The following is a 57,671-nucleotide window of genomic DNA, read 5'->3' on the forward strand; positions in this document are numbered from 1 at the left end:
TGTAACTTTAGCAAACAACTTAGTCGAAAGAAGTCATTTTAAGCAACTCGATGCATCTTTTGCATCGATGTATGAAGACCGAATGTTAGTAGAAAGTTATATTTTCAAGCTTTATGAAAACCTTCACCAACGTCAAGCTTTGATTCTGGCTTCTGAGAATCAAAAAGGGTTCGATCACTTAAAAACAGCGTTTTTAAATTCTAAAAGTGAAAGAGAGTTATTGATTCAAAAATACTCAACCACTTACCTTACTCCAGAAGAAGAAATTGAATTTGAAAAATTAAAAGAAATTGTTCAGCGCATAAATAGCATTGAAAGTGGACTGACTCAAGATCAAAGTACTGAAGACCAGTTAAGTCGTTTTGTAAGTGATAACAACGAAGTTGCTTCTCGGGCCTTCGATAGCCTATCAGCCCTTTCCGCTATTCAAACTAGTGAGGCTCAAAATATTCGTGAAGAATCGGAGAAAATTATTTTAGGAAATATCTCTATTTCTCAATTGGAAATGGCCATTCTAATTATCATTGGCCTTGTTATTCAAGCGCTTATTTTCTCTTCCAAATCATTAAAAGCTACAGCAAAACAACAGCCTCACTTAAATTAATTTCAATTAATGAATGGCTTTAAACATTGGTCATGAAATCCCAATCATCATTAATTTGGGCAATGCTGTGATAGGCTGTCATATCGTACTGACAAGGCACTACAGAAACATAATTATGGTCTACCGCCCATACGTCAGTATCTTCACCTTTATCATTATTCACAAAATTACCTGCTAACCAAAAGTAAGGTCTTCCATAAGGGTCTTTTCGCTGATCAAATTCTTCCTGCCAATGTGCTTTGGCCTGTCGACAGACTTTAATCCCTCTAATTTTCTGGTTTTGCTTGGGTGGAATATTAACATTTAGGGCTACATTCTTAGCAAGTCCCTTTTCTAAAACCTCTTTGGCAATATGAACAATATGATCAATGGCGTGAGAAAAATCAGCCTTTAAAGAAAAATCGGCTAAGGAATAACCAATGGATGGAAAGCCCTCTATGGCGCCTTCAATGGCTGCAGACATGGTACCTGAATAAAGTACACTAATGGCTAAATTGCTTCCGTGATTCACACCACTTACTACCAGATCTGGCACTCTATCTTTCAATACGTAATGTTTGGCTAATTTAACACAGTCGGCAGGTGTACCCGAACATTTATAGGCAATTACACCTAAATCATTAAAGATATCGGTTTCTATAAGTCGTAAAGTATTACCAATTGTAATGGCATGCCCCATTCCTGACTGCGGACTATCGGGGGCAACAACAATTACTTCACCAATTTGACACATGGCTTCGATGAGCACGCGAATACCTTTTGAGGTGATACCGTCATCGTTTGAAACAAGAATAAGGGGTTTGGGCATTTAGTTTACTTCTTGGTTAAAATGATTCACCAATTTCGCAACATCCTGTAAGCGATCAAGCTTTAATCTCTCTTTTTTAACGTACTTCTTAAGTTCTGCACGAGCATTACCAAATTGATTAAGCACATCATTTGTTTTTCCCGAGGATTCTCTAATTACCCCATCTTCTTTTGCAAAAAACATTTTATGAGCCAAATAACTTCTACTTTCTCTAAAGTTTGGGTAGTCAGAATACCTGTATCTATTATTTAAGCTTGAAGTAGTAGGTGAATTCCTAATTACTACATATTCTCTAGCCAAAAGTGTCATTTTACCAGCAACAATCACCTCGAAAAACACAGGGCGTTTATAGTTATTTTGAATGGCATAAGGAAGGGAATAAAAAGTTCTTCGCGTTTTGGTAGATTCTTGCAAAAAAGAGAATGAAATTATTTGACTCGCATCATAAGCTTCAGTACGATCTCCAATTTGTAATTGAATGGCCTGCCTATCCAAGTCATATTTAATATTCCCATTTTTTATACTTCCGTCAGTCAGCTTGATTTGTCCATCATGCCATAATTCAGACGGAAAAGTTTGTGCATTAACCCCAAATGCCACAAAACTAAATAACACGAGAAAATAAATGTACAATTTCATATCGCACAGCATTTTTGTTTTGTGTTGAACTCGTTGTAAACCTTAATGTTTATTTTTTCTTTAAGGTAACATGTTCAACAATTTCGAGACCATAACCTATAAGACCAACACGCTTTGTAGGATGATTCGTAATCAAGCGGATTTTAGAAACACCGAGGTCACGCAAAATTTGAGCTCCAATTCCAAAATCTTTCTGATCCATCTTTACTCCGAACTTACCTTCTTTTTGACCTGCAGCCTTGATGGCTTTAAGCTCATCCAATAAACGAGCGCCTCTAGCACCTTGGTTCATATAAAGTACAACTCCTTTGCCTTCATCTTCTAACATACGGAGCGCATGCTTTATTGGATTACCAGTATCTCGATTAAAACCGAATACATCGCCTAAAGTGCTAGAAGAATGCACACGAACCAAAACAGGTTCATCTTCTTTCCATTCGCCTTTTACAACGGCCAAATGCACTTCTTCAGTATTGGTTTGTTTGAAGGCTTGAAGATGGAAATCACCGTAATCTGTTGGTAAATCCACAGAATCAACACGTTCAATAAGACTTTCCTTTTCTAAACGGTAAGAAATTAAATCTTCTATAGAAACCAGTTTCAAATTAAACTTTTCGGCTACTTTTTTTAGGTTAGGAAGACGGGCCATTGTACCATCTTCATTCAGTATTTCTACCAAAACACCACAAGCTTGGAAGCCCGCTAAACGTGCCAAGTCAATAGCAGCTTCAGTATGACCTGTTCTTCTCAATACACCACCTCTCTTTGCTCGTAAAGGAAAGATATGGCCTGGTTTACCTAACTCTTCGGGTTTTGTATTTGGATTCACCAAAGCTTGAATCGTTTTGGAACGGTCGCTGGCAGAAATTCCAGTAGTACATCCGTGACCGATTAAATCAATAGAAACCGTAAATGGAGTTTCGTAGGCTGCGGTATTAGAACCCACCATCATTTCAAGGCCAAGCTCATCACAACGGTCTTCAATCACTGCTGCACAGATTAACCCACGACCATGTGTAGCCATAAAATTGATAACTTCAGGTGTTATTTTCTCTGCTGCGCAAATAAAATCTCCTTCATTCTCACGGTCTTCATCGTCCACTACAATAATAACTTCACCATTTTTTATGGCTCCTATTGCCTCTTCAATCGTATTTAATTGAATTTTATACTTTGCAGTTTCCATTGTATTTGCTTCTATCATGCTCTTTATTCTATGCGTATATAAATTCTTTTATTTTGACACCACAATTCCCAATTCGGTGGTCACCTGATCGAAAAGTGTTTTTACAATTAAAGACTTAGGACAATATTTTATGCCCATTGCTATTTTCAACCAATATCTTTAAGAGAAATCTTTGTTTGAACTTAAGTCCATTCTAAGACTTTTAAATGATTCCCGAAAGTCTAAAGTTCCTTCCATTGTGCCCAACTTGAATTTATTTTGTATTTGTTCTCCCAAAAAAGCATCTGCAATTGTATTTGCAAATTCAATCAAAGGTTTGAGATAGTTGTTAAAATCTAAGAACTCATCCAGATTTGGATATTCTAGAGTTGTGATGTGAGCGATCCTAGCATTTCGGTGTTTTATTTTAATCTTATTAATCTTTTGTCTAAAGTCCTTTAACATTTTTGTCATTAACTTTAAGAAGGCTGGATTATCGCTGCTCCTGTTCAATTCTTTTAGCACAGCTCTAAATGAAAATATTGAATTGTCATCATCAAGTTTTGTAAGATGAAGAATCAATCCATTTTCCAGGTAACGAAGGGCATAAAGCTCTTCAAGGACAAACTCCCTACTAGTTTTCTGAAGGATATATTCAAATCGATTCATTTTTCTTATAAAGAAATAAGCTGCCTGATTCAAATCAATAACCTCGAATCTGATTCCTTGAAGCTGTTCTTTTAATTTATTACCAACCATTTTTAAACTTTATACACTAAGAATCAAAGATTAACAACAGTTCCAAGTTCTTTGGAAATTATGGTATGTCTACGTTTTAACTCCATATAAACTTTAATAGATTCTTCATTCCAATTATTACGCAATTCATCTTCATTATCCCTGATCATAATCTCCAATTTTCGCTTTTTCAATCTCAAAACAGCTCTAATAGATTGTTTATACAAATCTTCAGATTCATGCGAAGTAGAAATTCTGTGTAGGTCAAACCAACCATCACTAATGAAATATTTTATTTCCAGTGCGTCAACAGCAAACATTTTTATATTTGAATCATTTGAACTCAAAAAATCATCTAATTCAATCTTTCTACTATTTTGAAATTTAATATTCGACTGGTTAAACACTATGGAACAAATCTTCGACTCAAATTCAAAGCCCTCCAATTCGCGAAAGAAAACTTCTGCTAGAACACCATCCGCCACGGTCTCATTCCCATAATTCAAAAGAAGTCTTAAACACTCCTTTTCTAAATCAACTAACGTTAGAAAGAAACTTGAGCCATCTGAAGGTTCAATGGCTACTAGCTCCTCAATTTGTTCCTCTATGTGTTTTTCATTTTCTCTTTTTCTCTTTTCACCTTGTAGACGTGTAAGAATTTTATGATTAACCTCAATTAATATAGATGACTCATTAGCTTTAAGTATTTCGGAAGTAGACCTAATATATTCGGACCTTTTAACTTCGTCCTTAATCATAGAAAGGCTTTCTATCATCTGTCTAATGATTTCAGATTTTTCTTCCCCAGAAAGTTCGGAAATGTTGTTTGCGAGAATCCCTATTTTAAAACGAATGAAATCTTGGGCATTGTCTTTCAGAAATTGCTGAAAGGCCTCTGAACTCATACTACGCGAAAAACTATCGGGATCTTCCCCCTCAGGAAAAACTACTGCGTGTACATCTAGGTCATGTTCAAGAATTAAATCAATACCCCTGAATGACGCTTTTATTCCTGCTGCATCTCCATCGTAAAGTACTGTGATGTTCTTTGTATAGCGACCGATCAAGCGTATTTGCTCCTTGGTTAAGGACGTTCCCGAAGAAGAAACCACGTTTCGAACACCTGATTGATGCATAGAAATCACATCGGTGTAACCTTCTACCAAATAACAAAGGTCTTCGTTCCGAATGGCTTGTCTGGCTTGGTGGATACCATAAACGATGTCACTCTTATGATACACCCCAGTTTCGGGCGAATTGATGTACTTAGGCTGCTTTTTATCTTTACGAAGTGTTCGGGCACCAAAGGCAATTACTTTTCCACCCACATTATGGATTGGGAACATTACCCTACCTCTAAACCTATCATAGGTTTTATTCTCAGATTTAAGGATCAAGCCCGCCTTTTCTAAAATTTCTTCAGAATAGCCTTTTTCCAGTGCAGGCTTCATCAGCCCATCCCAAGCATCGAGGCTATAACCTAAATCGAATTTCTTTATTGTGGCTTCAGAAAAACCTCGTTCTTTAAAATAACTGAGCCCAATACTTTTCCCTTCGCTATGATTCCACAGGACATCTTGAAAAAACTCTCCGGCAAATTTTAGGGCAATAAAAAGACTATCTCGTTCATTCTGAGCAGTTATTTGCTCATCAGTCTGTTCCTCTTCTTGAACCTCAATACCATATTTATTAGCAAGGTACTTCAGCGCTTCAATGTAATTAATGCCTTCTACTTCCATTACAAAAGCAATGGCATCGCCCCCTTTTCCGGAGCTAAAACATTTGAAAATATCTTTGGAAGGAGAAACGTAAAAGGAAGGACTTTTTTCGTTCGTGAAAGGGCTGAGTGCCCTATAATTCGATCCCACTTTTTTCAGCGACACAAAATCACTGATCACTTCGACTATATCGATGCGGTTCTTGATTTCCTGTATTGTACTGTCGCTGATTGCCATCCCTTCTGGCCTCAAATATAGGGCATTGCTAAGGCTTGAAAAAGCACGGAACGAATTTCATTTAAAGCTGTTATTCAGACTAGACAAAAAGCCGTTAATTTGCAGCGGAATTAAAGAACTATGGCAGCACTTACTAAAGAAAATGTAATCAAAGCACTTCGACATGTTGATGACCCAGATATTAAAAAGGATCTGGTTACGCTAAACATGATTCAAGACATTGAAATTGAAGGAAATAAACTCTCTTTCACCGTAATGTTAACCACACCTGCTTGCCCCTTGAAAGAAGTAATCAAAAACGATTGCTTAAAAGCCATTGAAGAGCATGTGGGCGCTGATATCGAAGTGAGCGTAAATATGAGTTCACATGTAACCAGCACAAGAGACAATGCTCCTCTTCTACCTCAGGTAAAGAATATTATTGCCATTGCTTCGGGAAAAGGCGGAGTAGGTAAATCTACCGTTACTGCCAACCTTGCCGTTGCTTTAGCCAGAAGTGGTGCCAAAGTGGGCTTGATCGATGCCGACATCTACGGTCCGTCTATCCCAACTATGTTTAATTGCGAACATGAGCAGCCTAGCATTAGAAAAGAAGGTGAAAGAAATTTGATCATTCCAATTGAGCAATATGGAGTGAAATTAATCTCAATCGGTTTCTTAACCCCTGCCGAAAACGCTGTAGTTTGGAGAGGCCCAATGGCCAGTAGCGCTCTAAAACAGTTTATTGGCGATACAGATTGGGGCGAGCTTGATTATTTATTAATCGATCTTCCTCCTGGCACAGGTGACATTCACTTGACTTTGGTGCAAACCGTACCGGTTACAGGAGTGGTATTGGTAACTACACCGCAAAAAGTAGCCTTAGCCGATGCTCAGAAAGGATTAACCATGTTTATGCAACCACAAATCAATGTACCTATATTAGGCATTGTTGAGAACATGGCTTATTTCACTCCAGAAGAATTACCTGACAATAAGTATTATATTTTCGGAAAAGATGGAGGAAAGAACTTAGCAGAAAAACATAAAGTACCTTACCTAGGTCAAATTCCTTTGGTACAAAGCATTCGCGAAGCTGGAGATATTGGCTACCCAGCAGTAATGCAAGATTCCGTTACTGCCAATGCCTTTAAATCACTTTCACAACAAGTTGCCCAACAGGTTGCCATAAGAAATGCGCAATTAGCTGAAACAAAACGGGTAGAATTAAAAGTTTAACGTACATTTATACCTATGAAACAAAGAGTTGAAGCAGCTTTAGAGAAGATCAGGCCATTTCTTTTGGCTGATGGAGGTGATGTGAAAGTGCTTGAGATCACAGACGACATGATTGTAAAGCTTGAATTACTTGGGGCTTGCGAAAGTTGCCCAATGTCGCACATGACGATGAAAGCTGGAATTGAAGAAGCAATAAAAAGAGATATCCCAGAAATAAGGGGCGTAGTTGCTATAAATGCAGCAACGGTATAGTTTTCTCAACCAACACCTAATAAATGGGCATAGTGTAAAAGCATTATGCCTTTTTTAATTTTTGGCAAATGGTAAAGCCCAATAAAAAATAACTTGTTGTATTCATGCTATTATTAAACATTTGACCGTTTTCTTAATTGATTATCTTTGCGGACGAAGTAACCTAGGAACCATTGCATTTTTAACCTACTTCACCCAATATCAAACCTTATGAGTGACAAATCTTTTACGTTTAGCAGATTTTTGAAGAATGTATTGATTATGGCCGGTATCGGAATCGTTTTCGTGCTGTTCTTTTTCTATATCTATCTTCCTTCTTCTACCAATCACAACGAAACTATTACTGTGCCTGAACTGATTGGCTTGACCTATGAAGATTTAGACGAGTTTGTAATCAAAAGAGACTTGAGGTATGAAATTGTTGAAGACTCAGGTTATTCAGAATCGGCCGCACCGCTTTCTATACTTAGCCAAAACCCAAAGCCTGGTTCAAAAGTAAAAATGAACCGCAAAATATATATTGCACTGAACGCTAAGGTTCCGCCAAAAGTAAAAATGCCAAACCTTATTAATACCGATGTTCAAAACGCTGAAGACATTTTAAATACCAACGGTTTAAAACTAGGTTCATTAACCTACGAACCGAACCTTGCAAATAACGCAGTATTGGCACAAACACTTGATGGAGAACCTATAGAAGCAGGAACCTCTATTTTCAAAGGCTCTTCTATTGATTTAGTAATTGGCGATGGCGAAGGCGTGCAGCGTTTTCTTGCTCCCAACTTTATTGGAAAAACTTTAGAAGACGTAAAGTTTCAGATTAATGCATCAAAACTTAAACTCGATGTAATCAACTTTATTCAGGTAGACAGCGTGGCTGAAAACACTATTTATAAACAATTGCCTCCGGCCGGAAGCATGATCAGGTCAGGAAGTTTGGTCGAAATATGGGTGAACAGCAAGGAAACTAATGGTGAAGAGCCAGAAGATTCACCAGAGGGAGACGTTAAAATGCAATAATAGTTAGTGAAGAAACTACTGCTCATATCGTTCATTTTTTTTGCCATTCAAACCATGGCTCAGATTACCGAGCTACCTCTACCTATTAATGCTAAACCAAAAAGCAGCAATAGCCTTGTTTCAGCAGCGGCAGGACTTAACCAAGCCCAAGCCAGTTTAACTCTTCCTTTTTGGGACGATTTTTCACAAGCGAATATTTCTCCTAACCCGGCCTTATGGAAGTCAGGAGAGAATGTTCGAATAAGCAGTTCAATTGGTAAATCTGCACCTACTTTAAATGTTGCCATATTCGATGGTGTTGATGCCACAGGAAGACCATACAACGCGACCAGTTTGCTAAATGGCGCAACAGACAGTCTGGTCTCTCAGCCCATTGACTTAAGTACTTTACCCGTAAATCAAGCCGATTCGGTTTATATCAGTTTCTTTTGGCAGGCCACAGGAAACGGAGAATTACCTGATAGGCAAGACTCACTGGTGCTTCAATTCAGAAAGCCCAATGGCAGCTGGCAAAGCGCATGGCGGCAGATTGGAGGTATTGACAATCAATCAGAAGAATTTAACCAAGTAGTTTTAAAAGTTGATGCCGAGTTTTTCTATGATGGCTTCCAATTTCGTTTCAAATCATTTACTCGTTTAGCAGGGGCATACGATACTTGGTTGGTAGATTATATTTACCTGAACGATAGTAGATATGAAGGCGATGTGGCTCATGTAGACCGAGCACTCACAAGAAAACCATCGTTTTTGATTGCCCCATATTCTGCAATGCCTACCGAGCAGTTCTTTGCTAACCCAACAAAATACTTATCCGAGACCAATACGGAATTCTACAATCTCAACGACTTCTTTCAACCCATTCAATTCACTACAACTGTAAAAGACCTTGGCACAGGAAACCAATTGGAGGTATTAAACAATGAAAGTGTAGCCAACCCTCCACCAGGGCCTTATGCTCGAAGAACGTTCACTTCTCCTCCTCTTTCTGTTGCTAATATTGATGTTGACGCTGATTCTCTTTGGCTAGAAACTACTTATTATATTAAATCTGGAGATAACTTCTATATCGAAAATATTTCATCTACAAATGACACGACTTTCAATACTAACCTAGATTATAGGGTAAATGATACGGTAAGGGTAGTGACCAAAATTGACGACTTCTTTGCCTATGATGATAACGATGCAGATTTCGCTGCTGGAATTAATCAAAATGGAGGTAAACTAGCTTATCAGTTTTATGCCGAAGAAAGGGCTTTGCTTACTCATATCGATATCAATTTCCCATTCACCCAGCAAGCTGGTGAGCCAATTGAGCTGTTTGTTTGGACGAATATTGAAGCAGAAGGCAGGTCGGAAGAAATACTGTTTCAAGATTCTTACAGTGTTTTACGTCCTTCTAGTATTGGCGCTATGACTACCTACGAATTGGACACACCCATTTTTGTTCAAGACACTTTTTTCATTGGTTTTCAGCAAGCTACAAATGAATTTCTAGCTGTGGGGCTTGATAAAAATCAAGATTCAGGAGACAAAATGTACTACAATGTTGATGGCACTTGGAGAAAAAACGAAAATGTAAAAGGCAGCTTCCTTATGCGTCCTAGGTTTGACAAATCCGTTGCCTCAACTTTTGTACCCGGTAAAGTAGCCCCAGAGGTTCGCTTAGAGGTATACCCAAACCCTAGTGAAGGTGAGTTTAACATTAAAGGCCAAGTTGAGCATATCCGGCTTTTCGATAGCTGGGGAAAGGAAGCACAGTTTTCGGTAGAAGAAACGGAAACTGGTCTAAAAGTTCTTTTCGGAAAAAATCAAAAAGGCATATATTTGCTACACGTTAAAAAAGAAGGCAAAACTATAACAAAAAGGTTGATTCTAAACCACTAACCATGGCTGATATTACTGTAGAAGAATTGAAGGAAAGAATGCTGAATGGTGAAGTTAAGCACTTCATTGATGTAAGAGAAGAGTGGGAATATGACGAAGATAACCTAGGCGCCAAATTAATTCCACTTGGGGATATCCCGCATAGAGTTCCTGAGATTGAAGACCTAAAAGATGCCGAGCTTATTATTCACTGCAAGTCTGGGGCTAGAGCTGGTAGAGCTCAGAAATACCTTATTTCTAGAGGCTTCAACAACGTAAGAAACCTTATTGGTGGTATTGAGGCTTTTAGAGCCGATCAAGATTAATACAAAGCTAAAATTACCGTTTATTCAACATGTAACCCCAAGTAATCCTCGTTTATCGAGGGTTCAACCTCTGTAATTCCTAAAAAGATTCCTACGGGGATGATTGAAAGCAATGTTAGTTAATCAAGTCATATCATTTGCTCAAGCTTAAAAGCTAAGATATGCTATAAGCATCCTCTCAGAACAGACGGACTTTCACGGTTTCGTTTTTCAAACGTCAACCTCAGAGTGACGGTAACTTGTAGGGCTCCTTACGAATTCTCGGTTGTAACGAGAATTTATTTCGACAAAAGCTACTCAATAATATTCACCCAATCATCTGGAGTAATATTATGGAAACCATTCATACCCATATTCATAGCTGCTTGAATGTTCTCCAGTTTATCATCTATAAATAAAGTACGTGAAGCGTCCAATTGATGGTCGTTGAGAATAGGCTGCCAAGCACCAAAATTAGGCTTACGCTCCCCTACTTCCTGCGAAAAATAAACTTGAGTAAAGTATTCATGAAATTGTTTATGCGGAGAAATTAAGTCGATAAGTTTGAGGAAAAACCTGATATGAATATCGTTGGTATTGCTCATTACAAAAAGCTTATATTTTTGAGAAAGCACCTCCAATTTTTTCAGTCGATGAACAGGAATTTGACCTAGCATAGCATTCCAAGCACCATCTAGAATATTATCGTCAGAAAACACATTTAAAGATTCTCTTAAATGCGCCCTAAAAGTAGGGTCGTCAATCTGGCCCGTTTCATACAGTTTAAAGAATTCTGCTGTTTTCGACAACTCAAGTACTTCATTTTCAGTACGCCCAGAAATTTCAGCAAAAGCTTTTATGGTTGCTGCTTCATCCAAGTTAATGATTACCCCACCTAGGTCGAAAATAATTGAATCTATATTACTTAAATCTGGCGCCATGTTTTGTTGTTTAATTAATCGCAAATATGTAACATTGCACTCCCAAAATCAAAGGGTTTAAAGCACAATGTATCTTGTTCGATTTTTAGAACGGGTTCATCAGAAAACCAGCCGCTTTAAATAAGATATTGGGCCTATAACTCAGCTGGTTAGAGTATCTGACTCATAATCAGAAAGTCCCTGGTTCGAGCCCAGGTGGGCCCACTAATAGCCTCATACATCACGTATGGGGCTATTTTTTTTAAGTGGGTGACAAACCCTTTATTTTTCTTGTTCCGATAATCCTATCTTTCCCAACATAAAATACATTTTTACCCCATAAGTCCTCACTCCGATTTTACTTTCAGAACACAAATAACCAGGGTTTGAAAAGAACTATTCATAAACAATAAAATATCTGAGTTGTTAATGTTATAAATCAAACAAATAGAATTATGAGTGATAAAAACAAGAAAGATAACTCGGGAATACCCTATGGAAATAAGCACGTATCAGAAGATCCAAATCGAACTCCGAAGGGAGATGATACAGATAAGGATGTAAGACCAAAAGAAGGATATGTTGAACCTTATAATAAAAAGAAGTATCAGCAAGACCCTAAAAACAATAAGTAAAAAGCTCGATTTAGAGCTTTTTACTTATTGTAAGGGCTTAATTTCGAGTCAGGCAATTGACTTGACAGCCTAGGAACAAGAACTTCTAACCCTCGCTAATTTTACTAATCCATAATTAGCTTCTGGCTTTTTATTCTGGACATAACTCGCAAAGTTCATCGTCTAACATTCTTTAATAAATCGTTATCTAGTTGCATATCTTGATCTTCAGAATGTAATACTGAAATATCGCCTGTTGTTTCTAGCACCACAGCCAACACTTGACGCATGTCGTATACATTTGCTTCTCTCAGTTTAGCATAGAGGTCTGCTTCGGTAACTCTATTCGCTTTTAAATTATGCCATAAAATCTCTGAACCTGACATGAGCAATACAGGTGTATTGGTAACTGCATTTTCAAATACATTGCTCTTCTTTCTTAACTTGGCAACAGCGGCTTGCAGCACAACTAGTACTGTGAGTGCCACTATACCTTTAACCAAGCTGTTCTGCTGTGAAATTAATGTTGAAGCGATAACACTACCAATGGCTATTGTAATAGCAAAATCGAAACTAGACATTTTAGCGAAAGTCCTAAGCCCATTCAGTCTAGTAATAATCAGAACAGCTAAATATATTCCTACAGTAGATAGAACCGTAATTAATATGGATGATGAGCTACTATATAACCACGAAGGATTTTTAAATATTTCCATATCCCAAAATTTAATTTCAAACTAAAAACTATCCGACCCAACACTATCGAATCATATCATTTGGTTCGATTCAATATATTTTTCACCCCTTTTGAGCTAGTCTATTTTAAAATCAGAAAACTTTACCGTTTCGTTGTTCGGTTTGAAAAACAAATTTTTAGCTAGGTCGAAAAGATGCGCTTCCGTTTCAAAAAAGTGCATCATGTAACCCGCAGTATTTACAAATACTACTAAGTCTCCTATTGCTGGCAGTTGGTTTAAAGCTATTTTGCGTTTGAGCAAAATGTCACGCTCTAAACAATAAGCTCCTGTAAAAAAGACCTCTGTATTTTCTTCGTTATCTTTTTGATTTTGGTTGAGAATGAATGGGTCAAGTAGAAAGTCTGCGCTTGAGCTATGCATTTGAGTCATGTTCATTTCTAAACCTACCAACCAGTTACCTAGGGTGTCCTTTTTTCTAAAAATGACTTTGGCAATTGTCATTCCTGTTTGATCCAAAAGCGACCTACCTGGCTCCATTCTTATTTCTATTCCTTGCGCTTTAATCCGATCGGCACAACTTTGCCCCGCCCTGTTTGAATACGATAGAATTCCGTTTAAGAAAACTGCCTTTGTTTTGTCATTAAAGTAAGGGTAAGTGTTTAACTCACCTTGTAATTTTTCTTCAATCATACTAAAGCCTAGCCCTTGATTCTGAAAGGTGATTTCGCGGTGTTTACCCTGAACAGCCAACTGGAGTGTTTGAATAAAATGCGTCCATTGACTTTTTTTCTTTAGGTAGTTTATTAATAGCCCTCCCCCCATGTCAATAAAATGAGTTTTATAGCCACTTAAACCTAAGCGAAGCGCTAAATCTAAAGATTGATGCAAAGCCTCACCTCTTTGATCAATTGAATAGCCATTAAGGTGAAAGTGAATTCCGCAATAAACAAGTCGATTAAGGGACTTAGCTTTACCAAAGTGATTCAATACTAAGTCGGCAACTCCCTCTATATCAAAGCCAAACCGACTGTATAGTTTACTTCCTTTAAAGGAAAATCCGCTTACTCGGACTCCCACTTTTGCATCCATATTTAGTTGTTCTGCTACCGACTGCACCAGTTCACATTCATCGTTATTATCGAGAATAATGACTATGCTATTCTTAACCGCGAGCTCAATCAATTTTCTGCTTTTGATGGCCGCAGTTACCACTAGCTTTTCTGGTTGTATTCCAAGTTCAATACATTGTTTTAACTCTTGATAACTTGCAGTATCTACCCCCATACCTGAGGATTTTGTAGCCTCTACAAAGCCTTGGCATTTATTTGCCTTTCGGGCAAAAAGAACCAAATGTTTCAAATCATAGGATTCAAAAACCGTTTTGTATTCGGTATAATTATTGAAAAAGGGAGCTATATGATGAATATTTAATGGAGAGCCATACTCTTCCATCAACTGATAAATAGTTGTGGGTGATTGCATCACTTTGTGCATCCATGGTGAAGTAAGAGGTGTTAAAGGTGGAAGTTGGTTTTTGGCTTTCATATTATGATTGCTCTAAGATTTTTGATTGGGTAAATACTTGAATATCGTTTGCGACTTGTGCACCCCAAAGAGATACAAAGTCGTTTCGATTTCGGGAAAGAGTATCGTTATCGAATGTGATTCCCTCGGTTGGTGTGCCTGTTAAAGTAATCTGCTTGATTTCTTCTCCTAAAGCATTAATTGGATGACCTTCACGCGAAATGTGTATACATCCGGGACTAAAAGAATCGCAACCGTCACTTCCGTTATTGTAAATTGTAGCTAGATCATTATCAATTAACTTCTGATATAATTTAGGCGGGTTTGACACCATATCGGTTTTGGGTATTCTTGCGTCAATCAAATAATCAACCTTCAGTTCTGAACCATCTTCTAATGTGAGCACATAAAAACTGTTATACGCATTAACATTAGGCTGATGAGCAAAGCTAAAATCAATCAGCCCCGCCTCAGCCAAAGCCATTATTTTCTTCATGTTTTCGATGGGTGGACCGTAGGCAACTCTATTAAATTGCCCCATAAAATCGCTCAGAAAAACACGGTGCGATTTAGGAGATAAACCACCAAATGAATAAAGTTCATTGAAATCGTTACTGATTCTTCGCCAAGTTCCAGCTGCATGCGCTAACGGACTTCCCTCCTCACCTTTTTCACCTTCTTTTATCGACAGTCGAACATAGTTGAGGATTTGCTCATGTCGATCAGCTTTCCAATCGTTCAATGGATTAAATAAGGTATTGAAGCTAAATGGTTTTTCAATAGGATGCCTTTCATGAAAAGCATCAATCTCACTTTCAATTTTCTGAATATCTTTAAAAGGGTGTAAGTATTGATTGTACTGCTGGAACAACATTCTGTAGTAAGCATATTTTATCTCTGCTTTTATCAGGGGCAGAATGTCCTTTTCGAAATCATATTTATCTTTATCGCCTTTGTTAGCACACAAATTTTCTGGAGTGAAGTAATACAAAGGCTGACTGGGCAATCCGAAGGTTCCGCTACGTGGCATCATGGGTAGTCCAGACTTCGAAAAGGGATAAAGTACAAAAGGTTCATTTCCAGATTTCACATATTTAAAACCTGCTTCTGTTTGATTAAATCTACCGCCCCTGCCTTCAGTGAGTGCCAATACAGTATCAATAAAGGTTAAGCCAATTCCTTTGATGGCTACCTTGCTATTAGGAGTAACATGAGAAAGTTTTTCTTGTACCGGATAAACGAACTCTACAAAAGTATTTTGATCACTGAAAGCTTCTTTTTGTGGTGTTGAATGACCTGTAGCCAATAATATATGTTGAATATCAACATACGCTTCGTTTTCTGTTTTTATCCAAAACGCCCCACCTTTCTTTTCAATATCACATACTTCCTGTGTATGCTGGAGCAAGCGCACATTTCTGGGTAAATTTTTCTTTAATTCTTCAAAAGCAGAACAAAGGTATTCTCCTACTCTTGACCTTGATGAAAATTCATTTCCAGACACGTTCCTCCCTTGTTTCTTCAGCCATTCAACAAAACTTAATGGATGATCAACAATGGGTTTTGGAGCTTGATTTGGCCATGCATTAATAAATCCATTGACATAGTTCATCAATAGATATTCAGGCTGGTCATGCCTGTAGATATCTCCTGCACCAAAAAATGAGCATCTATTAAACATATGAATCTCAACCTCCTCGTCAAGGGTAACTTCTGAAAGGTTGGCCAAAAGCCTTTCTAAACCATACAAACCTTTTGGCCCAGCGCCTATTATTGCTACTCGATATGGTGTTTCAGGATTAATTGATTGAGCATCGACTGATTTATGATTTTCCATTCTATACAACTTAAACAGCAATCATTTGTGGATTGAAAATATTATCATTAACCCATTCATCATTGTAAATGGTATCCAGATAACGTTCACCTCGATCGCAAAGAATCATAGCGCAATTGGCTTCGGTTGGAATTTGGGTTAAGTAGCGTCCAACAGCACTTACCACGGCTCCCGAAGAACCGCCACATAAGATGGCTTCTTTATTCAATAAGTTTCGACAACCATCAACACAATCGGCATCGCTTACATGTATTACGTCATCTACAATCGACTTACATAAAAATGTAGAAGGTCGGCCAGCGCCATGCCCAGGTATTTTCCGCTCTTGCGGAGTATCTCCAAATATTACACTTCCTACGGCATCAACAGCAATTATTTTCGTATCTAAATTATTATCTAAAATATAGTTGGCACAGCCCATTAGCGTACCACAAGTACTAGTTGCAGCAAACATATAATCAAGTTTTCCATCAAGAGCATCTAAAATCTCTTTCATAGTTTGCTTGTGGGCCAATGGATTTTGCGGATTACCATATTGGTTTGGCCAAAAGCTATTGTGAGTTTTATCAACCAAAGCCTGAACTCGATTTAACCTTGCAGTAAGAAAGCCCCCCAATGGAGCAGGTTCTTTTACCATATCAATATTAGCTCCGTAAGCTTTCAGAATTTTAAGCGTATGCTTATTCGCCATTGTATCAACAACTACGGTAAGCGATAAACCATAATACAAACAAGCCTGCGCTAGCCCAATGGCCATATTACCAGAGCTCGATTCTATGACATGGTCCCCTTCTTTTAATTCTCCAGTACAAAAGGCATGTTCAAGTAATTGTATTGCCGTGCGGTCTTTAATGCTTCCACCAGGATTGTGCCCTTCCATCTTGGCAAATACATTTTTGTGAGAGTTGAACAGTCTATTTAGTTTGACGATTGGAGTATCGCCTATAGTTTCAAGAATGCTGTTATGTATAGCGTTAACTTTGGTCATTTGATAGGTTATTTTTGAGTCAGCAATAATTTATAGAACACCTTCGGTTACTCTGTTTCAGCCATTCAATACCAAAACTATTCCTAGCCTAAACTCATATCAGTTTTATCAAGCTCAACATCTACTTTTATTGCCCAAAACACCATTTTAACACGCTTAGCCATAAATTCGCTGTTACCTTATGTTCTACCAGTAATTACACAAGTATTTAAAATGTGGTGAATCATACACATCGAAATGTAGCAGTGTGCCCATATTTTCCAACAGAATGAGTAACAAGCATGCTAATTGCACGCTTTATTAATATGGAGTATCGTTTGTAGAAGGAAGTTACATGGAACTCATCTTACAACTCATCATCACTCCGATTGTCTTAATGCTCGCTAGCAAAGTCATAGATGGAGTATATATCAAGAACTTTAAATCGGCAGTGCTCACTTCTATATCGATTATGATAGTAAGCTTCTTAATTGGCTGGCTCATCACTTTATTCTTGAACGTGGCTACGCTTGGTATTTTGTGGATTGTTGGCTTGGGAATAATCACCAGAACCATTGCCAACGCCATTATTATTGAAATCATAGATCAATCCAGAAAAGACTTTGACACCAAAGGCTTTATGCCATCCTTAAAATTGGCCATTGCATTAGCGATTGCCTGGGGAGTAATTGATATTATGTTCTAAAGGAATAATAGTTATTCCAATATTACAGCCCCAACACTAGAGCATTCATCGTTTTAAAAAAGTATTAAAAGAACTTATCGGGTCGGCTGGCCATAAGTGCTACAGACAGATTCGGTACAAGCCATCCAAAAACAGCTTCATTCCTTAGAGCCTGATGTTTTTATGGCTACTTTTGCCCCAGTTCAAAAAAACCATATTCATGCTTAAAATTGGCGTTCTGGGTGCTGGCCACCTTGGTAAAATTCATATTAAATGCATCAAAGACATTCCTGAATACGAACTCGTAGGTTTCTATGATGCATCAGAAGAAAACGCAAAGGCTGTTGCGTTAGAACATGGCATCAAAGGATATTCTACTATAGCTGAATTACTTGAGGTAGTTGATGTAATAGATATCGTAACCCCTACGCTATCACACTTCGATTGTGCCAAACAAGCCCTAAATGCTGGCAAGCACGTTTTTATTGAAAAGCCAGTCACCAATACGATTGCCGAAGCCGAGGAGCTTATTTCGCTTTCTAGAGCAAAAGGTCTTAAAATTCAGGTCGGTCATGTGGAAAGGTTCAATCCAGCATACGTAGCCGCTCAACACTATCTTAAGCAACCTATGTTTATTGAAACCCACCGCTTGGCCCAATTCAACCCAAGAGGTTTAGACGTTCCTGTGGTACTCGATTTAATGATTCACGATATTGATGTGATTCTTCATGCCGTGGGCTCTCCAGTAAAACATATCTCGGCCAGTGGTGTTGCGGTGGTAAGCGACACACCAGACATTGCTAATGTGCGCTTAGAGTTTGAAAACGGTTGCGTAGCGAACCTTACTACTAGTCGTATAGCGGTAAAAAACATGCGCAAATCACGTTTCTTCCAAAAAGACGCTTATGTATCGGTAGATTTCCTTGAAAAGAAATCTGAGATCGTAAGAATGCAAGAGGCTACAGGAGAAGAAGGACCCTTTTCTATGATTTTGGATTTGGGTGAAGGCAAAAGCAAAAAAGAAATCATTTTTGAGAACCCTAAAATTCATCCAACCAACGCTATTCGCGAAGAGCTCTTCACTTTTAATCAGGCCATTACCAATAATACTGAACCTATAGTAACTATAGAAGATGGGTACAAAGCCTTAAAAGTAGCCCAACAGATTCTAGACATAATTGAAGCCAACTTAAAACAGATTGGCTCTTAAACATAAACAACTATTATTATGGACAACAGAAAGTATTTACCCGCAATAGTCATTACCGTTATTGCGGTGATCATTCTATTTGCAATATCAAGCAGCGTTTTTTACACTATTCAGGCCAATGAAAGGGCTGTTCTCTTCAAAAAATTCTCAGGAGGTTTAGATAAAGACAATGTTATTACACAAGGTTTCCATGTAAAAGCACCTTGGAACGAACTAATCGTTTTCGATGTAGCAGAAACCCAAGTAGAGGAAACGATGGATGTACTCGATAAAAACGGTTTGAGCATTAAAGTGGATGTATCCGTTCGTTTTTACCCAAAGTTTGACCGTGTGGGGTATATTTATGAAAGCTTTAGAAAAAGCTATGTGTCAACTTTGGTTACCCCAGAAGTAAGGTCTACTGTTCGTCAGGTAATGGGTAGGTACACAGCAGAAGAAATCTATTCTACTAAAAGACCAGAAGTAGAAGCTGCAATTAGAACAGAAACAGCCGAAGTATTGGGCAGTGAGTCGAATAATATAGAAATGAGAGCGCTTTTGATTCGTTCAATCAATTTACCTGATAAAATTAAGCAAGCCATTGAAAGCAAATTACAACAAGAACAAGAAGCTTTGGCTTATCAGTTTCGTTTAGACAAAGAAAAGAGTGAAGCGGAAAGAAAAAGAATAGCCGCAGAAGGTGAATCGGCCGCGAATAAAATTATTAACAATAGCTTAACACCAAGCCTATTAAAGATGCGAGGTATTGAAGCAACCTTGAAATTAGCCGAATCACCCAACACGAAAGTAGTGGTTATAGGCCAAGGAAAGGACGGCTTACCACTTATTTTAGGCGGAAGTAATTAAAAATTCCCAAAGTCGTGAACAAGAGTTTCATTTAAGTGTTTTATACATTAAATTCGCTCGCCTAATAAAGCACCCCAAACTAGTAAACCACTTTATAGAATGTCAAGTACTGCTGAGATTAAAGTTGACGGTAAAACATTAGAACTACCATTAATTGAGGGCACCGAAAATGAAAAAGCCATCGATATTTCTTCTCTTAGAGGAGACAGTGGCGTAATCACTATCGACCCAGGATTTAAAAACACAGGTTCAACCCAAAGTGCCATCACCTTCTTGGATGGTGAGAAAGGAATCTTACGTTATAGAGGTTATTCAATTGAAGAGCTAGCCGAAAAGTCTACCTTCCTTGAAGTTTCATACCTTTTAATTTACGGAGAACTTCCTACTCCTGCTCAATACCAAGAGTTTACTAAGACCATCACCAATCATACATTGGTACACGAAGATATCAAGAAGATTCTTGAAGGATTTCCTTCAACTGCGCATCCAATGGGTGTACTTTCTTCTTTAGTTTGTGCTCAAACAGCCTTCTACCCTGCTTCGTTAGACCCTAACAGAGCCGCTCCAGAAGTAGATATGAGCATTATTCGTTTGCTTGCTAAAATGCCAACATTTGCAGCGTGGTCTTTCAAAAACCAAATTGGTCATCCAGTTAACTACCCAGACAATAGCCTAGACTATTGTAGCAACTTCCTTAAAATGATGTTCGCTACCCCAGCCGAAGCTTATGAGGTTGATCCGGTTGTAGCCAATGCATTAGATAAATTATTGATCTTACATGCCGACCATGAGCAAAACTGTTCTACTTCAACAGTAAGAATGGTAGGTTCATCGCACGCAAGCTTATACGCTTCAATTTCAGGTGGAATCAATGCCCTTTGGGGACCGTTACATGGTGGTGCTAACCAAGCGGTAATCGAAATGCTTGAGAACATCAAAAAAGATGGCGGTGATACCAAAAAGTGGATGGCAAAAGCCAAAGACAAAAACGATCCATTCCGTTTAATGGGCTTCGGTCACAGAGTGTACAAGAACTTCGACCCAAGGGCCAGAATTATTAAAAAAGCAGCTGATGATGTTTTGGCCAAATTAGGCGTAAACGATCCTATTTTAGAAATTGCCAAAGGTCTAGAAGAAGAAGCTTTGAACGACTCTTACTTTGTGGAGAGAAAGCTTTATCCGAATGTGGATTTCTATTCAGGTATTATTTATCGTGCCTTGGGTATTCCTACCGATATGTTTACCGTAATGTTTGCCATGGGTAGACTTCCTGGTTGGATTGCACAGTGGAAAGAAATGCGTGAAAACAAAGAGCCAATCGGAAGACCAAGACAAGTATATACTGGTTATAACGAAAGAGCTTACGCGCCAATCGATAAAAGATAATTGAGTTTTGACTCAGTATTTAAAAGGAGCTTATCTGACGATAAGCTCCTTTTTTTGTGCTACTAAGGTCAAAAAACAAGATTATCGACTCAGAACATATGACGGCCTTAAACAACATACAGTTATTTATAGTTTTGATATTCAATTGATTTACAGTATATTATACCTTAAATTGACAGATATTCAAAATCTATAAATCGAAACTATATGAATTTTCAAGGAGTAAAAGCACCAGAAGTACCTAAAGGCGTTCAGCAGTATCGCCCAGTTACAGATTACATGACCCATGAGGTTATTTCGTTCACCCCAGATCAAAGTATTGCAGATGCTATGGATGTTTTCTTAGAAAAACAGATATCAGGCGCTCCTGTTATTAATGAGAAAGGGAAAATTATTGGAATACTTTCGGAAATTGATTGTATGAGAATTATGGTAGATGAAGCATATCACAACCTTCATCATGGAAAAATAACCGTAGCGGAGTACATGAGTAACAATGTTGCCACAATTTCTGTAGATATGGACGTACTTGATTGCGCTCAAAAGTTTCTGAGAACTCACTACAGAAGGTTTCCTGTAGTAGATGTAAACGGAAGGTTAAAAGGGCAAGTAAGTAGAAGAGACATACTACAAGCTACAAGAGATTTAAAAACTTCGTCATGGTAACAATAGAGTCAGCACAATAAGAAAGCAGCACCAACTCGCTGCTTTTTTTATGTCCAATTCAATACTACCTTCCCCAAGCAAGTGTGAAAAAAATACACACTATTGAGTTTACTAAGCCCCTCTAAATATTCAGAAGCAGCATTCCGTTACAGAATCAAAAGATTGAATGTATTTATGATTTTGGTTTAAAAGTTGAATAGGTGCAATTGAAAAGTGTTTGTCAATACTTACACAAAGCCATCAACTTATGAGTCCTTTGGAAAACTGCCCTCACAATATTCAATACATATCTGATGAATGTAATGGCTTTAAGCGCATACCGAAAGGTGACAAGTTCATTTACAAAACAAAAAATGGCAAGGTGGTAAAGAAGAAATCTTTATTGAAGAGATTCGATAGCCTAGTAATTCCTCCTATGTGGACAGAAGTATGGATTTGTGAGCACGAATTTGGCCATTTACAAGCCACTGGCTATGATCAAAAACTTCGAAAGCAATACATTTATCATCCGCTTTGGATTGATTTTAGACAAAAACAGAAATACGCTAAGCTTTTCAAATTTGGCCAAATATTACCTGTAATCCGAAGACAAGCCATGCAGGATATTCAACTAAAGGGTTGGCCAAAAAAGAAGATTTTGGCGGTTTTGGTATCGCTGTTAGATCAACACTACATTAGAATTGGCAATCAAGTATATAGAAAAGAAAACGAAACATATGGACTAACCACCCTAAGAAGAAAGCACCTTGAAGATGAAGGGTCGAAACTGAAATTAAGCTATAAAGCTAAGAGTGGTAAATACCGAAACATCACTATCAAAAATCAAAAACTAGCCAATCTAATTCGCAAGAGTTCTGAGTTACCCGGTTATGAAGTGTTTAGATACATTGATGAACATGGGAAAAGCCAGAAGCTAGACTCGAGCGATGTCAATGAATACCTTTATAACATTACAGAAAGCCATTTTACAGCAAAGGATTTCAGAACATGGGGTGGCACAGTAGTCGCCATTGATTCTTATCCGGCTGCCTTGAAAGTAGTTGAAGAAAACACAAGACTTAACCTTGAGACCACAATAGTAAAAAAGGTAGCCAAAGTACTTGGCAATACCATTGCCACATGTCGTGAATATTATATTCACCCTAAAGTTTTAAAAATTTTAACTCAAGGAGAACTAGCACAATATGAACAGAAGAAACCACCAAAGGTTAAGTATCAAAAAGAACTAAGAAAAAACGAGTTATTAGCACTCTCTATGATCCATAACAAATGAAACTAACCAAAAACTTACTCTATAAAACCTACAGGTCAATTATAGGAAGTATTGCTTTTTACCCCACTCTAATAGCTGTGGGCTTTCTCCTATTCTCAATCATTATCATGCTTATTGAGTATGATCCATTTATGATGGACTTAAAAAAGGATCTATCATTTGTTCTTGTAAAGAGTAAAGAAGATGCCAGATTAGTACTAGGCACCTTAGTAGGTAGCATTATTTCACTAATGGTGTTCAGTTTTTCTATGGTAATGATCGTACTTAATAGGGCTTCATCTACCCTATCTCCGCGGGTTATTCCTGGTTTAATTACAGATAAATCTAACCAAGTGGTTCTTGGCTTTTATTTAGGTAGCATTATCTACAGCCTCATTCTCATTGTAAACGTACAGTCCGATGAAACCATAAACACCCCTGATTTCGGCATACTCTTATCAATGATTTTCGGCATCACCTGCTTGGCCTTTTTTATGTACTTCATCCACACCATTAGCCAAAGTATTCAGGTAGACAACATTCTAAACAGTATTTTCTCCAGAACAAAAAATGAAATGGAAAGAATGACTTTAGAGGGTTCTGAAGTACAGCAAGAACAGAATACAGAACAATGGTATTCTTTAAATACTTCAAAAGCGGGTTATTTTAAAAAAGTTAAGGTGAACGAACTGGTTAAACTTTGCGAACACCATCAAATCAAAATTCAAATGCTCCAGCCGGTGGGTTTTTTCTTTGTCGAAAACTCCCCATTACTATGCATCGACAAGGAAATAGACGATGAACTAAAAGAGGAAATCGAAAATTGCTTCATTTTATACCCTCAAGAATGGGTAAGCGACCATTACGTTTTTGGTTTCAAGCAAATTTCAGAGATAGCCGTGAAAGCCCTTAGCCCTGGAATCAACGACCCTGGAACCGCCATCAAATCAATACATCTGCTCACGCTATTATACATCAAAAAAATACAGATGAAGGAAAAGTATATTGTTAAAGATAGCATGAATGTAAATAGGGTATATTTTAAACAAATTGTTTTTGAACAGCTCTATGACGACCATATTACTCAAATCAGAATTTATGGTAAAGCAGATACTTTAGTGATGCTTGCTTTGCTTCAGGGGCTAATGAATATTTTTAAAGCAGACAAAAACAAAAGTCATTACCATAGCATCATCCGTTATTTCAAAGCCTTGATAGAAACATGTCACAAAAACTTTGAAAGCGAGTTAGATATATCTTCGGTAAATAAAGTGATTGAAGAGTTCAATCAACTTAAAGCTGCTCCATCGATAGCAAAACTGAGTGCTTAAGTAAAATCAAAGCACATCATTCCATTCTTGATGACGCTTTAATGTAGCCTTTGCAAAAGGACAAAGTGGTATTATTTTGACTTTATTCTTACGTGCATATTCCACAGCACGTTCAACCAGCTTTGCCCCCATGCCCGTACCTCTAAGCACATCACTTACTTCTGTGTGGTCAATAATTATTTTGTCGGAACCCGCTTTTGAGAAAGTCATTTCGGCCAAACGTTCTCCTTCCCTTTCTACATAAAAGCTACCTTTATTATCCGTTTCGTGTTCTTGTATAACTGTATCCATGATTCCACATTAAGTTTGTTCTACCAAGTTAGTGAACAGTGAGACAAATCATAAATGTCGTTTCAGATAAACACAAAAATAAACCCATGCAAATACGTTACATGGGTTCTATTCTTTTAGGTTGAGGGAATGGAAAATAACTGAGCCTCTTCAATTACCTTCCAACACAAAGGAGCTAGTTTTGAGGTTAAATACACTCCGTGAAATACTGAAAATAATTTTATAAGTATTTTACCTAGTTCAAAAACACTGCTGGCAAGTAAATATGTCTGATTTATGAGGTACTAGTAAGACAGATTAATTCTTACTCAAAAATAAATTCGCATTACATAAATATTTATTTCACTCACGGCCAAACAGTTGAAGATTTTTCGAAAAATTAGTTCGTTTTTTTAGCTCCTGATGTTTGTAAATCAAGAACAGTATACTACTTTTGCATCACCTTAAACGAAAGGGATTACAAAACAAAGATATTGGAGCGGTAGTTCAGCTGGTTAGAATGCCTGCCTGTCACGCAGGAGGTCGCGGGTTCGAGTCCCGTCCGTTCCGCAAAAAGCCTTAGAGAAATCTAAGGCTTTTTTTGTTTCTTGCCTTTCACCCTCGCCTTTCAAACTCTATATTTGCGCTCCGAATTCAAAATATACCTATGAGCGAACTCATCAAAGAACTACAATGGAGAGGCATGATCCACGATATCATGCCTGGAACAGAAGAACAACTAGATAAAGAGCAAACCACAGGTTATGTTGGCTTCGATCCTACTGCCGATTCCCTACACATTGGCAACTTGGTACCTGTAATGCTTTTGGTTCACCTTCAAAAGGCCGGTCACAAGCCTATTGCTTTAGTGGGTGGCGCTACTGGTATGGTGGGCGATCCATCGGGGAAATCGTCTGAAAGACCAATGCTTTCGGAAGAACTTTTAAACCATAACCTAGAATCTCAGAAAAAGCAACTTCGTAAATTCTTAGATTTTGATTGTGGTGAAAACTCAGCGCAAATCGTAAATAATTACGATTGGTTCAAAAACTTCAGCTTCCTTGATTTTATCAGAGAAGTGGGCAAGCACATCACTGTGAATTACATGATGGCCAAAGATTCTGTGAAAAACAGACTGGAAAGCGGAATGTCATTTACTGAATTTACTTACCAGCTCGTTCAGGGCTATGATTTCCTTCACTTGAATCAAAACTACGATTGCAAATTGCAAATGGGTGGTTCCGATCAGTGGGGAAACATTGTTACGGGTACGGAATTAATCAGAAGAAAAATACAAGGCGAGGCTTTTGCCATGACAGCTCCGCTGATTAGAAAAGCAGACGGATCTAAATTTGGTAAATCAGAAGGCGGAAACGTTTGGTTAGACCCAAAGAAAACTTCTCCTTACAAGTTCTACCAGTTTTGGTTAAATACATCAGATGAAGATGCATCAAACTTCATTCGTGTGTTCACCCTTCTTCCGAAAGAAAAAATTGAAGCTTTAGAAGCTGAACACAATGAGGCACCTCATTTGAGAATCTTACAAAAAGCTTTAGCAGAGGATATTACCGTGAGAGTACACTCTGAAGAAGACTTAAAAACCGCTATTAAAGCGTCAAACATTCTTTTCGGAAAGTCTACCACTGAAGATCTAGAGTCTTTAGATGAAGACACTTTACTTTCAGTATTTGAAGGAGTTCCTCAAGTACAAATTTCGAAAACGGACTTAGATCAAGCTGAAAATTCAATTGATCTACTTTCTGTGGTTACCCAAGAGGTAATCTTCAAATCTAAAGGTGAAGCTCGCAGAATGCTTCAAGATGGCGGTGTGAGCATTAACAAGGTTAAAATTGAAGACATGAATGCAAAACCTGCTATTCGACTTCTTCAGGATAAGTACTTTTTGGTTCAGAAAGGGAAAAAGAATTACTACTTGATTTCAATTACCGAATAGGGTAAATTGAGCTAAATCATTCAAAAAGAAAGCGTTAAGAAATTGATTTTTTTAGCGCTTTCTCTCATTTTACGCAGATCAATTCAATACAGCATCTCAAACTGCAAAGCAGTTTCTTCAATATGGAAGATAGTTACAGACATAAAGGAATGCGAAGACAACTTGTAAAAGTGGTTCGCTCTAAAGGCATTAAAGACGAACGCGTTTTAGACGCTATTGGTAAAATTCCGCGCCATTTTTTCTTTGAGAATGCCTTGGTAGAACATGCTTATCAGGATAAAGCTTTTCCCATTGGCGCTGGCCAAACTATTTCTCAACCTTACACCGTAGCCTTTCAAACAGAATTACTCAATGTAAAACCAGGAGATAAGATTTTAGAAATAGGAACAGGCTCGGGTTATCAGTCGATAGTACTTTTAGAGCTGGGTGCCGAAGTATATACTATAGAATATCAAAAAGAACTTTACGAACGTACCCGATTTGCCCTACCCGAAATGGGCTACAAGGCAAATTTCTTCTTTGGAGATGGATCATTAGGTTTGCCAAGGTTTGCTCCTTACGATAAAATAATCGTTACTGCTGGCGCTCCTACTGTTCCCGATGCACTTATAGATCAACTCAAAGTAAACGGTTGTTTGGTAATTCCTGTAGGTAATACCAAAACCCAGCAAATGCTCAGACTCACCAGGCTTGAAGGTAATAAGCTTCGCAAAGAAGTTTTCCACGATTTCAAGTTTGTACCCCTACTGGGCGATGATGGTTGGAAAAAATAGATATGTAATTATCAACATATATTAATTTATATATTTTTACATACATAAATATGTAATTTTATTACTCTATAAAATTCAAATTCCCTTCCGTTCTTTCAACGAACCGCATTAGCTTTGCAACACAAAAGACAGTTATGCCAGTAAAGAAAAAAACCACTAAAGACTCACGTGTAACGATGACGGAGCTAGTTCTCCCTAACGACACCAACACGCTTAACAACCTTATGGGAGGTAAACTGATGCATTGGATGGACATTAATACCGCTATTGCAGCACAAAAACATTCAAACCGTATAGTGGTAACTGCTTCTGCCGATAACATTTCATTCGGCAAACCTATTGCTTTAGGCGATGTAGTAACGCTTACCGCCAATGTAACGCGTTCATTCAACTCTTCTATGGAAGTGTATTGCGAAGTATGGGCTGAAAACATTCCTTCTGGTCGAAAATTCAAAAGTAATAGTGCCTATTTCACCTTTGTGGCGGTAGATCAAAGCGGAAGACCTATTGATGTTCCAGAACTAGTACCTGAAACCCCTGAAGAACAAGAACAGTACGATGGAGCTTTGAGAAGAAGACAGTTACGATTGGTTTTAGCAAAAAGAATGAAACCAGATGAGGCTACAGAATTAAAGAGTCTTTTCTTCGAATCGTAGTCTGTATTTTACATTACAATTGTTAGATTTAGCAAAACAACCAATTGGTGCTATGGCTGAGGATAACTCATTTCTTTCTCATTTTATTACTGAAGAAATTTATCTCATCAAGGATGACCTTGTGGCAACCTCAACCCAAGAGCCATTGGTTGAAAGCGTAACGGAAACTAGTAGCGAACCGGTTAGCCCTTCCCCTCCAAAACAGCCAGTTTTGGAAGACGATAAACCGGTTTATATTAAGCCCCTCCCTACTGAAGGTAACAACCTCAAGCATTGTATTATCTTTTTCGAAGCTGATCAACCTCAATTGGAAGTTGAGAAAAAGGCCTTTCTTCTTAAAGTTATGGCTTCGGTAAAACGAAGTTTAGACGATGTGCTTTTGGTGAATGTAAAAGAAGCTTCCGCAGAGCAGATTGCAGCAGTACTGAATGAGTTTAACCACCGTCATGTCTTAGTTTTTAATTCTGAAAAACTAGACAGTTATAATAACAGCCCTGTTTACGATGTAAAAGAAGACCGTAAGAAGTTGTTTTTAAAGGCAGATGACCTTGGAGAAATAGAAAACACTGTAGCTTTGAAAAAAGCCCTTTGGGCTGGTTTGCAGAAAATGTTTTTATAATGAATTTCAATTTAAAGCGGCTTGACCACCTCGCTTTCTGGATTAGCCTTTCAGGAATAGTGGTTTTTATTGCCGACTTTGGCTACACTCAATCAGACCTTTCTCAAAGCATCATCAATGGTTATTATTTTGTTGTTCTGGGGATTGGGCTCACATCTACCTTTTTTCGGTATATAGGGAAGAAAAAACCAAAAAAAACTAAAGTACTCGTTTTTGATATCCTTAGTGTTCTCATCACTATAACTGTTCTTTACCTTCATTTAATAAATGGAGCAAACCACAAACTTCATCCGGTACTATTCAACGACAACCTGATAAAGTCTGCCGTAATCTTGACCTTTATTAGGGAATTTTCAGAGCTGAGGCTTATTTACAAACGTACAATACTGAACCCCGCTCAACTTTTTATCATCAGTTTTTTAGTCATCATTCTACTGGGCACGGTGCTTCTAATGCTTCCACGAGCTACCTATGACGGAATTTCGTTTATTGACGCCTTCTTTACTTCTACCAGTGCGGTTTGTGTTACAGGGTTAATTGTAGTAGATACAGGAAGTTATTTTACAGAATTCGGGCAAATTATAATCATATGCCTAATTCAGATTGGCGGCTTGGGGATTTTGACTTTTGCCAGCTACTTCAGCTATTTCTTTAAAGGCGGTGCTACTTATGAAAACCAATTGGCATTGGGCGACATGAGTAATTCAAAAAAGCTGAGCGAAGTATTCTCTACCTTAAAGTATGTGCTCATAATCACCTTTGGTATTGAAATGATGTCAGCCACAATGATATACTTTAGTTTAGATGCCAGCACTTTTGAGTCTCAATACGATCAAATATTTTTTGCTGTATTTCATTCCATTTCGGCATTCTGTAATGCAGGCTTTTCCACCCTCAGCAATGGTATATATGATGTCGGTTTTAAATTCAATTACTTTTTACAGATTGTACTGATTTTCACTTTTGTATTTGGCGGTTTAGGCTTTCCTATTGTAGTCAACATTCTAAATTATTTGAAATATCGTTTATCACAGGTGTTTACCTTTTCAAGTCGGCTAAAGAATTATAAGCCATGGGTACTCAACCTAAACAGCAGAATCAACCTAATCACCACCATTTCATTGACTGCCTTTGGTTTTGTAATATTCTTTATTCTAGAGTATAACAACACAATGGCCGAGCATGGGTTCTTCGGAAAAATAGTTACGGCCCTATTTGGGGCTACCACACCAAGAACTGCTGGTTTTAACACTGTAGATATGGCAGCCTTGAGCTTCCCAACTTTAGTAATAACATTACTTTTAATGTGGATTGGAGCGTCACCTTCTTCAACCGGTGGGGGAATTAAAACTAGCACTTTTGCCATTGCCACCCTTAACATTCTAAGTATTGCCAGAGGAAAAACAAAAATTGAAGTGTTTAGAAGAGAAATAGCTGATATATCAGTCAGAAGATCTTATGCGATTATATCACTTTCCCTTTTGGTGATTGGTGTTGGCGTAATGGTTATTTCCATATTCGATAATGACAAAAGCTTAATGCAAATTGCTTTTGAGTGTTTTTCAGCTTACAGTACCGTAGGCTTAAGCTTGGGCATTACTGGCGATTTAAGTAGTATGAGCAAAATCATGCTCATTATTATCATGTTTGTAGGTAGAGTAAGCATGTTATCCATTATGATCGCCATTTTAGATAAAGTGAAACACAAGAGTTACAGGTATCCTACCGAAGAAATTACAATCAATTAAAATCTGAAACCATGAAATACATCATAGTTGGATTAGGAAATTTTGGGGCTTCGTTGGCCGAAAAGCTAACCGCTCAAGGAAATGAAGTCATTGGGGTTGATACTTCCATGTCTAAGGTTGATTCGTTCAAAGAGAAGATTTCCCATACCATTTGTATGGATGCTACCGATGAATTTACGGTATCGGGGTTACCGCTTAAAGACACAGATATTGTAATTATTGCGATTGGTGAAGACCAAGGCTCAAACGTGATGGTTACTGCCTTGTTTAAGAATTTAGAAGTAAAACGATTGATTAGCCGTGCCATTAATCCATTGCACGAGAAGGTACTCAAAGCCTTAGGTGTAGATGAAATTGTTCACCCAGAACAAGAAACCGCAGAACGTTGGGCCAAAAAGCTCTGTATGAATAATGTGGTAGACTCATACGAATTAGGCGAAGACTATAGTATTATTGAAGCCAATGTGCCTGAAGAACACATCGGTCAAACAATTCAAGAAGTGCGTTTTAGAGAAAATTTCGATTTACTGGTGCTTACAACCATTAAACCAACAAAGGTGAAGAGTGTGCTAGGCAAAAGCAAAATAGAACAAAAAGTACAAGGGGTAGCTTCAGCCAGCTTAGTTTTAGAGAAAGACGATATTTTAGTTTTGTATGGGGCAAATAAAGATTTGCGTAGGTTCTTAAAAGAGAAAATTAATTAGAACTCTCTAAGTTGAAATTAGGGATGTGCAGAAACCCACACTTCGCCATCTTCAAAAAACTCCTTTTTCCAGATGGGTACCGTTTCTTTTAGGGTATCAATACAATACTCACAGGCCTGAAAAGCGGCTTTTCGATGCGGAGCTGCCACTACAATCACCACGGCTTCCTCTCCAACTTTCACCAATCCTGTGCGGTGATGAATGAGAACCTCTTCTACCTGAAACTTAATTTTGGCTTGATCGGCAATCTTCTGCATTTCCTTCAAAGCCATTTTCTCATAGGCTTCAAATTCTAATTTAAGCACTGGTTTACCTTTGGTTTGATTGCGCACCGTACCTACAAAACTGACAATCCCCCCACATTCAGGATAAGAAATAGTCTCTAAGCAAGCTTGAGGATCGAGTTTTTCAGAAGTAATATGAATCAATGTTTTCATCCGCCACTTACAGGTGGAATTAGCACCACCTCGTCATTTTCTTTAATCAAATAATCATCGCTCACATAATCGGCATTTACGGCCAATTGCAGAGAAGCAAGCCCTTGGAATGCCGGATAGAGATCGACCAAAGCTTGGCGCACATCGGCCACAGAACTCTGTTCCTCCATTTCTAACGTCACTTGATTACTATTCAGAATATCCTTTGCTATGCCAAAAGCAATCACTTCAATTTTCATCTTATCTCGTTTTAAACAAGGTACTTCAATAATAAGCGGCCGCCAGCAAATAATACCAATAATGCAGTGAGCATTTTCACCTTTTTCTGCGAAAGCTTAAAAACCGAAAGCCTGGAGCCCAATTGACCTCCTACCAAAACACTAAGGCCCAAGTACAAAATCATTTCAAAGTCGAACGCCAAATTGTCCTGGCTAAGTTGCCCCGCCAAACCCGATGCGGAATTAATCAGAATGAAAAAGCTAGCAGTACCGGCAATGGTTTTAGCCTTGTCCCAATGAATAATGTGCAGTAAAGGCGAAAGAAAAATTCCGCCTCCAATCCCAACGGAACCTGCCAACAAACCAATGCCACCACCAATGGCTCCATTGACGATTGGCATGTCCTTCTTTTCTTTTGATGTTTTCTCTATACTCGCCTTCCTCAAGTAATCTTCCAGCAACATGATGATGCCAGCAACGGCCAAGGTTGAACCCAATATAATGAAGAAGACATTTTCTTTAAAGGGAATTCTAGTCCCAAGAAATGCTAAGGGAACACTTACCAAAACCAGCGGTAAAGTCTTCTTCCACTTAATATGACCTTGCTTCGCGAAGAGGTAGGTGCCGCCACTTACCACGATAAGATTACAAACCAGCGCAATAGTGCGTAGCAATCGATACTCAAAGCTATAAAGCGATAGAATGGCCAAGTAACTCGAGCCACCACCAAAGCCTACAGAGGAATACAGAAAGGCAATTGCAAAAAAGAAGAAAATCAATTCGTAGTCCATGAATCAATAGATTTCCATGCTATGATCAATCTCTTTTTGCCAAGCCAATATTCCGCCTTTCAAGTTTTTGATTTTTGAAAAACCCTCTTTTTTAAGAAATTCAAGGGCTTTTAGGCTGCGTTGACCGCTTTTGCAGTGAATGACTGTTGTTTCATTTTGAGGCAACTGCCCAATCTCATTTTCAAGATTGGAAAGCGGAATATTAAGCCCATTCAAGTTGGAAATAGCATATTCATAAGGTTCACGCACATCCAGAATAAAAGGAGCATTTCCCGATTTAATCATCTGATGTAACTCCTGAACTGTGATTTCATCGGCTTCGTTTTCAACTTCGCTCAGGCCGCAAAAGGCTTCATAGTCTATCAATTCAGTAATTGTAGGATGGTCGCCAGAAACAGGGTTTTCTGTATTAGACTTAATATTTAAAAAACGTGCAGTAAAATACTGGCTATCAAAAAGAAACAACCTTCCATCTAATCGAATTCCCAGCCCTGCTAGAAGCTTAATGGCTTCATTGGCCTGCATGGCACCTATTATGCCAGTGAGCGCTCCAAATACACCCCCTTCATTACAGCTGGGCACCATCTCGGGCGGTGGCGGTGTAGGGAAAAGGTCTCGGTAATTTGGTCCACGGCTACCGTCTTTTCTTTGGGCATTGAATACACTCACTTGACCTTCGTACCGAAAAACTGCGGCATACACCAAGGTTTTACCTAACAGCACACAGGCATCGTTGACCAAATATCGTGTAGGCAGGTTGTCGCTACCATCTACCACCAAGTCAAAATCTCCAATGATCTCTAGTGCGTTTTCGGCATCCAATCGCGTTTCGAAATAATCAACTGACACGTTGGGGTTCAATTCTTGAATCATCTTAACAGCAGATTTGCCTTTCGATTCGCCTGCTTGGTTAGTCTTGTACATCACCTGACGCTGCAAGTTGGAAAGACTAATTTCATCAAATTCCACCAATCCAATTCGCCCCACTCCTGCTGCAGCCAAATAGCTAAGGTTAGGAATGCCCAAGCCACCTGCACCAATCACCAAGACACTGGAGGACTTAAGTTTCTCTTGTCCTTCAATACCGAAGTCGGGCAGAATGATTTGCCTGTTATAGCGTATGAGCTCTTCTTTATTCAGCATTCGTAAACTTATCTAAATCGGTTTGGGTATCAATATCTAAGGTAAAACGAAGGTTGTTGGTTTCAAAGAAGTCTACCTTTTCTGTATTTCGTTTTACGAGCTGGCTGCAACCGTTTGGATCGGTATGCGCTAAAATTTCCCGTTGATAGTCGCTGGCAAAAAATACGGGGTTCCCCTTTTGACCATGGCACAAGGGAACAAGGATATTCTTACCATTCTCTTCCCTAAAACGATGCATTAACTGGCTATAATCTGCCGCGGTTAAAAAGGGCATATCGGCTAGACAAATGACATATACATCGCCTGCTGCTACGGCAATTCCGGTTTGGATGGAAGAAGTCATTCCTTGCTCAAAAATGGTATTCTTTACGATTCTAAGCCTATCATCTTTTGGAATCAGAATTTCTATCCTCTCTGCTTCCTTTCCTAAAACCACAATAATTTCAGAAAAATCTGCTTCTATAATGGACTTTAAACTTCGTTCAAAAATGGTTTCTCCTTCAATAGGCATTAGGAGTTTATGACCTCCTTCCATTCTCGAAGAAAGCCCTGCAGCTAAGACTATGGCTGAAAAATTCGTCATTCTATTTCAATGATACGGTAAATGCCTCTATAATTAATGAATAATTAAAACAAAACCATCCATTCCATACTCCGTAACGATTATAGCACATTTACGGTAACACAGCACACATTGGAAAATCTTAGCCCAGAACAGCTCATCGAAATAGAAAATCAATTAAGTTGTCCAAACGGGCAATTTGGAATAGATATAGGGCAAAATATGTATTCCACGAATCTGGGGATGATCACTTCATCTATCAATGCTTTGGCTATTGCCAGTGGTAACAAGGTTCTTGAAATTGGACATGGAAACTGCCATCACCTACCCATAATTTTAGAACAAGCCGAAAACATTCAGTTCTATGGCCTTGAAATTTCGGAAACCATGAAAACCGAAGCTGAGCTTAAGAATAAGGAGCATCTAAAGCCACAAAGGGTTGAATTTACACGCTATGATGGCATCAGCATTCCTTTTCCAGAAAATTCCTTCGATAAGGTTATGACAGCGAACACCATTTACTTCTGGAAAAAGCCACTTCAGTTTTTAGAAGAAATTTACAGGGTAATGAAACCCAATGGTACGTTTGTAATCGCTTTTGCTCAAAAGGATTTCATGAAAGATCTTCCCTTTGTTAAAGAGAAATTCCAGCTCTACAACAATCAAGACCTTTCAGATTTAGTAAGTAAATCAAACTTTAAGCTTATCAGTATTGATGACAAAACTGAAAATGTAATAGGCACAGCCAATGAACTAATCAACCGAAATTATGCTGTTGCTGTGTTAGAGAAATGAGTTCACTAAACGATAAAACCGAATAAATCAGGCTTTTCATTCAGGTACTCAAAATTCAAGTCCTTCTCTTTCATTCGTTGCATTAGCCCGTCAAAATCGGCTTTTTGCTGATGCTCAATCCCAATTAAGGCAGGTCCTTTTTCGCGTGCGGTCTTCTTGGTGTATTCAAAATGAACGATATCGTCAGTTGGGCCGAGCACTTCCACCAAAAACTCCTTCAATGCTCCTGCTCTTTGCGGAAAACGTACAATGAAATAGTGCTTCAAACCCTCGTAGAGCAAAGAGCGCTCACGGATTTCTTCGGTACGAGAAATATCGTTATTCGAACCAGAGAGAATACATACTGTATTTTTGCCTTTAATTTCTTCAGCAAATTGGCCCAAAGCGGCCACAGACAATGCACCCGCAGGTTCCACCACAATGGCATCGCGGTTATACAGTTCAAGCATCGTGCTACAAATCAGTCCTTCAGGAACCGTAACTACTGCATCTAAATGCTTCCGGCAAATCTCGAAAGTCAAATCTCCTACTTGCTGTACTGCTGCACCATCGACAAACTTATCGATACTGTCGAGCTTGGTGTTTTTGCCTAAAGCAATGGAATTCTTCATGGCTGGCGCACCGGCAGGTTCTACCCCGATAATCTTCGTTTGCGGACTTAGGGTTTTAAACACAGAAGCAACACCAGAGGCCAAACCGCCTCCGCCAATAGGTAAGAAAAGGTAGTCAATCGGATTGCCACAATCTTCCAGAATCTCTAAGCCGACAGTTCCTTGACCTTCAATGACTTTTTGATCATCAAAAGGAGGAATAAAAATGCTTGAGTGCTTATTACAGAATGAAATGGCCTCTTTTTGAGCATCGTCAAAGGTATCGCCAACAAGCACAATTTCTACGAACTCCTTTCCGAAAAAGCGGACTTGCTCTACCTTTTGCCTTGGCGTAGGCGCTGGCATAAAGATGGTAGCTTTCACCTTTAATAAATAACAGGAATGCGCTACGCCTTGGGCATGATTTCCAGCGCTGGCGCACACCACACCACTGCCCTTTTCTTCAATAGAAAGCCCGCTAATTTTATTATAAGCCCCACGGATTTTGTAAGAACGCACCACCTGAAGGTCTTCACGTTTGAAAGTGATCTTCGCCCCAAATTTATCTGAATAGGTAAAGTTGGGCATTAAGGGGGTATGTGTAACAATTCCTTTGAGGATGGTTTGGGCTGCCTTAATGTTTTCTAAGCTTGGGAAGTACGTTTGTGTGATTTCGCGCATTGTTCATTCATTGACTGGCAAGATCGTGATTCTCTTAATATTCAACCAAGAGATTGGGAGATTTTGGGGTTAACTTTCCTATAAAAATGGTTAAAACCATTACTCAGAAATATTTATGCTTATAGCCCACGGTTTAAACCGTGGGCTATAAGTGCGCAACCACCACAAACCGTTTCAACGGTTTAAGCCTTTGCACTGAAGTTAATTGAGGGATGGATTTACATGCTTCTGCTCTCAGTTAAAAGTAGCAGGCAGATCCTGAGACAGACTTAGGATGACGGTCTAAAAAGGGCTTAATCGGAGCGGTATGCTGCTTCCAGACCTATAAGGTTTTGACCACCTTATAGGTCTTTTCCGCGTTTTAGGCTTTTGTGACATTATCAAAATGAGGGTTACTCTGACGGATTGCCGCGTCATGAAACCCTGTTCTCACAGGTTTCATTCCTCGCAATGACGTTTTTACTTAATAATGATAAACTCAACCCTGCGGTTTTTTTCACGGCCAGAGTCGGTTGAGTTTTGGCCTACGGGCTTTTCGCCCCCAAAACCTACGGTTTCTATGCGTTTTCCAGAGATTCCTTTTTCTACCAGATAATCCTTAACGGCATTTACGCGATCTAATGAAAGCTCTTTGAGCAATTTAGGGTTACCCCTATTATCGGTATGGCCTTCCAAACGTATTTCCAAGTCTGGGTTGTTTTTCATCAACTCAATCAAAACCGATAGTTGAATTTCGGTAGTTTTTGCATCGGCAAAAGAGGAAGTACCTTCATTAAAAAGCACATTCGGAATTTGAATTTTAGTACCTACCTCTCTTGGTGTAAGCCTAAAACCTTCAACAGCTTTGGCCTCAATATCACCTTGTAATGGCTTAGCAGAAGCCACAAAGGTTTCTTTGTACTTGAGAAAACCATCGGCTTCAATCTCTACATTCACTTCAAGGCCTTCCTCAATGGTCACTAAAAATTTCTTGTCTGGGGAATCTAAATCGGCAGTATTCACTTCAACTTCCTTTTCTCCAAAGTTTAGTTTCACCAAACCGCTTACGGGTTTGTCGTTGCGGATATCCAACACCTGCATGGTCATCACTACTACTGGTTTATCTGGTGTCATTGGAGTAGTTACTTGAGAAATTGGCGCTTCTGTTTTGGATACAATTTCCTGCAACACCTTTTCTGTTTTATTTAACGGGAAACCGAAAATATCGCCAAAACCCTCGCTGTTTTGGGTAGAGGAAAAATAAGCCAATTCACCCAATTTAGGGATGTTATAGCCTAACTCCATTCCAGCTGTATTTACTTCAGAACCTAGGTTTACAGGATCTGTCCAATCCTTCCAAGTACCGTCTTTGCGTTGACTTACAAAAATATCGCGGCCACCTTGCCCTCCAAAACCATTTGAAGAGAAGTACAAGGTTTTTAAATCGGGTGCCAAATAAGGTGCCCATTCTTCCCCCAAAGTGTTCAAGTCCACACCCATGTTTTCTGGTGGAGTCCAACTGCCATTACTTTCTTTAAAGGTAACATAGAGGTCTTCGTTCCCATAAGTATCGTAACTTTTATAGGACAGAATCATTACTTTTTCATCTGGTGAAATAGAGCCGCTGATATACTCTGAAAAATTTTCGAAGTAGCGAATATCTACTGGTTGTGGCACCGACCAATGGTCTTTCACCCATTCTGCCATGGCAATTCCTTTCTGTAAATTCCCTAAAGCGTCTTTATAATTCAATAAGTAAATCCTTTCACCATCGGCTGAAAAACCGACAATGCCATTCAAACCCGTGTGATTAATAGTGCTACCACCATGTTTGGCCACTGACCAACCAGTTTCTGTTTTGTCTGAATACCAAATATCACCTCGATCAATCACACCACCCTCGTTGCGAGGATGACCAGAGCGAACAAAATACATACGTTTTCCATCGGGAGTAAGTACAGGGTTTTGTTCATCAAAACTGGAGTTAATACTATCCATTTTAATATGGCTTTGGGATTGCCCCAACAGCATTACCTGATTGCAAAAAAGAACAAGAAGAATGGTATATAAAGTCGTTTTCAAAGCTATTATCGCGTTTCCTTTTCTTTCAACGTATGAAATAGAAAATATTTCGCTTCGAAGATAAGGGTTAAGCTTTAAACTACCCTGCTGTAGACGCTGAATAACATTTTTTAACAAGGGCTTAGAAATTAGTATTTAGAAGGTAGTAATCCTTTTTGTTATCTGGGAAGTTTTAAGCACTTTCAAGTCAAACTTTTAGCATGAGCCATATTGATTCTTTCAAACACGAACTGGTGGGGTACTTAGGGATAATCTCTGTTTATCACCCTTTAGAAGATATTGACGGAGATTTTATTTGTACTACCAATCAGTTGGTTATTGGTGGTGGAAGTGGTGAGCACCCTGCTTTGGTGATTGAGAGTTTGGTGCATGCGGTTGCTTTATTCTTGAAAGAGGAAATTCCAAACATCAAGAAGTTAAAGCATTGGGAAAGCATTATCGCACCCTATTTGAATAAGACTTCTAGTAAACTGCTGACTTATTACGAATGGACAGAAGAGACCCATAAAGAGTTTGCTGAGATGTCTAAATCGGATACTTTACCCTGCCAAAGAATGCGTCATGAAATTGACGATTGGGTTATTCTTGGTATTGGCGAATTTGTTTTCTTTTCTCTCCCCCATTTAGCCAATGAGATTATGAGTCAGCTTGATAACCCTTACGAAGAGTTCCGCCACATGCGCTATAATAACATTATGGTGGTTCCTCCCAATTTCCCTGTATATAGTAATGGCGGTAATATGTTCTTTAAAAAATGAAACCAGAATTCACCTATATAGAGCAATTCATCAATCGAATTGATGTAGAATGCCCCAGTTGCAAAGCCAAAGCAGTTGTGACTTCAAACCAAGAAAACCGAGCAGAAACCAGATTTACCTGCATAAGTTGCGGTTCTACAAAAAATTGGATGGGTAAAGGAAATGTTTTTCAAACAGGAAGTAGCCAATTTTTCTCTGGAGGAATTCTCATGGGACATCCGGTTGATTGTTACTTCAAGTACCCATTATGGTATACAACCGAAGTTAAAGGAGAAGTACTTTTTGGCTACAATCTAGAACACCTCGACTACTTACTCAATTTCATTTCGAACAAAACGAGAGAACGTCAGCCCAATGAGCATGGCTGGAGTAACCGAAGCTTGGAAAGTAGATTACCTAAATGGATGCTTTCTGCTAAGAATCGAGAAGTAATTGAGAAAAAGCTGAAAGAACTAATGGCAAAGGGGATTTAGTGTTTAGTGTTTAGTGTTTAGTTTTCGGAACGAGGAGTTTTGAAAAAAGAAGGTCGTTTTGCTAAAGGAAATTTGCAGAAGAATCTAACCATTTCATTTTACTTCATCCAAATTCATTTCGAATAGAAGTCCTGAAAACTTTTTAGGCTCTAAATTCTATGCGATCTTCGTAAGCAGAACGGCTCAAGGTTCGTTCTTCCAACATCAAAAACCGAATACTTATGCCTCATCAAGCCAATCGACTGATCCATTCTTCCTCCCCTTACCTTTTACAGCATGCCTATAATCCTGTAGACTGGTTTCCTTGGGGCGAAGAAGCTTTAGAAAAGGCCATGAAAGAAGACAAGCCGATTATTGTGAGTATTGGCTATTCAGCTTGCCATTGGTGTCATGTAATGGAACGAGAAAGCTTTGAGAACGAGAAGATTGCTGAAATAATGAACACGCATTTCGTGTGCATCAAAGTGGACAGAGAAGAGCGCCCAGATGTGGATCAAGTGTATATGGATGCCGTGCATGCCATGGGTTTGCAAGGTGGATGGCCATTGAACGCCATTCTCCTACCCGATCAGCGTCCATTTTATGGAGGCACTTACTTTCCAGCACAAGGTTGGGCAAATCTATTGCTTCAAATCGCCAAAGTATTTAAAGAACAACGTGCCGAATTAGAAAAATCGGCTGAAGGTTTTATGAACTCGCTCAGCGTGAGCGATATTCAAAAATATGGCTTGAACTCCATCGGGGCGGATTTCAGTAAAGCAGATTCGAGCCAAATGTTCAATATCTTGAGTCAGAATTTTGACAAGGAAAAAGGAGGTATGAACAAAGCCCCTAAATTCCCAATGCCCGTCATCTATTCCTTTTTGCTTCGCGAATTTGAAGCGAATAAAAACGAAGCCGCTTTGGCACATGTAAAGCTCACGCTCAATAAAATGGCTTTCGGTGGTCTCTACGATCAAATTGGCGGTGGTTTTACCCGATACTCTACCGATGCCGATTGGTTTGCCCCTCATTTTGAAAAAATGCTTTACGACAATGGGCAGCTCGTAAGCCTCTATTCAGAAGCCTTTCAAGCCACAAAAGACCCGCTTTACAAAGAAATCGTTTTCCAAACTATTGAATGGCTACAAAGAGAAATGACCACCGAAGAAGGCGGATTCTATTCAGCTTTAGATGCGGACAGCGAAGGAGAAGAAGGTAAGTTTTACTGTTGGACAGCTTCGGAATTTAGAGAAGTACTAGGACCCGATGCCGAATTGATGATTGCCTACTATAACCTCACGGAAAAAGGAAATTGGGAGCCTCAAAAAAACATTCCGCATAGAACCCACTCCGACTCAGGATTCGCAAAGGCGAATGATCTTTCTTTAGAAGAACTACAAGATTTGGTTAAAGCTGCTAACCTAAAACTGCTCAAGCAAAGAGAAACGAAAGTGTGCCCTGGCCTAGACGATAAAATACTTTCTGGCTGGAATGGACTTATGCTCAAAGGTTTGGTAGATGCCTACTCCAGCTTTCAAGCACCTGAGTTTCTTCAAATGGCCATTAAAAATGCGGAGTTTATTTATGCTAAAATGAAAAACGGAAATGGTTTATTCCGAAATTATAAAACAGGGAAAGCCAGCATTAATGCCTATTTAGAAGATTATGCTGCGGTAATTTCAGCCTTTAGCGCACTTTATCAAGTCACCTTTAATGAAAAGTGGCTGAACGAAGCTGTGCAATTGACAGAATATACCATTGCACATTTTTACGATGAAAAAGAGCGCTTTTTCTTCTTCACCAATGATGAATCTGAAAAGCTGATTGCCAGAAAAAAAGAGATTTTCGACAACGTTATTCCGGGGTCAAATTCACTGATGGCCCAAAATCTATATGCTTTGGGCCTCATTACCAGTAATCAAATCTACACCAAAATGGCAATCGAAATGCTCGGTCGGGTCAAGAAAATGGTGATGGTAGAACCTCAATATTTGACCAATTGGGCTTGTTTGGCTACGCAAATGGTAACACCTACTGCCGAAATCGTTATGGTGGGTAATGATATTCAAACACAGGCCTTTAGTTTCTTTGATCAATTTATGCCGAATAAGGTGTTGGTTGGAGCAGAAAACGAAGGCACAAGTAAACTAGAACTATTGGCCAACCGAGGCAGGCTTAATGATCAAACCACATTTTATGTTTGCTTCAATAAAGCCTGTCAGCTGCCGGTAAATTCAGCAGGTGATGCAATAAATCTTATTCAGGATAGAAAATAATTTTGGCAGACGAGGAATATTTCTAACCTTGCCAATGGTTCCAAACCAAAGTATTTCCCTAACGATTTGACGATAGAACAACTCAATATTGACGATGCAAATGAGCAGGTACTGTTTGCCGATGTGGCTTTACCAGTACCCGTGCCCATGCTTTACACTTATAGCATTCCTGCGGAGTACCGTGGAAATATAAAGGAGCGGACGAGGGTTATTGTTCAGTTCGGGAAAAAGAGAATCGTTACAGGCATTGTAGAAAAGGTGCACGGGAATCGACCTGAAATTTATGCTGCCAAGCCCATTTTAGAAGTATTGGATACCGAGCCCATCATTACCCGCATGCAAATGGAGGTAATGAAATGGATGTCGGATTATTACATGTGCACCTTTGGTGAAGTAATTAATGCCGCTTTACCTTCTGGCCTTAAGCTAAGCAGTGAATCGCGCATTCAATTACACCCACACAACGATTGGAACGATAGTGAATACCCTTTCGATGATCGAGAATTGCTGATCTTGAAGGCACTAGAAAACAAAGACTCACTTACCTACAAAGAAGCGGCTGAAGTAATTGATCAAAAAAGCGCACTGAAGTTTATTAAATCCCTCATTCAGAAAGATGTCATCATTATTTATGAGGAAGTAAGAGAGAAGTATAAACCAAAAATTGTCAAGAAAATACGCCTGGCGGCAAGTTATGCTACAGATGAAAAAACGCTTCAATCACTTTTTGCTGAACTTGAGAAAAGGCCAAAGCAAAGCGATATTCTGCTCAAGTACCTTCAAATGGTGCCTGTCTATCACAAGCCGGAAAGAAATGAAGTTGGCATTCCTAAAAGTACTATTAACGAAGCTGGACTCTCAGTTTCCTCACTAAACACACTCATCAAGAACAAAATATTTGAGGAGTTCGAAGAGATTATTTCTCGTTTTGAAGAGAATACCGAAGTTTTTGAAGCTTCTCCCCTTTCCGAAATTCAAGAAAAAGCTAAACAAGAAATTCTCGATGTTTTTGAAGAGAAATCAACTGCCTTACTCCACGGAATTACGGGCAGCGGAAAAACTGAAATCTACATTTCTTTAATTCAAGAGGCCTTAGACAATGGTTTGCAGGTGCTTTATTTACTTCCCGAAATCGCTCTTACTGCACAAATTGTAAACCGTCTAAAAGTGGTTTTTGGTGACAGAATGGGGGTTTACCATTCCAAATTCTCTGACAATGAGCGTGTAGAAGTTTGGATGGGTTTATTGGATGGCCGTTTCGATTTCATTGTAGGTGTAAGAAGTGCCATTTTCTTACCCTTTACCGGTTTAGGTTTAATTGTTGTAGACGAAGAGCATGAAAACTCTTACAAGCAGTATGAGCCCGCTCCTCGTTATCATGCCCGTGATGTTGCCCTTTTCCTCGCCCATAAACACGGAGGTAAAACCATTTTAGGTTCTGCAACGCCTTCCGTTGAGTCCTTCTACAATGCCAAAATAGGTAAATATGGATTGGTAACCATCAGTAACCGTTATGGAGATGCGCAATTACCTCAAATGGTTTTTGCAGATATTCGAACAGAAAAGAAACGTAAAACCGCCACAGGTAATTTCTCTTCTGTACTAATTCAAGCCCTGGGTGAAATACTGGAGAAGAAAGAGCAAGCCATTGTGTTTCAGAACCGCAGAGGCTATTCAAACTTTATTACCTGCGATGACTGCGGTTATACTCCCGAATGCCCAAGATGCGCAGTAAGCCTTACCTATCACCAGTATAAAAACCAGCTCAACTGTCATTATTGCGGACATAAAGAGCCTGTTCCTATAAGCTGCCCTGCTTGCGGCAGCCAGCGCATTAGAACGGTAGGTTTTGGAACCGAGAAGATTGAGGAAGATTTAAAACTGATTTTCCCAGATGCTAAAATCCAGCGCATGGATTTAGAAACCACACGAGTGAAATACGCCTACCATAACATTATTAAAGATTTTGAGGATGGGAAAATAGACATTCTGGTAGGTACGCAAATGGTAAGCAAAGGCCTCGATTTTGATCGTGTAAGTTTAGTAAGTGTTTTCGACATTGACCGAATGATTCATTTTCCGGATTTCAGATCCATGGAACGCACCTACCAATTGACAACCCAGGTAAGCGGAAGAGCAGGTAGAAAAGACATTGCAGGTAAAGTAATTATTCAAACAGGAAACCCTGAGCAGCCCATTTTAAAGCTGATTTCGCAACAAAACTATAGCACATTCTTCGACCTAGAAATGAGAGAAAGAGAGAAGTTCAACTACCCTCCTTTTTCTAGAATGATAAAAATATTGGTAAGAAGTAAGGATAAAGAACTCTCTAAAAAAGCCGCTGAATTTTTAGGGAATATTCTGATAGAAGAACTAGGTACATACCGTGTTTTAGGGCCGCATGAACCCACGATTAATAAAATACGAGACAAGTACTTAATGGAAATTTACCTCAAAATTGAACGCAAATACAATATCAACTCAGTGAAAGAAAAGATAAAGGCCGCTTACTTAGAAGCCCTTCGTAAAAAGGACTTCACACAAGTAGAATTTATCACTGATGTTGACCCTTATTAAGAATCAAATCGCTTATTTACTCCCCTTCAAATTCTTCACTATTATCTAGTGATTGGTCTTTTGTTTCGGGTTTTTCTTCCACTTTAGGTTCAACTTTCGGCTCTACTTTTTTTGGAACAATGGATGAACTGGCTTGAGTTTTTATAGGCACAACTGGTCTTAAATCCGGTTCCATTCGCTCAATGAAATATGAAATTTTTCGAGCTCCTTTAATGCCTTCTGGCAATTTATCAGTGTTTTTACTAAAACTTACCAAACCCCAAGTCATAATAATGCTGGTAGATAGAATGGTGATCAAAATAATGTCTCCATTAAACAATTCAGATTGAAGCTCAACTGGAATGGAGAAGAACAATAGTACTGTAATTAAGCCTCTTGGAGTAATCATCAATTCTGGTAGAATTGATTTCTTCCAAAAGAAAGCCTTGAGTACAATAAATCGAACCACAAAAAATGAAGCTACAATCATTAAGCTTATTCCCAATACCTCTAAATTGACCAGCGCTGAAAGGTTAATCGTGGTTCCGAACACCACAAAAAAGAATGTTCGCACTACAAATGCTGTTTCTCGGGTGACTAGGTGGAGCTCATCCAGAATCTTATCTATTACATCATGTTTGACCCACTTTTGTAGCTTACCAACAAAAAAGAGTTTGCTGTTATTTATTACCAAGCCAAATGTTAAGATGATTACCAAAGATGAAAGGTGCATTTGCTTGCCAATTGCATAAATCAAAATCAACATGGCAATCAATAAAAAGAGCTTTACTTCACCTTCAATCCTCTGAAACAGCAACACCAAACCATAACTGAAAACAAATGAGATAACAACAGTAATTATGATATTACCTATAATTCCATAAACCACCTCTCCTGCTTGTTCCGTTTCTGCATTTCCTGTTAAAAAATAGAAAAACATGATTCCTAGAATATCTGAAAAGGTACTCTCATAAATCATAAACTCCTTTTTGTCTTTCATAAGCCCTGTAACGCTCGGAATAACAATAGCACTACTGACAACAGAAAGCGGAATGGCGTATACTAAAGAAATAAGTGGGGTTTCTTGATAGAAGTGATTAATGATGACAGAAATAAGAAATGCACAGCCACCTAACGAAATTAAGGCCACAAGAAAGGATTTCCATATGGTAGGCCATTTTTCCTTTGTCAATTCAAGGTCTAGCGCTGCTTCTAAAACAATCATAATAAGACCAACCACCCCTAGTAGCTCTAGAGTGCTAAAAATCAACTTGTCTTGATTGATTCCGTAGGCATCGAGCCCAAACTTTATTCCTATACCCAAAAGGATTAGAAGGATAACACTTGGAATATTTGTACGCTTAGAAAGTATATTAAATAGGTGCGAAAAAATGATCACACATGACAGCGCTATGATAAGGTTGTATACATTCATGGCCTAATAATAGGGAAAAGTTAATTTCTGAGCCTAAAAATGAGCTTAATAATTGACTTCAACCTCATTTTTATATTTATGGTTGCAAATAATCCGTTCATCGGCAGCCCAAATATCAAATTCACTGCCTTTGAGTAATCTATAATTAAAAAAAATATTCACGTTTGCCGATTAAAAATAACAGTTGATATTCTAATATTGCACGAATGAAAAGTCTGTTTAAATCCCTACTAATATCGCTCACCTTATTGGTGTACGGAATAAGTGTGGACAGTTTGCTACATCAGGCTTTACTTAAAAGCCAAATTGAGCACGCTCAAGCCAATCAGGTTACAGATGCATTTGCTCCCTCTTATTCAAGTTTGTTTCATTTACCAGTCTTTAATGAATTGGTCACAGAAACATCAACTAGTTTTCAGGAGTCCGAGACAAACTATCTCCCACACTGGGCAGCCGTTAAAAATTTAGGTTCTGATAACACAAAACAAGCTGTTTGGCGCAAAGAATTAGAGCGGTCTAGGCAGATTGAACTCAGTCTTTCGGTGAAAGACATCATTTTCCCATTCCATACCTTCTCGTAAGTATTCCCCATTTATCTCTAAGCTAACACTCGTTGGCCGTGTATTTTTTTTTGGTTTCAGAATTCATAATGAAGTTCTGTGGCCACCAATATTATTTAATCTAAAAGAAAATGGAATTATCTACAACACTATTTGGTATAGCTGCCATGGCAGCATTTGTGCTCCCTATTGTTTATTTACAAGGAATGCAGAAGAAAAAGGAAAAGAAATTATACGCTGAATTTCTTCAGTTAACACAAGAGAAGGGCTTAAAACTCACCCACAGTGAGGTATGGAATTATGTGTATTGTTTGGGTTTAGATGTTCAAACAAAACAACTAGTACATTTTAAAAAGAAAGGTGAAACTCCCGAAATACAATTGATTGACCTAAAGCCATTCAAGAAATGTACGGTGAATAAAGTAGGCAGAACAGTAAAAACAAACGATGGGCCAGTTACGGTAATTGAGCGCTTACACTTGAGTTTAAGTCCTTCGAATGCTCAAAGTAAAGTTCAAAACATAGAGTTTTACAATGCAGATGAAAGCAGCTCAGTAACTACCGAGTTGCCTTTGCTTGCTAAATGGGAAAAGCAAATTAACGAAGTGCTTCAAGCATAATTTAACGTTTTATCTTTGAGGTCTGGTAAATTAGTAACTACCAGACCTTCATGTTTAAAAATGAATTTGAGAGTAATAGCTGAAAAGAATGTCCAAAAGTTATCTTTGCAGCTTCGATACTATTATTTCCTTCAAACCAAAATTAGTTGAGCTTAACTATAGAGAACATAATGCTAATTGGTTCGCTACTGCTCTTTGTGAGTATTATAGCGGGTAAAACCTCCTACCGTTTTGGAGTTCCCACTTTAGTATTGTTCTTGGCGATTGGAATATTAGCGGGCTCAGATGGCATTGGAGGCATTTATTTCGATAATCCTTCAGCGGCTCAATTTATCGGTGTGGTTTCGCTTAACTTCATCCTCTTTTCTGGCGGGCTCGACACCAATTGGCAGTCTATTAAACCGGTTTTATGGCAAGGCATCTCCCTTTCTACCCTTGGAGTTTTACTCACAGCAGTAACCATGGGCACCTTCGTTTGGGCCATTACCGACTTTACTATTTATGAAGGTCTTCTGCTTGGTGCAATTATATCATCTACCGATGCGGCAGCTGTTTTTTCTATTTTAAGAGGAAAAAATTTAGCACTTAGAAATAACCTTAGGCCTACCCTAGAGCTAGAAAGTGGAAGTAATGACCCAATGGCTTATGTATTGACCATCGCTTTCTTAGCCCTAGTGATGAATCCAGATCAGAGTTTGCTCTCTATTATTCCATTGTTCCTGAAACAGATGATTATTGGCGGAGTGGCTGGGTTGCTTTTTGGAATGGCCAGCAAATATGTTATCAACAGGATCAAGCTTGGGTTTGAAGGATTATATCCTGTTTTGGTGATTTCACTTATGTTTATCACCTTTTCTGGTACCGATGCACTAGGTGGAAATGGTTTCTTGGCCGTTTATTTATGTGCTGTATACCTTGGCAACCAAGACTTAATCCATAAAAAAACCATTCTTAAAATGTTCGATGGTTTGGCATGGCTCATGCAAATTGTGCTTTTCCTTACCCTAGGCTTATTGGTTTATCCTTCAGAAATACTTCCAATTTTAGGCATTGGTTTACTCATTTCACTTTTTCAAATATTTGTAGCCCGGCCAATCAGTGTTTTTTTAAGCCTAACGCCTTTTAAAATGAAAATGAGAAGGCGGTTCTATATTTCATGGGTTGGACTTAGAGGGGCAGTACCGATTGTTTTTGCTACCTACCCCTTAATTGCTGGAATCGAAAAAGCCAGTATGATCTTCAATATTGTGTTCTTTATTTCGCTGTCTTCGGTACTAATTCAAGGAACAACCCTGTCTGTAATAGCAAAATGGCTTAATGTGGCGTTGCCAGAAGATTCTAAACCAAAATCACCTTTAGATGAATTGCTTTCAGAAACTGCCAAGGCGATAATGGTTGAAATAAAAATGCCCGAAAACGGTGTAGCGGTAAACAAAAAAATTGTGGAACTCAACTTCCCTAAAACCGCGCTGATCGCAATGATAAATCGAGACAATAAATTCATTACACCCAATGGAGCCACAGAAATCCTCGCAGAAGACACGCTTGTAGTGCTTTCCGATACTCAAGAAGGCATTGGTCAGGTTTATGAATGTTTACAAATTGAACAACCGTAAAACTTCTAAAACAGCTTTTCAGCAATTTGCTTAATTACACTTGATTTGCTCATAGTGTAATAATGCAAGCATGGCACTTTTGCCTCCATCAATTCTTTCGACTGCTGAATACACCATTCAATACCCACTTCTCTCGCAGCTTTATTGTCTTTACATTTATCTAATTCATCAACCAAGTCATCTGGTAAATCCACATGGAAAATACTAGGTAGAATGGTGCTATGATTAAGCGTTGTTAATGGTTTCAGCCCTGGAATAATAGGCACATGGATATCCGCCTTTCGGCACTTTTCAACAAAGTCGAAGTATTTCTGATTATCGAAAAACATTTGGGTAACGATGTACTCTGCACCCATATCTACTTTTTGTTTTAGGTACTTCATGTCACTTTTAAGACTTGGAGCCTCAAAGTGTTTTTCTGGATAACCCGCCACTCCTATAGAAAAGTTGGTTTTGGCCATTTCCACTTCTTCGTGTAAATATTTACCCTGATTTAAATCCAAAACCTGTTGCATCAATTCTGTAGCATACGAATGCCCATCTGGATCTGGAACGAACCTTCCCTCCGATTTAATAGCATCTCCACGCAACACCAACACATTATCAATTCCCAAGAAATCAAGGTCGATCAGTGCATTCTCTGTTTCTTCCTTATTAAAACCACCACAAATAATATGAGGCACAGCATCTACTCCGTATTTATTCATAATGGCCGCACAAATTCCCACCGTTCCCGGACGTTTACGGGTAGTCACTTTTTCGAGCAAACCGTTGTCGTGTTGCTTATAAATGTACTCTTCGCGATGATAGGTGACATCAATAAATGGCGGGTTAAACTCCATTAAAGGGTCAATCGCATCGAAAATACCATTTACGTTTTCCCCCTTTCTTGGTGGAAGAATCTCGAAGCTGAAAAGAGTTTTACCTTTTGCTCTTTTTATATGTTGGGTTACTTTCATTTCTAATGTGTTGATGTATTGAAGTGTTTGGGTGTTGAAGTGTTTAGGTGCTGAAGTGCTGTTGAAATTCGCAACACCGAACTATTGGCTTTCTTTATTTCTTAAGTATTTAATGAATGCTAAAATTGAGGCCTTTGCTTCTTCAATTTGCTTTTGAACGTTTTCAATGTCTTCCGAGGGAAAATACTCTAGGTCTAACATCAAATAGGTCATGCTTTTTACCTCTGTACAAGACGCAGAAGCATAATCAAGAAATTTGATAAAGTCTTTTGGAGAAAATCGACCAAATCCTTCAGCAATATTATTTATGATTGAAAGCCCTGCTCTCTTGAACTGCGAACGTGTATCGAAATCCTTAGCCAGTTCACCTTGATTAGACATTACATAAACCCGATGAGTCAGTTTTCTAGCCAACTGCCAACACCTTAAATCTTCAAATCTTGTCACCTTTGCCATATCTCGATCATTTAATTTTAACATTCAATACTTCCACACCTAAGCACTTCAATACTTAAAGATCATAGGTTAAGTTTGGAGCTAGCCATTTCTCAGTTTCTTCTAAAGTCATTCCTTTACGTTTGGCGTAATCTTGCACTTGGTCTTTTTCAATTTTGCCTAAACCGAAGTACTTAGCTTCTTCGTGCATAAAATAAAGGCCACTTACGGAAGAGGCTGGGTACATCGCCATCGACTCTGTGAGAATAATTCCCGTTTCTTCTTGAGCATTGAGTAAATCAAAAAGAATTGGTTTTTCAGTATGATCTGGGCAAGCTGGATAGCCCGGTGCTGGTCTAATTCCCTGATAGCTTTCTTTAATTAAGGATTCATTGTCCAAGGTTTCGTTTTTCGCATAAGCCCAAAGCTCTTTACGCACTTTGGCGTGCATGGCTTCTGCAAAAGCTTCTGCCAAGCGATCGGCAATGGCCTTAATCATGATAGAATTGTAATCGTCATGATCTTTCTCGTATTTTTCAATTAAAGGCTCAATACCCAAACCGCCCGTTACGGCAAAACCACCTACATAGTCAATTTTCCCTGAATCCTTTGGGGCTATAAAATCCGCTAAAGACAAGTTAGGAATGCCAGTGCCTTTTTTGCCTTGCTGCCTCAAGCAATGAAACACAGTTTTCACTTCATTTCGAGTCTCATCTGTGTACACTTCAATGTCATCGCCAACACTGTTGGCGGGATAGAGTCCTACCACGCCATTGGCTTGAAGCAGGTTTTTCTGAATTACTTCATCGAGCATTTTATTGGCATCGTCAAAAAGCTTTTTGGCTTCCTTGCCAATCGTTTCGTTTTCGAAAATTCTAGGATATTTCCCTTTCAGCATCCAAGTCTGGAAAAATGGGGTCCAGTCGATGTACTCTCTAATAATATTCAGATCGAAGTTTTTGAATACTTTATTACCTATAAAGCTCGGCTTTACGTATTTTTTTTCTTCCCAATTTACTTTTAGTCTATTCCCCAAAGCTCTGCTATAAGGAATGTAATGCTTGATTTCTTTACGGTTTGCGTGATCTTCGCGAAGCTTTGCATATTCGCTTTTCACCTGTGTTTTGTAATCCGCCTTGCGATCTCCGCTTATCAATTCTCCAGCTACAGGCACACTTTTAGAAGCATCCAAAACATGTACAACTGGTCCGGAATAAACTGGGTCAATCTTTACTGCGGTATGAATTCGGGAAGTGGTTGCACCACCCACCATAAGCGGTAACTTCATCTTCCTTCTTTCCATTTCTTTGGCTACGTGCACCATTTCGTCAAGTGAAGGAGTAATCAAACCACTTAAACCAATTACATCCACATTTTCCTCAATGGCCTTATCAAGAATTTTATCAGCAGGCACCATTACGCCCATATCGATGATATCGTAATTATTACAGGCCAAAACCACCCCAACAATATTCTTCCCAATATCATGAACATCTCCTTTTACCGTAGCTAAAAGGATTTTTCGACCAGTTTCTCGTTCTGGAATTAGCCCCCTCTTGGTCTCCCCCAAAGTGGGAGATGTTTCTTTGGCAATCCGCTTCTCCTCTTCCAAATAAGGCAAAAGATAAGCCACCGCCTTTTTCATTACTCGGGCGCTCTTTACTACTTGTGGTAAAAACATTTTACCTGAGCCAAAAAGGTCTCCCACTACATTCATTCCATCCATTAATGGACCTTCAATGACCTTCAATGGACTTATATATTTTTGTCGAGCTTCTTCTGTGTCTTCATCTATAAACTCTATAATACCTTTTACTAAAGCGTGCTCAAGTCGCTTTTCTACCGACTCCTTCCGCCAAGCATCGTCTTTTACTTGTTTCTTTCCTTCGCCTTTTACCGTTTCGGCAAAATCCAGCAAACGCTCAGTAGAGTCTGGTCTTCGGTTTAGGAGCACATCCTCTACCCTTTCTAACAAGTCTTTTGGAATGTCGTCATAAATCTCAAGCATGGTCGGGTTAACAATTCCCATGTCCATTCCGTTTTGAATGGCATGATATAGAAAGGCCGAATGCATGGCTTCGCGAACAGGGTTATTACCTCGGAATGAGAAAGATACGTTACTTACACCGCCACTCACATGAGCTCCTGGCAGATTAGTTCTGATCCATTTGGTTGCCCTGAAAAAATCGACCGCATTATTATTGTGCTCTTCAATACCTGTAGCCACAGGGAAAATATTGGGGTCGAAAATGATATCGTTTTTAGGGAATTTGACTACATCGACCAGAATATCATACGAGCGTTTACAGATTTCAATCCTTCTTTCGTAGGTATCGGCTTGACCTTCTTCATCAAAAGCCATAACGATTACTGCCGCACCATAACGTTTTACTTTCTTAGCTTGAGCAATAAATTGCTCTTCTCCTTCTTTTAAGGAAATTGAATTCACTACACATTTCCCCTGAACACATTTCAACCCTGCTTCAATGATTTCCCATTTGGAAGAGTCAATCATGATGGGAATTCTAGAAATATCGGGTTCTGAGGCAATCAGATTCAAAAACTTGACCATCGCCTCTTTTCCATCAAGCATTCCTTCGTCCATGTTGACATCGAGAATCTGAGCGCCTCCATCCACTTGGTCACGAGCTACCTCTAAGGCTTCATCAAACTTTTCTTCCAAAATTAATCGTGCAAAGCGCTTAGAACCCGTCACATTGGTTCGCTCTCCTACATTCACAAAATTGGACTCCGGAGTAACAATTAAGGGTTCGAGGCCTGAAAGCTCAAGTGTTGAATTATATTTATTCATATTGTTGTAAGTCAATAGTCGATGGTTTGCTAGATTATTTTTAGGGAGTTTCTAAAAGCTTGAGTCGATTTTATCATTTCACTATTAACTATCGACCATTGACTTTTCAGCTTCAATGCTACGCGGCTGATACTTGGCGGCCACTTCAGCAATGGCCCTAATATGATCTGGTGTGGTTCCGCAACAACCACCCACAATGTTTAGGAAACCGTTAGAAAGGAAGTCTTCTATCTGCTCGGCCATTTCTTCTGGCGACTCATCATATTGACCGAATTCATTGGGTAAACCTGCATTAGGGTGAGCACTAGTAAAGAAATTAGCCTTTTCAGAGAGCGTTTCCAAATAAGGGCGAAGCTGTTTGGCTCCTAGAGCGCAGTTAAGTCCTATTGAGAGCAACGGCATATGTGATACAGAAATAAGGAAAGCTTGAGTAGTTTGCCCTGAAAGTGTTCTGCCACTGGCATCGGTAATCGTTCCAGAAACCATAATTGGCCATTCTTTGCCTTTTTCTTCAGAAACTTCTTCAATCGCAAAAAGCGCGGCCTTAGCATTCAGCGTATCGAACACCGTCTCGACTAATAGCAAATCTACACCACCGTCAGTAAGTGCAATCACCTGTTCTTTATAGGCTTGTACTAATTCATCGAAAGTAATGGCTCTAAAACCAGGATCATTTACATCAGGAGATAAAGAAGCAGTTCTGTTTGTAGGCCCAATGGAGCCTGCTACAAACCGAGGTTTATGGGGTTCTTGCGCGGTAATTTCATCAGCTACTTCTCTAGCAATTTTAGCCGACTCAAAGTTGATTTCATATACCGCATCTTCTAAATGATAGTCTGCTTGAGCGATTGTAGTACCACTGAAGGTATTTGTTTCTACAATATCGGCACCCGCTAAAAAATATTGGCGATGGATATCTTTAATGATTTCTGGCCGGGTGATAGAAAGCAGGTCATTGTTCCCTTTTAAAGAATGTGGATGATTTTTGAATCTATCTCCTTTAAAATCTTCTTCCTCTAAAGGGTGCCTTTGAATCATAGTGCCCATTGCACCATCTAAAACCAAGATTCGTTCTTTGAGAATTTCCTTAATATTTCTTGACATAATTTGCATTTATAATGCTTATCAAGAAAGGCAGGGAGAGTTTTGCAGGCTCATCTTTTCCTCGAATAAATTCGAGGCTAGGAATTAGCACCAGCTTCTACAGGTTGCTAAGACGTCACAGGGCCTAGTCCCTCAGTCTTTCTTGATAAGTGATGCAAAGAAAGTAAATAAAGATTAAACCGAAGCTGCTTGATCTAAATATTTCAGAAAAATCTATCGTTCGATTTTTATAAAAATTGCTTGAACGCACCTTCTAACAAGAATATTCTCTAATTTAATGCCCATCTATGAGTAGTCTAAGATTAGCAGCAATTGATATTGGTTCTAACGCCATAAGATTTCAGGTCACTAATGTTTTGAGTTATGAGGGTCAACATATCTTCAAGAGATTAGAGTATGTGAGGTTTCCTTTGAGATTGGGGCAAGATGTTTTTACCCTCAAAAAAATTGGACCAGAAAAGGAAGATAAATTCTTGAGGCTGATGCACGCTTTTAAACTTCTGATCGACTTATACGAAGTAGATGATTATTATGCTTGCGCTACCTCAGCCATGCGCGAAGCAGAAAATGGCTACAAGCTAGCCGAAAAAGTTAACCAACTTTTAGGGCTTAAAATTAAAATTATTAGCGGAGATGTAGAAGCAGAACTCATCAACAAAGTTGTTCTAAAAAAGCTTGATGACCAGAATTACTTACACATTGACGTTGGTGGTGGTAGCACTGAACTCAATTTAATTTCCAATGGAAAGAAAGTGGCTTCTCAATCTTTCAAGGTTGGGTCTGTAAGAAGTATTGAGCAGTTGGGTACTTCTGATATTCTTGAAAAAATAGACAGTTGGGTGAAAGCCAATGTAATTGGTAAGTATAAAACAATAACAGCTATTGGTACGGGCGGAAACATTAATAAAACTTACGAACTGGCTAATAAACGCAAAATAGACAGGGTTTTAACCTTAAAAGAAGTACTAGATGTACAATCTTATGTTGCAGGTTTTACTTTAGAAGAACGAATTCATAAACTGCAATTGAACCCCGATAGGGCCGATGTAATCATTCCTGCCTCACATATTTACATGCACGTAATGAAATCTGCAAAGTGCCGCAAAATTATGGTGCCCGATGTAGGTTTAAAGGATGGCATAATGCACATGCTTTACGAACGAAATATTAAAGACAGCGAAGTAGACTTTAAATAAAGCACCTACATTTTAGACTCAATTTCTACCCTTGATGTAAATGATTCTGTTAAGTTAAACCATTGTCACCCAAGTATGTCCAAGGCTACAAACAAAATCAAAATGAGAAAAAGAACTCTATTAATTGTGGCGATATTCTTTGCTGTAGCAGCATCAGCATTCGCTCAACGGGGTGGCGGTGGCCAAGGGCAAGGCGGACAACGACCTGACCCTAAAGTTCAAGCTAAAACCACGGCAGATACTTGGCAAGAAAAGTTTGGCTTGTCTGATGAACAACACACCAAAGTATATGAGCTACTTGTAGCTTCTGCAGAAAAACGTACCGCAAAAATGACTGAGCTACGAGGTAGTGGTACGATGGATCGTGAGGCTATGACAGCTGCAATGACTAAAATGCAAGAAGATCAAGATAAAGAGTTAAAAAAGATTTTCAGTGCTACTCAATGGACTTCATATGAAACTTGGAAGAAAGAGAATCCTCAAACTCAAGGAAGAAGAGGCCGAGGCGGACAATAATTGAATTTGTTTTTTCAGTGGTTATAAACCCGTTATCTAAATGGTAACGGGTTTTTTATTTATATAAGTTCTACTTAACTACTCTATTCTTTTTCTTAAAGGTAATTTTAAAGTAAATCAAAGTAAGGCTGAGTATAAATATTGCGGAATTGGCAATAATTACAGGAATAAGCCACAAAGCAAAACCATAAATAAGCCATACAATAGTGCTGCAAAAAACAATAACAAGCATTCCCATACTCAAATCTTCCGCACTTTTAATTTTCCATGTGCGAATAACCTGAGGTAAAAAAGTAAGGCTACTCAAGATTGCCCCAAGCAACCCCATTGATTCGTAAATATTCATTTCGTTCTATCTAGGCCGAAATCTATTACAATATTTCGGTAGTTTTTTTGAAGTCAGAAAACTTGCATTAAAACATAACCTTAGCTTAAAATGAATTAGCCTGGCTGAAGTCTTATTTCTTGAGCCAAGCCAATATATAGATTTTTTGGGCGCCTTACTTATTCATAACGCAATGCCTCTATTGGGTTTCGCCTGGCTACTTTAATGGCCTGGAAAACTACCGTTAAAAAAGCCACACCAAGGATTAAAAGTGCGGGTATTGTGAAAACATACCAAGTCAAATTCGTTTGATAAGAAAATGTTTGAAGCCATTTTTGAGCTCCAAAATAAGTGATAGGCAGGGCAATTATTACGGAGAGAAGAATTAGCTTCATAAAGTTTGTAGAGAGCATTTTTATGATGCTAGAAACATTTGCGCCCAAAACCTTTCTAATACCTATCTCTTTAATTTTCTGCTGAACCTCGTAAAGCACCAAACCAAATAAGCCTAGTATAGAAACAAAAACGGTAATGGAAGCAAAAACACCGAAAACGGCTCCAAACTGTTGATCTGCTTTGTATTGCTCGTTAAATTTCTCGTCAAGGAAGAAGTAATCGAAATCACTATTTGGATAAACATCCCGATATACGCTTTCGATTTTAGCTACCATTTCCTTGTAGGAATTTCCAGAGTCTCTATCATCCAATTTCACAGAAATATAATTTCCGTCATTGCCCTCTTTGTCAAACCAAAATATAGTAGGGTCAATACTTGTTTTGAGTGAATGATGGTTATAATCATTAAACACGCCCAATATCTTGACCTCATTACCCCAGAAATGCACCTTAGCCCCTATTGCTTCTTCATTTGAATTAAAGCCCAACAATCTTCTGGCAGTTTCATTTACCATAATAGAAGTGAAATTTTCGCTAGCCGAAATATCTCTTTCATTGTCGAAGGTTCTTCCAGCAAGCACCTGAAAACCAAAGGTTGGAACAAACTCAGCATCTACTCTATAAAAGAAATATACATTCCCTTTTCCTTCCTCATGACCTGTAGCATAAACACCCGTTCCAGTATTCATTTCAACTGTACCTTGGCCAAACAAGGTTTCAGAGTAGGCTACATTCAACACCTGCGGCAATCGTTTTAGCTCAGTTTTTAAGGCTTTACGCTTCTGCAATTGAGACTCATTAGAATCTGCCAACAATGGTGAACGCACCACTACAGTTTGAGCTATATTTACACCCAATTTCTGATTTCGCATTTCTTGCACCTGTGTATAAATCACCATGGTTCCAGCCAAAAGCACCATGGTAATCATAAACTGAAACACTACTAATCCCTTTCTGAGCACAACCCCTTTTTTAGAACTGCTAAGACTACCTTTTAATACTTCGAGCGGCTTATAATTTGCCAATACTAAAGCAGGATAAACTCCTGAAGCCAATGTACCTATAAAAAGCAGCCCCATTACGAAACCAAAAAGTGCTAGGTCTGAAAAAACATTGAAAGTTAAATCAAGGCCAGAGAACTGAT

The 57,671-nt window shown here is 38.7% G+C and carries 55 protein-coding genes, 2 tRNA genes and 1 riboswitch (2 of these 58 cut by a window edge); of the genes, 32 read left to right on the forward strand and 25 right to left on the reverse strand.

Going from position 1 to position 57,671, the window contains the following annotated elements:
- A protein-coding gene (locus OB69_RS12740) for an MCP four helix bundle domain-containing protein (RefSeq protein ID WP_053224126.1) crosses the window boundary here: on the forward strand, positions 1–604 show its 3' portion. 65 nt of this gene lie to the left of the window's left edge; the window shows 604 of its 669 coding nt (coding positions 66–669); its start codon lies off the left edge, out of view; its stop codon occupies positions 602–604.
- Positions 605–623: 19 nt separating this feature from the next.
- On the opposite strand, the gene surE is transcribed toward OB69_RS12740, so the two are convergent.
- From surE to dnaG, 5 genes are all read right to left on the reverse strand, one after another.
- Positions 624–1,412: a 5'/3'-nucleotidase SurE gene (surE, locus tag OB69_RS12745; RefSeq protein ID WP_053224127.1), complete on the reverse strand. Its 789-nt coding sequence runs from the start codon at positions 1,410–1,412 to the stop codon at positions 624–626.
- The gene (locus OB69_RS12750) at positions 1,413–2,051 is read right to left on the reverse strand and encodes a hypothetical protein (protein WP_053224128.1); all 639 of its coding nucleotides are present in this window, start codon (positions 2,049–2,051) and stop codon (positions 1,413–1,415) included. It abuts the gene before it with no gap.
- Between the two features lie 49 nt (positions 2,052–2,100).
- Entirely contained in the window at positions 2,101–3,255 is a 1,155-nt protein-coding gene (gene ribB, locus OB69_RS12755) for a 3,4-dihydroxy-2-butanone-4-phosphate synthase (protein ID WP_245620817.1), read from the reverse strand.
- A 141-nt stretch (positions 3,256–3,396) separates the two neighbouring features.
- Entirely contained in the window at positions 3,397–3,975 is a 579-nt protein-coding gene (locus OB69_RS12760) for a hypothetical protein (RefSeq protein ID WP_053224129.1), read from the reverse strand.
- Positions 3,976–3,998: 23 nt separating this feature from the next.
- Complete coding sequence (gene dnaG, locus OB69_RS12765) at positions 3,999–5,909, reverse strand: DNA primase (RefSeq protein WP_053224130.1); 1,911 nt, start codon at positions 5,907–5,909, stop codon at positions 3,999–4,001.
- Positions 5,910–6,029: 120 nt separating this feature from the next.
- Between dnaG and OB69_RS12770 the strand changes: the two genes are divergently transcribed.
- The 5 genes from OB69_RS12770 to OB69_RS12790 all read left to right on the forward strand — a co-directional run bounded on the left by OB69_RS12770 (position 6,030) and on the right by OB69_RS12790 (position 10,591).
- A complete protein-coding gene (locus tag OB69_RS12770; protein ID WP_053224131.1) occupies positions 6,030–7,127 on the forward strand; it encodes an Mrp/NBP35 family ATP-binding protein in 1,098 nt (365 codons plus the stop codon).
- Between the two features lie 15 nt (positions 7,128–7,142).
- Positions 7,143–7,379: a NifU family protein gene (locus tag OB69_RS12775; RefSeq protein ID WP_053224132.1), complete on the forward strand. Its 237-nt coding sequence runs from the start codon at positions 7,143–7,145 to the stop codon at positions 7,377–7,379.
- A 210-nt stretch (positions 7,380–7,589) separates the two neighbouring features.
- Positions 7,590–8,399 carry a PASTA domain-containing protein gene (locus OB69_RS12780; protein ID WP_053224133.1) on the forward strand — a complete coding sequence of 270 codons (810 nt, stop codon included), beginning with the start codon at positions 7,590–7,592 and terminating at the stop codon, positions 8,397–8,399.
- 54 nt (positions 8,400–8,453) lie between these two features.
- The gene (locus OB69_RS12785; RefSeq protein ID WP_053224134.1) at positions 8,454–10,286 is read left to right on the forward strand and encodes a T9SS type A sorting domain-containing protein; all 1,833 of its coding nucleotides are present in this window, start codon (positions 8,454–8,456) and stop codon (positions 10,284–10,286) included.
- A 2-nt stretch (positions 10,287–10,288) separates the two neighbouring features.
- Complete coding sequence (locus OB69_RS12790; protein WP_053224135.1) at positions 10,289–10,591, forward strand: rhodanese-like domain-containing protein; 303 nt, start codon at positions 10,289–10,291, stop codon at positions 10,589–10,591.
- A gap of 293 nt (positions 10,592–10,884) precedes the next feature.
- Here OB69_RS12790 and OB69_RS12795 read toward each other — a convergent pair whose 3' ends face one another.
- A complete protein-coding gene (locus OB69_RS12795; protein ID WP_053224136.1) occupies positions 10,885–11,511 on the reverse strand; it encodes an HAD family hydrolase in 627 nt (208 codons plus the stop codon).
- A gap of 130 nt (positions 11,512–11,641) precedes the next feature.
- Here OB69_RS12795 and OB69_RS12800 point away from each other — a divergent pair.
- Together OB69_RS12800 and OB69_RS12805 are read left to right on the forward strand one after the other, a co-directional pair.
- Positions 11,642–11,715: transfer RNA gene (locus OB69_RS12800), tRNA-Ile, on the forward strand.
- A gap of 230 nt (positions 11,716–11,945) precedes the next feature.
- Complete coding sequence (locus OB69_RS12805) at positions 11,946–12,125, forward strand: hypothetical protein (RefSeq protein WP_053224137.1); 180 nt, start codon at positions 11,946–11,948, stop codon at positions 12,123–12,125.
- A 155-nt stretch (positions 12,126–12,280) separates the two neighbouring features.
- Here OB69_RS12805 and OB69_RS12810 read toward each other — a convergent pair whose 3' ends face one another.
- The 4 genes from OB69_RS12810 to sbnA form a co-directional block, all read right to left on the reverse strand.
- Complete coding sequence (locus tag OB69_RS12810) at positions 12,281–12,820, reverse strand: DUF421 domain-containing protein (RefSeq protein ID WP_053224138.1); 540 nt, start codon at positions 12,818–12,820, stop codon at positions 12,281–12,283.
- 96 nt (positions 12,821–12,916) lie between these two features.
- The gene (locus OB69_RS12815; protein WP_053224139.1) at positions 12,917–14,347 is read right to left on the reverse strand and encodes a type III PLP-dependent enzyme domain-containing protein; all 1,431 of its coding nucleotides are present in this window, start codon (positions 14,345–14,347) and stop codon (positions 12,917–12,919) included.
- 1 nt (position 14,348) lies between these two features.
- Positions 14,349–16,163, reverse strand: a complete 1,815-nt coding sequence (locus OB69_RS12820) for an FAD/NAD(P)-binding protein (RefSeq protein WP_053224140.1) — start codon at positions 16,161–16,163, stop codon at positions 14,349–14,351.
- A 10-nt stretch (positions 16,164–16,173) separates the two neighbouring features.
- Positions 16,174–17,151 carry a 2,3-diaminopropionate biosynthesis protein SbnA gene (gene sbnA, locus OB69_RS12825; RefSeq protein WP_053224141.1) on the reverse strand — a complete coding sequence of 326 codons (978 nt, stop codon included), beginning with the start codon at positions 17,149–17,151 and terminating at the stop codon, positions 16,174–16,176.
- Positions 17,152–17,485: 334 nt separating this feature from the next.
- Here sbnA and OB69_RS12830 point away from each other — a divergent pair, with 334 nt between their 5' ends.
- The 7 genes from OB69_RS12830 (at position 17,486) to OB69_RS12860 (ending at position 24,506) form a co-directional block, all read left to right on the forward strand.
- On the forward strand, positions 17,486–17,836 hold the full coding sequence (locus OB69_RS12830; protein WP_053224142.1) for a phage holin family protein: 351 nt from the start codon (positions 17,486–17,488) through the stop codon (positions 17,834–17,836).
- A gap of 199 nt (positions 17,837–18,035) precedes the next feature.
- A complete protein-coding gene (locus OB69_RS12835; protein WP_053224143.1) occupies positions 18,036–19,025 on the forward strand; it encodes a Gfo/Idh/MocA family protein in 990 nt (329 codons plus the stop codon).
- Positions 19,026–19,043: 18 nt separating this feature from the next.
- A complete protein-coding gene (locus OB69_RS12840; RefSeq protein WP_053224144.1) occupies positions 19,044–19,871 on the forward strand; it encodes a prohibitin family protein in 828 nt (275 codons plus the stop codon).
- Positions 19,872–19,970: 99 nt separating this feature from the next.
- On the forward strand, positions 19,971–21,257 hold the full coding sequence (locus tag OB69_RS12845; protein WP_053224145.1) for a citrate synthase: 1,287 nt from the start codon (positions 19,971–19,973) through the stop codon (positions 21,255–21,257).
- Between the two features lie 207 nt (positions 21,258–21,464).
- The gene (locus OB69_RS12850; protein ID WP_053224146.1) at positions 21,465–21,923 is read left to right on the forward strand and encodes a CBS domain-containing protein; all 459 of its coding nucleotides are present in this window, start codon (positions 21,465–21,467) and stop codon (positions 21,921–21,923) included.
- Positions 21,924–22,170: 247 nt separating this feature from the next.
- A complete protein-coding gene (locus OB69_RS12855) occupies positions 22,171–23,196 on the forward strand; it encodes a DNA topoisomerase IB (protein WP_053224147.1) in 1,026 nt (341 codons plus the stop codon).
- On the forward strand, positions 23,193–24,506 hold the full coding sequence (locus OB69_RS12860; RefSeq protein WP_053224148.1) for a DUF2254 domain-containing protein: 1,314 nt from the start codon (positions 23,193–23,195) through the stop codon (positions 24,504–24,506). Before OB69_RS12855 ends, OB69_RS12860 begins: the two co-directional genes overlap by 4 nt.
- Before the next feature lie 6 nt (positions 24,507–24,512).
- Here the strand turns inward: OB69_RS12860 and OB69_RS12865 are convergent, their stop codons facing one another.
- Positions 24,513–24,797 (reverse strand): GNAT family N-acetyltransferase, encoded by a 285-nt coding sequence (locus OB69_RS12865; RefSeq protein WP_053224149.1) that lies wholly within the window; start codon positions 24,795–24,797, stop codon positions 24,513–24,515.
- Between the two features lie 475 nt (positions 24,798–25,272).
- Between OB69_RS12865 and OB69_RS12870 the strand changes: the two genes are divergently transcribed.
- The 7 genes from OB69_RS12870 to OB69_RS12900 all read left to right on the forward strand — a co-directional run bounded on the left by OB69_RS12870 (position 25,273) and on the right by OB69_RS12900 (position 31,230).
- Positions 25,273–25,346: transfer RNA gene (locus OB69_RS12870), tRNA-Asp, on the forward strand.
- Positions 25,347–25,443: 97 nt separating this feature from the next.
- Entirely contained in the window at positions 25,444–26,730 is a 1,287-nt protein-coding gene (gene tyrS / locus OB69_RS12875) for a tyrosine--tRNA ligase (protein WP_053224150.1), read from the forward strand.
- A 122-nt stretch (positions 26,731–26,852) separates the two neighbouring features.
- Positions 26,853–27,503: a protein-L-isoaspartate(D-aspartate) O-methyltransferase gene (locus tag OB69_RS12880; RefSeq protein ID WP_053224151.1), complete on the forward strand. Its 651-nt coding sequence runs from the start codon at positions 26,853–26,855 to the stop codon at positions 27,501–27,503.
- A gap of 134 nt (positions 27,504–27,637) precedes the next feature.
- Entirely contained in the window at positions 27,638–28,159 is a 522-nt protein-coding gene (locus OB69_RS12885; protein WP_053224152.1) for an acyl-CoA thioesterase, read from the forward strand.
- A 52-nt stretch (positions 28,160–28,211) separates the two neighbouring features.
- Positions 28,212–28,778 carry a hypothetical protein gene (locus OB69_RS12890; RefSeq protein ID WP_157608573.1) on the forward strand — a complete coding sequence of 189 codons (567 nt, stop codon included), beginning with the start codon at positions 28,212–28,214 and terminating at the stop codon, positions 28,776–28,778.
- Positions 28,778–30,526 carry a TrkH family potassium uptake protein gene (locus tag OB69_RS12895; RefSeq protein ID WP_053224154.1) on the forward strand — a complete coding sequence of 583 codons (1,749 nt, stop codon included), beginning with the start codon at positions 28,778–28,780 and terminating at the stop codon, positions 30,524–30,526. The genes OB69_RS12890 and OB69_RS12895 overlap by 1 nt, the downstream gene beginning before the upstream one ends.
- Before the next feature lie 11 nt (positions 30,527–30,537).
- Positions 30,538–31,230, forward strand: a complete 693-nt coding sequence (locus OB69_RS12900; protein WP_053224155.1) for a potassium channel family protein — start codon at positions 30,538–30,540, stop codon at positions 31,228–31,230.
- A 17-nt stretch (positions 31,231–31,247) separates the two neighbouring features.
- Here the strand turns inward: OB69_RS12900 and OB69_RS12905 are convergent, their stop codons facing one another.
- The 5 genes from OB69_RS12905 to OB69_RS12925 are packed head-to-tail and all read right to left on the reverse strand — an operon-like array spanning position 31,248 to position 34,402.
- Complete coding sequence (locus OB69_RS12905) at positions 31,248–31,667, reverse strand: molybdenum cofactor biosynthesis protein MoaE (RefSeq protein ID WP_053224156.1); 420 nt, start codon at positions 31,665–31,667, stop codon at positions 31,248–31,250.
- Positions 31,664–31,906: a MoaD/ThiS family protein gene (locus OB69_RS12910; protein ID WP_053224157.1), complete on the reverse strand. Its 243-nt coding sequence runs from the start codon at positions 31,904–31,906 to the stop codon at positions 31,664–31,666. Before OB69_RS12910 ends, OB69_RS12905 begins: the two co-directional genes overlap by 4 nt.
- Positions 31,907–31,917: 11 nt before the next feature.
- Complete coding sequence (locus tag OB69_RS12915) at positions 31,918–32,676, reverse strand: sulfite exporter TauE/SafE family protein (protein WP_053224158.1); 759 nt, start codon at positions 32,674–32,676, stop codon at positions 31,918–31,920.
- A gap of 3 nt (positions 32,677–32,679) precedes the next feature.
- On the reverse strand, positions 32,680–33,819 hold the full coding sequence (gene moeB / locus OB69_RS12920) for a molybdopterin-synthase adenylyltransferase MoeB (protein WP_053224159.1): 1,140 nt from the start codon (positions 33,817–33,819) through the stop codon (positions 32,680–32,682).
- Positions 33,809–34,402 (reverse strand): nucleotidyltransferase family protein, encoded by a 594-nt coding sequence (locus OB69_RS12925; protein WP_053224160.1) that lies wholly within the window; start codon positions 34,400–34,402, stop codon positions 33,809–33,811. Before OB69_RS12925 ends, moeB begins: the two co-directional genes overlap by 11 nt.
- Positions 34,403–34,603: 201 nt before the next feature.
- Here OB69_RS12925 and OB69_RS12930 point away from each other — a divergent pair, with 201 nt between their 5' ends.
- The gene (locus OB69_RS12930) at positions 34,604–35,176 is read left to right on the forward strand and encodes a class I SAM-dependent methyltransferase (RefSeq protein WP_082338176.1); all 573 of its coding nucleotides are present in this window, start codon (positions 34,604–34,606) and stop codon (positions 35,174–35,176) included.
- A 5-nt stretch (positions 35,177–35,181) separates the two neighbouring features.
- On the opposite strand, the gene ilvA is transcribed toward OB69_RS12930, so the two are convergent.
- Together ilvA and OB69_RS12940 are read right to left on the reverse strand one after the other, a co-directional pair.
- On the reverse strand, positions 35,182–36,447 hold the full coding sequence (ilvA, locus tag OB69_RS12935; RefSeq protein WP_053224161.1) for a threonine ammonia-lyase: 1,266 nt from the start codon (positions 36,445–36,447) through the stop codon (positions 35,182–35,184).
- 459 nt (positions 36,448–36,906) lie between these two features.
- Entirely contained in the window at positions 36,907–38,424 is a 1,518-nt protein-coding gene (locus OB69_RS12940) for an OmpA family protein (protein ID WP_185096909.1), read from the reverse strand.
- A gap of 284 nt (positions 38,425–38,708) precedes the next feature.
- On the opposite strand from OB69_RS12940, the gene OB69_RS12945 reads away from it, so the two are divergent.
- The 4 genes from OB69_RS12945 to priA all read left to right on the forward strand — a co-directional run bounded on the left by OB69_RS12945 (position 38,709) and on the right by priA (position 44,574).
- A complete protein-coding gene (locus OB69_RS12945) occupies positions 38,709–39,266 on the forward strand; it encodes a hypothetical protein (RefSeq protein ID WP_053224163.1) in 558 nt (185 codons plus the stop codon).
- The gene (locus OB69_RS12950; RefSeq protein ID WP_053224164.1) at positions 39,263–39,739 is read left to right on the forward strand and encodes a hypothetical protein; all 477 of its coding nucleotides are present in this window, start codon (positions 39,263–39,265) and stop codon (positions 39,737–39,739) included. The genes OB69_RS12945 and OB69_RS12950 overlap by 4 nt, the downstream gene beginning before the upstream one ends.
- A 221-nt stretch (positions 39,740–39,960) precedes the next feature.
- The gene (locus OB69_RS12955) at positions 39,961–41,997 is read left to right on the forward strand and encodes a thioredoxin domain-containing protein (RefSeq protein WP_053224165.1); all 2,037 of its coding nucleotides are present in this window, start codon (positions 39,961–39,963) and stop codon (positions 41,995–41,997) included.
- 66 nt (positions 41,998–42,063) lie between these two features.
- The gene (gene priA / locus OB69_RS12960) at positions 42,064–44,574 is read left to right on the forward strand and encodes a replication restart helicase PriA (RefSeq protein WP_053224166.1); all 2,511 of its coding nucleotides are present in this window, start codon (positions 42,064–42,066) and stop codon (positions 44,572–44,574) included.
- 16 nt (positions 44,575–44,590) lie between these two features.
- Here priA and OB69_RS12965 read toward each other — a convergent pair whose 3' ends face one another.
- Positions 44,591–45,988, reverse strand: coding sequence for a cation:proton antiporter domain-containing protein (locus OB69_RS12965; RefSeq protein ID WP_053224167.1), 1,398 nt, complete (start codon positions 45,986–45,988; stop codon positions 44,591–44,593).
- Positions 45,989–46,194: 206 nt separating this feature from the next.
- Here OB69_RS12965 and OB69_RS12970 point away from each other — a divergent pair, with 206 nt between their 5' ends.
- The 3 genes from OB69_RS12970 to OB69_RS12980 all read left to right on the forward strand — a co-directional run bounded on the left by OB69_RS12970 (position 46,195) and on the right by OB69_RS12980 (position 48,784).
- A complete protein-coding gene (locus OB69_RS12970) occupies positions 46,195–46,569 on the forward strand; it encodes a hypothetical protein (protein WP_053224168.1) in 375 nt (124 codons plus the stop codon).
- 110 nt (positions 46,570–46,679) lie between these two features.
- A complete protein-coding gene (locus OB69_RS12975; RefSeq protein WP_053224169.1) occupies positions 46,680–47,168 on the forward strand; it encodes a hypothetical protein in 489 nt (162 codons plus the stop codon).
- Positions 47,169–47,314: 146 nt separating this feature from the next.
- Positions 47,315–48,784: a potassium/proton antiporter gene (locus tag OB69_RS12980; RefSeq protein ID WP_053224170.1), complete on the forward strand. Its 1,470-nt coding sequence runs from the start codon at positions 47,315–47,317 to the stop codon at positions 48,782–48,784.
- Between the two features lie 5 nt (positions 48,785–48,789).
- Here OB69_RS12980 and metF read toward each other — a convergent pair whose 3' ends face one another.
- The 4 genes from metF to OB69_RS13000 all read right to left on the reverse strand — a co-directional run bounded on the left by metF (position 48,790) and on the right by OB69_RS13000 (position 54,094).
- A complete protein-coding gene (gene metF / locus OB69_RS12985; protein WP_053224171.1) occupies positions 48,790–49,743 on the reverse strand; it encodes a methylenetetrahydrofolate reductase [NAD(P)H] in 954 nt (317 codons plus the stop codon).
- 81 nt (positions 49,744–49,824) lie between these two features.
- Positions 49,825–50,199 (reverse strand): four helix bundle protein, encoded by a 375-nt coding sequence (locus OB69_RS12990; RefSeq protein WP_071426784.1) that lies wholly within the window; start codon positions 50,197–50,199, stop codon positions 49,825–49,827.
- A 55-nt stretch (positions 50,200–50,254) separates the two neighbouring features.
- Positions 50,255–52,990 carry a methionine synthase gene (gene metH, locus OB69_RS12995; protein WP_053224173.1) on the reverse strand — a complete coding sequence of 912 codons (2,736 nt, stop codon included), beginning with the start codon at positions 52,988–52,990 and terminating at the stop codon, positions 50,255–50,257.
- A gap of 84 nt (positions 52,991–53,074) precedes the next feature.
- Positions 53,075–54,094 carry a homocysteine S-methyltransferase family protein gene (locus OB69_RS13000; protein WP_157608575.1) on the reverse strand — a complete coding sequence of 340 codons (1,020 nt, stop codon included), beginning with the start codon at positions 54,092–54,094 and terminating at the stop codon, positions 53,075–53,077.
- A gap of 47 nt (positions 54,095–54,141) precedes the next feature.
- Positions 54,142–54,246, reverse strand: a riboswitch (SAM riboswitch).
- 135 nt (positions 54,247–54,381) lie between these two features.
- On the opposite strand from OB69_RS13000, the gene OB69_RS13005 reads away from it, so the two are divergent.
- On the forward strand, positions 54,382–55,290 hold the full coding sequence (locus OB69_RS13005) for a Ppx/GppA phosphatase family protein (protein WP_053224175.1): 909 nt from the start codon (positions 54,382–54,384) through the stop codon (positions 55,288–55,290).
- Positions 55,291–55,392: 102 nt separating this feature from the next.
- Complete coding sequence (locus tag OB69_RS13010; RefSeq protein WP_157608576.1) at positions 55,393–55,806, forward strand: hypothetical protein; 414 nt, start codon at positions 55,393–55,395, stop codon at positions 55,804–55,806.
- Between the two features lie 70 nt (positions 55,807–55,876).
- Here OB69_RS13010 and OB69_RS13015 read toward each other — a convergent pair whose 3' ends face one another.
- On the reverse strand, positions 55,877–56,152 hold the full coding sequence (locus tag OB69_RS13015) for a SemiSWEET family sugar transporter (protein WP_053224177.1): 276 nt from the start codon (positions 56,150–56,152) through the stop codon (positions 55,877–55,879).
- Between the two features lie 158 nt (positions 56,153–56,310).
- On the reverse strand, positions 56,311–57,671 hold the 3' portion of the coding sequence (locus OB69_RS13020; protein WP_071426782.1) for an ABC transporter permease. The gene runs 1,081 nt beyond the window's last position; only the last 1,361 of its 2,442 coding nucleotides appear in the window; the start codon falls outside the window, past its right edge — the gene reads right to left on this strand; it ends in the stop codon at positions 56,311–56,313.

The sequence above is a fragment of the Roseivirga seohaensis subsp. aquiponti genome, assembly GCF_001267955.1.
GTDB classification, from domain to species: domain Bacteria; phylum Bacteroidota; class Bacteroidia; order Cytophagales; family Cyclobacteriaceae; genus Roseivirga; species Roseivirga seohaensis.

Coding starts and splice junctions, on each gene's coding strand:
- surE (WP_053224127.1), bottom strand. CDS start 1,412: ATGCCCAAACCCCTTATTCTTGTTTCAAACGATGACGGTATCACCTCA.
- OB69_RS12750 (WP_053224128.1), bottom strand. CDS start 2,051: ATGAAATTGTACATTTATTTTCTCGTGTTATTTAGTTTTGTGGCATTT.
- ribB (WP_245620817.1), bottom strand. CDS start 3,255: ATGATAGAAGCAAATACAATGGAAACTGCAAAGTATAAAATTCAATTA.
- OB69_RS12760 (WP_053224129.1), bottom strand. CDS start 3,975: ATGGTTGGTAATAAATTAAAAGAACAGCTTCAAGGAATCAGATTCGAG.
- dnaG (WP_053224130.1), bottom strand. CDS start 5,909: ATGGCAATCAGCGACAGTACAATACAGGAAATCAAGAACCGCATCGAT.
- OB69_RS12770 (WP_053224131.1), top strand. CDS start 6,030: ATGGCAGCACTTACTAAAGAAAATGTAATCAAAGCACTTCGACATGTT.
- OB69_RS12775 (WP_053224132.1), top strand. CDS start 7,143: ATGAAACAAAGAGTTGAAGCAGCTTTAGAGAAGATCAGGCCATTTCTT.
- OB69_RS12780 (WP_053224133.1), top strand. CDS start 7,590: ATGAGTGACAAATCTTTTACGTTTAGCAGATTTTTGAAGAATGTATTG.
- OB69_RS12785 (WP_053224134.1), top strand. CDS start 8,454: ATGGCTCAGATTACCGAGCTACCTCTACCTATTAATGCTAAACCAAAA.
- OB69_RS12790 (WP_053224135.1), top strand. CDS start 10,289: ATGGCTGATATTACTGTAGAAGAATTGAAGGAAAGAATGCTGAATGGT.
- OB69_RS12795 (WP_053224136.1), bottom strand. CDS start 11,511: ATGGCGCCAGATTTAAGTAATATAGATTCAATTATTTTCGACCTAGGT.
- OB69_RS12805 (WP_053224137.1), top strand. CDS start 11,946: ATGAGTGATAAAAACAAGAAAGATAACTCGGGAATACCCTATGGAAAT.
- OB69_RS12810 (WP_053224138.1), bottom strand. CDS start 12,820: ATGGAAATATTTAAAAATCCTTCGTGGTTATATAGTAGCTCATCATCC.
- OB69_RS12815 (WP_053224139.1), bottom strand. CDS start 14,347: ATGAAAGCCAAAAACCAACTTCCACCTTTAACACCTCTTACTTCACCA.
- OB69_RS12820 (WP_053224140.1), bottom strand. CDS start 16,163: ATGGAAAATCATAAATCAGTCGATGCTCAATCAATTAATCCTGAAACA.
- sbnA (WP_053224141.1), bottom strand. CDS start 17,151: ATGACCAAAGTTAACGCTATACATAACAGCATTCTTGAAACTATAGGC.
- OB69_RS12830 (WP_053224142.1), top strand. CDS start 17,486: ATGGAACTCATCTTACAACTCATCATCACTCCGATTGTCTTAATGCTC.
- OB69_RS12835 (WP_053224143.1), top strand. CDS start 18,036: ATGCTTAAAATTGGCGTTCTGGGTGCTGGCCACCTTGGTAAAATTCAT.
- OB69_RS12840 (WP_053224144.1), top strand. CDS start 19,044: ATGGACAACAGAAAGTATTTACCCGCAATAGTCATTACCGTTATTGCG.
- OB69_RS12845 (WP_053224145.1), top strand. CDS start 19,971: ATGTCAAGTACTGCTGAGATTAAAGTTGACGGTAAAACATTAGAACTA.
- OB69_RS12850 (WP_053224146.1), top strand. CDS start 21,465: ATGAATTTTCAAGGAGTAAAAGCACCAGAAGTACCTAAAGGCGTTCAG.
- OB69_RS12855 (WP_053224147.1), top strand. CDS start 22,171: ATGAGTCCTTTGGAAAACTGCCCTCACAATATTCAATACATATCTGAT.
- OB69_RS12860 (WP_053224148.1), top strand. CDS start 23,193: ATGAAACTAACCAAAAACTTACTCTATAAAACCTACAGGTCAATTATA.
- OB69_RS12865 (WP_053224149.1), bottom strand. CDS start 24,797: ATGGATACAGTTATACAAGAACACGAAACGGATAATAAAGGTAGCTTT.
- tyrS (WP_053224150.1), top strand. CDS start 25,444: ATGAGCGAACTCATCAAAGAACTACAATGGAGAGGCATGATCCACGAT.
- OB69_RS12880 (WP_053224151.1), top strand. CDS start 26,853: ATGGAAGATAGTTACAGACATAAAGGAATGCGAAGACAACTTGTAAAA.
- OB69_RS12885 (WP_053224152.1), top strand. CDS start 27,638: ATGCCAGTAAAGAAAAAAACCACTAAAGACTCACGTGTAACGATGACG.
- OB69_RS12890 (WP_157608573.1), top strand. CDS start 28,212: ATGGCTGAGGATAACTCATTTCTTTCTCATTTTATTACTGAAGAAATT.
- OB69_RS12895 (WP_053224154.1), top strand. CDS start 28,778: ATGAATTTCAATTTAAAGCGGCTTGACCACCTCGCTTTCTGGATTAGC.
- OB69_RS12900 (WP_053224155.1), top strand. CDS start 30,538: ATGAAATACATCATAGTTGGATTAGGAAATTTTGGGGCTTCGTTGGCC.
- OB69_RS12905 (WP_053224156.1), bottom strand. CDS start 31,667: ATGAAAACATTGATTCATATTACTTCTGAAAAACTCGATCCTCAAGCT.
- OB69_RS12910 (WP_053224157.1), bottom strand. CDS start 31,906: ATGAAAATTGAAGTGATTGCTTTTGGCATAGCAAAGGATATTCTGAAT.
- OB69_RS12915 (WP_053224158.1), bottom strand. CDS start 32,676: ATGGACTACGAATTGATTTTCTTCTTTTTTGCAATTGCCTTTCTGTAT.
- moeB (WP_053224159.1), bottom strand. CDS start 33,819: ATGCTGAATAAAGAAGAGCTCATACGCTATAACAGGCAAATCATTCTG.
- OB69_RS12925 (WP_053224160.1), bottom strand. CDS start 34,402: ATGACGAATTTTTCAGCCATAGTCTTAGCTGCAGGGCTTTCTTCGAGA.
- OB69_RS12930 (WP_082338176.1), top strand. CDS start 34,604: ATGTATTCCACGAATCTGGGGATGATCACTTCATCTATCAATGCTTTG.
- ilvA (WP_053224161.1), bottom strand. CDS start 36,447: ATGCGCGAAATCACACAAACGTACTTCCCAAGCTTAGAAAACATTAAG.
- OB69_RS12940 (WP_185096909.1), bottom strand. CDS start 38,424: ATGGATAGTATTAACTCCAGTTTTGATGAACAAAACCCTGTACTTACT.
- OB69_RS12945 (WP_053224163.1), top strand. CDS start 38,709: ATGAGCCATATTGATTCTTTCAAACACGAACTGGTGGGGTACTTAGGG.
- OB69_RS12950 (WP_053224164.1), top strand. CDS start 39,263: ATGAAACCAGAATTCACCTATATAGAGCAATTCATCAATCGAATTGAT.
- OB69_RS12955 (WP_053224165.1), top strand. CDS start 39,961: ATGCCTCATCAAGCCAATCGACTGATCCATTCTTCCTCCCCTTACCTT.
- OB69_RS12965 (WP_053224167.1), bottom strand. CDS start 45,988: ATGAATGTATACAACCTTATCATAGCGCTGTCATGTGTGATCATTTTT.
- OB69_RS12970 (WP_053224168.1), top strand. CDS start 46,195: ATGAAAAGTCTGTTTAAATCCCTACTAATATCGCTCACCTTATTGGTG.
- OB69_RS12975 (WP_053224169.1), top strand. CDS start 46,680: ATGGAATTATCTACAACACTATTTGGTATAGCTGCCATGGCAGCATTT.
- metF (WP_053224171.1), bottom strand. CDS start 49,743: ATGAAAGTAACCCAACATATAAAAAGAGCAAAAGGTAAAACTCTTTTC.
- OB69_RS12990 (WP_071426784.1), bottom strand. CDS start 50,199: ATGGCAAAGGTGACAAGATTTGAAGATTTAAGGTGTTGGCAGTTGGCT.
- metH (WP_053224173.1), bottom strand. CDS start 52,990: ATGAATAAATATAATTCAACACTTGAGCTTTCAGGCCTCGAACCCTTA.
- OB69_RS13000 (WP_157608575.1), bottom strand. CDS start 54,094: ATGTCAAGAAATATTAAGGAAATTCTCAAAGAACGAATCTTGGTTTTA.
- OB69_RS13005 (WP_053224175.1), top strand. CDS start 54,382: ATGAGTAGTCTAAGATTAGCAGCAATTGATATTGGTTCTAACGCCATA.
- OB69_RS13010 (WP_157608576.1), top strand. CDS start 55,393: ATGAGAAAAAGAACTCTATTAATTGTGGCGATATTCTTTGCTGTAGCA.
- OB69_RS13015 (WP_053224177.1), bottom strand. CDS start 56,152: ATGAATATTTACGAATCAATGGGGTTGCTTGGGGCAATCTTGAGTAGC.